The sequence below is a fragment of the Ferrigenium kumadai genome (genome assembly GCF_018324385.1).
GTDB lineage: Bacteria > Pseudomonadota > Gammaproteobacteria > Burkholderiales > Gallionellaceae > Gallionella > Gallionella kumadai.
This window is the reverse complement of sequence record NZ_AP019536.1, coordinates 1,139,441-1,195,562: the sequence shown is the minus strand read 5'-3', so window position 1 is coordinate 1,195,562 and position 56,122 is coordinate 1,139,441. Positions and strand designations below refer to the sequence as shown.

Genomic DNA, 56,122 nt, shown 5'->3' with positions numbered 1-56,122 from the left:
GGAAAACCCCGCCAATTCCAGTAACGGCGGGATTCTTGCAAGGGAAATTCCTACAAGCCGCTGAGCACTTTGACGTGTGCGAACGCGCTGCGACCCAGCGCGTGCAACTCGTAGCCGCCTTCGAGCACCGAGACGATGCGGCGCTGGGCATATTTCGTGGCGACGGCCTTCAGCTCTTTCGTGACCCAGGCGTAGTCCGGCTCGGTCAGCCCGAGCATGGCCATGTCGTCGTCGCGGTGGGCGTCGAACCCGGCCGAGATCAGCAGGAATTCGGGCTGGAAACGCTCCAGCGCGGGCAGCCAGTGCTCGGTCACGGCCGCGCGGAACCCCTCCCCCTTCGTCCCTGCAGGCAGCGGCACGTTGATCATGTGGTCGTTGCCGCTGTCCGCTCCGACATATGGGTAGAACGGGTGCTGGAAGGTCGAGCACAGCATCACGCGGCGATCGTCGTGGAAGATGTTCTCGGTGCCGTTGCCGTGGTGCACGTCGAAGTCCGCGATCGCCACACGATTCAAGCCATGAGCAGCCAGCGCGTGCGCGGCGGCGACCGCGACGTTGTTGAAGATGCAGAAGCCCATCGCGCGGGCGCGTTCGGCATGGTGCCCCGGCGGACGGATGTTGCAGAAGGCATTCTCCACCCTGCCCGCCATCACCAGGTCCACCCCCAGCACCGCAGCGCCCGCGGCGCGCAGCGCGGCCGGATAGCTGAACGGGTTCATCGCGGTGTCCGGGTCGAGCTCCACCGTGCCCTGCTTCGGCGCGGCTGCCTCGATGGCGTCGAGGTAGGCGGCATCATGCACGCGCTGCAGCTGCTCTCTGGTCGCCTCCGGCGCCTCGTGCCGCTGCAGGTAGTCCATCAGCCCGCCGGCGATCAGCTGGTCCTCGATGGCGTGGATGCGCGCCGGGGATTCCGGATGATGCGCGCCCATGTCGTGCTTGAGGCACAGGGGATGAGTTATATATCCAGTCTGCATATGCGACCTACTGTGGAAGCGTAACGGGACACTGCTATCATAACCCTGAACACGCCGGCGGCGCCGGGATCATGTGCCACTGGATTCGGATTCCGGCGTTGAATGGCATGCAATACGTGATAGTCCGTAAGGAAATCCACCGGTCATTCGGGTACCCTGCGTATCGCACGCCCCTGGCAGCTTCTACTCTTGAGTAAGGTGGTTACCGGTTATGTCATCACACATAAAGAAACCCGCCGTTGCACAAAAGCATCCCGGCTCGGCCGCGCCCGAGCTTAAACAATCCCTCGTCGAGCATCTGACCTATGTCGTCGGCAAGGACGTCCTGACGGCCACCGACCGGGACTGGTTCTTCACCGCAGCCTATGTTGCGCGCGACCGCCTCACCGGCCGCTGGATGGAGACCATGCAGAACTATTACGCCAGGGATGCGAAGCGGGTCTACTACTTCTCCATGGAATTCCTGATGGGGCGCACGCTGGTGAACAATCTGCTCAACCTGGGTTTCGAACAGGAATACCGCGAGGTGCTCGCTGAACTCGGCGTCAACTGGGACAAGGTTCGGAAAATCGAAGACGACGCGGGACTGGGCAACGGCGGCCTGGGGCGGCTGGCCGCCTGCTTCCTGGACTCGCTGGCGACGCTCGATCTGCCGGGGTACGGTTATGGCATCCGCTACGAGTACGGGATGTTCAGGCAACGCATCGAGAACGGCCGGCAGGTAGAGCATCCGGACAACTGGCTGCGCTACGGCAACCCGTGGGAATTTCCCCGTGCGGAGGTGCTGTACCAGGTCAAGTTCCACGGCCATGTCGTCAAGTATTCCGACGAGCACGGCGTGGAACGAAGCCACTGGGTAGCCACCGATGACGTGATGGCGATGGCATACGACACCCCCATCCCCGGTTATGGCACCCACACCGTCAACAACATGCGGCTGTGGGCGGCCAAGGCGACGCGGGACTTCGATCTGCGCTATTTCAACGAGGGCAACTACATCAAGGCGGTGGAGGACAAGAACGAATCCGAGAACCTCTCCAAGGTGCTCTATCCGGACGACACCACGGCGATGGGGCGGGAGTTGCGCCTCAAGCAGCAATACTTTTTCGTGTGCGCCTCGTTGCAGGACGTGCTGCGCCGCTATGAGAAATTCCACGATGACTTCGACGCCCTGCCCGACAAGGTCGCCATCCAACTCAACGACACCCATCCGTCCATCGCCATCGCCGAACTGATGCGCATCCTGGTGGACGTGCGCCACCTGGAATGGGACAAGGCCTGGAACCTGACCACGCGAACCTTCGCCTACACCAACCACACGCTGATGCCGGAGGCTCTGGAGTCCTGGCCGGTCGCCATGTTCGAAAATATCCTGCCGAGACACCTGCAGATCATCTACGAGATCAACCAGCGCTTCCTGCAGGACGTGATGCACCGCTATCCGGGAGATCCCGCCATGCTGCGCCGCATGTCGCTGATAGACGAAGACGGCGGCAAGAGCGTCCGCATGGCGCACCTGGCGATCGTCGGCAGCCACAAGGTGAACGGCGTGGCCCGCATCCATACCGAGCTCATGAAACAGACCATCTTCGCCGATTTCGACCGTTTCTATCCAGGCAAGATCGTCAACATGACCAACGGCATCACGCCGCGGCGCTGGCTGAACCAGGCCAACCCGCTCCTGGCCGAACTCATCTCGTCCCGCATCGGGGATGACTGGAAGAAGGATCTGGACCAACTGAAGCGCCTGATCCCGCTGGCCGACGACGCGGCCTTCCGCGCGGAATTCGCCGCCGTGAAGCGCGCCAACAAGGAACGCCTGGCCAGATCGCTGAAGCACCAACTCGGCTTCGAAGCCGACCCGGATTCGCTGTTCGATATGCAGATCAAGCGCATCCACGAATACAAGCGCCAGCTGCTCAACCTGCTGCATGTGGTCACGCTGTACAACCGCATCCGCCACGATCCGGACGCCGATCATGTACCGCGCACAGTGATTTTCGGGGGGAAGGCCGCACCCGGCTATTTCATGGCCAAGCTCACCATCAAGCTCATCAATGACGTTGCCGACATCGTCAACAACGACCCTCATGTGGCTGATCGACTGAAAGTTGTGTTCGTACCGAATTACGACGTCTCGACCGCGGAAGAACTGATCCCGGCCGCCGACCTCTCGGAACAGATATCCACCGCGGGCACCGAGGCTTCCGGCACGGGCAACATGAAGCTGGCCATGAACGGGGCATTGACCATAGGCACGCTGGACGGCGCGAACATCGAGATCCGCGATGCCGTTGGCGAAGACAACATCTTCATTTTCGGCCTCACGGCGGAAGACGTGACCCGGGTGAGGACGGCAGGCTACCGGCCATGGGACTACTGCCAGGCCAACGTCGAATTGCGCGAGGTGCTGGACATGATAGGCTCGGGATACTTCTCGGCAGACGATCCGGACCGCTTCAAGCCTGTCGTGGACACGCTGCTGCGATATGGCGATTATTTCCTGCTGCTCGCGGACTACGCTTCCTATATCGATAGTCAGAAGCAAGTCGAGAACGCCTACCGGGATCAGGGACAGTGGATGAAGAAAGCGATCCTCAACGTCGCCAACATGGGCAGATTCTCCAGCGACCGCACTGTCATGCAGTATGCCGACGAGATCTGGGATGTCCGGCAGATGGCGAGCCCGGAATAAAACCCGTGTGCCTCGGTGCCTTCCACGTAGAACCCCCTATCGGACTTGAGGCCACAGGGATGGCGAATGGAACCGGTCTGCATATCCGACCTACCATAGAAGCGTAACACGACGGTGTTATCATATTTCCCAGACACATCACCGGAACCGGAACCATGGGCAAGCATTACCTCAATCCCCTGTTCGCACCCAAGTCCGTCGCCGTGTTCGGCGCCAGCGACCGCCAGGACTCGGTCGGCCAGATCGTGTTCAAGAACATGCTGGAAAGCGGCTTTCAGGGTGAGCTCTACCCGATCAACCCGAAGAATGCAGAGGTGCAGGGCAGGCGCGCCTACGCCTGCATCGCCGACGTCGGCGAGCCGGTGGAACTGGCGGTGATCGCCACGCCGGCGCAGACCGTGCCCTCCATCATCGAGGATTGTGGCATCCACGGCGTAAAGGCCGCGGTCATCATCACCGCCGGCTTCGGCGAGGCCGGCCATGAAGGTGCGGCGCTGGAAAGACAATTGCTTGAGACCGCGCGACGCTACGGCATCCGCCTCATCGGCCCGAACTGCCTGGGCATCATGCGCCCCTCCATCGGCCTCAACGCCACCTTCAACAAGGGCAGTGCGAACACTGGCAACATCGCCTTCATCTCGCAGTCCGGGGCGCTGTGCACCGCAATCCTGGATTGGGCGCAGAGCAACGACGTCGGCTTCTCCAGCGTGGTATCGATGGGCTCGTCGACCGACGTGGACTTCGGCGAGATCCTCGACTATCTCGTGTCCGACGCGAACACCCACAGCATCCTGATGTACATCGAGGGCATCCGCAACGCTCGCAGCTTCATGAGCGCGATGCGCGCCGCCGCTCGCTTCAAGCCGGTCATCCTGGTCAAGGTCGGGCGCCATGCCGCCGGCTCGAAAGCGGCGCTGTCACACACCGCCTCACTGGTCGGCGCGGACGACGTGTTCGATGCCGCCGTGAGCCGCGTCGGCGTGGTGCGCGTGCAGACCATCACGCAGCTGTTCACCGCGGCCAAGGCGCTGTCCTGCGGCTTCCGCCCGGTAGGCAACCGGCTTGCCATCGTCACCAACGGCGGCGGGCCGGGCGTGATGGCGACCGACCGCGCCGCCGATCTCGGCCTCTCGATGGCCACGCTGTCCGATGCCACCATCGAATACCTCAACCAGTACCTGCCGCCGAACTGGCCGCACGGCAACCCCGTGGACGTCATCGGCGACGCACAGGCCGAGCGCTACCACCATGCAGTGAAGGCCTGCCTCGAGGACGACAACGTGGACGGGGTGCTGGCCATCCTCACGCCGCAGGCGATGACCAAGCCACTGGAATCGGCGCAGGTGCTGCTGGAGCTCGCCGACACCCACAGCAAGCCGCTGCTGACCTGCTGGATGGGCGAAACACAGGTCGCAGCCGCTCGCGACGCGTTCAACAAGGCGCGCCGTCCGCATTTCCGCACACCCGAGCCCGCAGTCGAAGTGTTCTCGCACCTCTCCGCCTACTACCGCAACCAGAAGCTGCTGATGCAGATGCCCGGTCCGTTCTCGCACCACGTCGAGCCGGATGTAGCAAGTGCTCGCCTGATCATCGAGGGCGCGATGCAGGAACACCGCAAGGTGCTGACCGAGATGGAGTCCAAGGCGCTGCTCTCCGCCTTCCACATCCCCGTGGCGCGCACCATGGTCGCGCACTCGCCCAACGAGGCGATGCTGATCGCGCAGCAGCTCGGCTTCCCCGTGGCGATGAAGGTCAACTCGCCCGACATCACGCACAAGAGCGATGCGGGCGGAGTATTGCTCAATGTGAACAACGCCCATGAGGTGCGCGCCGCCTACCAGCACATCATCGACAACGTTCAGCACAACCGCCCCAACGCCAAGATGGACGGCATCTCCATCGAGCCGATGGTCGTCAAACCGAACGGGCGCGAACTGATGATAGGCGTGACCAGCGACCCAGCATTCGGTCCGGTGATCACCTTCGGCGCGGGCGGTATCGCCGTCGAAGTGATGGGCGACCGTGCCGTCGCGCTGCCGCCGCTGAACTCCTTCCTGGTGCGGGAACTGATCCAGGGCACGCGCATCGCCAGGATGCTCGGCGCCTTCCGCAGCATGCCGCCGGCCAATCTGGAAGCGCTGGAAGACGTGCTCCTGCGCGTGTCGGAAATGGTGTGCGAACTGCCTCTGCTCAAGGAGATGGACATCAATCCGCTGATCCTCGACGAGAACGGCGCGCTGGCCGCCGATGCGCGCATCGTGGTGGAATACCGCCAGCCCAGCGCGGACCGCTACGCGCACATGGCGATCTACCCCTATCCCACTCACCTCATCAGCCAGTGGCAGATGCCTGACGGCATCGACGTCACCATCCGCCCGATCAGACCGGAAGACGCCGATCTGGAGAAACAATTCGTGCATGACCTGTCGGAAGAATCCAAATACTTCCGCTTCATGAACAGCATCCAGGAACTCACCGAGACCATGGTGGTGAAGTTCACACAGATCGACTACAGCCGCGAGATGGCGCTGGTTGCCGTCACGGAACAACAGGGCCGCGAGCTCGAGCTGGGCGTGGCGCGCTATGCCATCAATCCGGATGGCGACACCTGCGAATTCGCACTGGTGATCGCGGACAACATGCAGGGCAAGGGACTGGGGCAGCGGCTCATGGTCGCGCTGATGGAAGCGGCTCGCTCCAACGGACTCTCGGTGATCGAGGGCGAGGTGCTGAACAACAACCACAACATGCTCAAAATGATGACCCGCCTAGGCTTCACCATCAAGCCCAGCGACGAGGATCCTGCGATTATGAAGGTCAGCAAGCCGCTGTCGATCTGAACAAGCACAGTAAGTCAATAAAGGTTCAGTTGTCTTTATAGAAATTTGTGCGACACGTTTCGTTTCATTGCTTTTGGATCCTTCTCAAGGAGAGAACCATGAAACTTGAAATCATCAGCATTGCTGCAGCAACCGGACTGATGTTCACGGCATCCGCGAGGGCCGCCGAACCGATGCCGCCAATGGCCACGAAGCTTGGCTGTATCGCGTGCCATGCCATCGACAGGAAACTCGTCGGCCCCGCCTGGAAGGATGTCGCCAAGAAATACACCGGCAAGGGCGTCAAGACATTCAAATACAACGGCAAGGAATATCCCCTGATCGACGGCCTGGTGATGAAGGTATCCAAAGGAGGTTCCGGCAACTGGGGCAACATCCCCATGCCGCCTAACGACCCGAAGGGACTGCATAAGGCGGATATCACCGAACTGGTTAAATTCGAGCAGAGCCTTGCCAAGAAATAAGTTCCAGGCTGGATACCGGGAGCTGCTTGCGGCCCCAATGACCACTTACGGCAGTTGGCTAACAGACAGGAATCCAACATGAGCCCAGCAGATCATCCGAACCGATCAAGCCGTATTCGACGCTTGATATTTTTGATGCTCGCCATCGTTCTTGTCGCTGCCTGCGGCAAGGAAAAGGAGGTCCCCCTTTCTCCCGGCAGCCAGGTACTGGCGCTGGGCGACAGCTTGACCGCCGGGGCCGGCGTGACTCCCGAGGAGGCGTGGCCCGATCTGCTTGCAAAACGAACGGGCTGGGTCGTGATCAACGGCGGCGTAAGCGGCGACACCAGCGGCGATGCATTGCAGCGGTTGCCGGCGTTGCTTGAGGAACACACACCTGTGCTGGTGCTGGTGACGCTGGGAGGAAACGACATGCTGCGGCATATTCCCCAGGACGTGACTGTCGCCAATCTGGAAACGATACTCACACAGATCAAGTCGCACGGTGCAAAGGCGGTTCTGCTGGCGACGCCGAAAGCCAGTGTCGCGGGCGTTGTCTTTCAAAACCTGACGGTGCCGGATTTCTACCGTGAAGTGGCCGACAGGCAGCAGGTCCCGTTGATCGAGGACGCGATCGCCGATGTCCTGTCCGATCCGCAATTGAAAGGCGACCCCCTGCATCCCAATGCCGCTGGGCACGCACTATTGTCCGGAAAGATCTTTGATGAGCTGAAGTCTATCGGGTACGTACGCTAGCGCAGAAGACGGAGCATATCGGATCCTGCAGAATGGAACTCCAACGGTCCAGGCGAGGTTGATGGTGGAATTCAAAAACACACTGCACAAGTTGACCCCGGCCATCAGCCTAGTTTTGTTCACCGTGGCTATCCTGGTCGTTTACCACGAGATTGAGGTCTACCACTGGCGGGACATCCGGCATGCATTGCATGCCTTCCCTGTATCGCTGATGACGATGTGCGCCGCGCTCACGCTGTTTAGCTATATCGCCCTGAGCTTCTATGACTACCTGGCGCTGGAATATGCAGGGGAAAGTCTGCCTTACCGGCGCGTGTTGTTCACGTCGTTCCTGAGTTACGCCATCAGCAACAATGTCGGCCATGCCTGGCTATCGGGCGGCTCGATGCGTTACCGGCTCTATTCCGGATGGGGGATGCCGGGAGTTTCCATCGCCAAGGTGGTGCTGTTCTGCACCGTTTCCTACTTGCTTGGCGCAGTGACCATCATGGTGGGCGGTTACGCGTTCTCACCGGATCGTAACCTCATCACCGACAGGCTGCCTCCGGGCTCGGTGCAGACGGCGATCATGGCGGGGACCATATTGCTCATCACATGGTGGGCTATCGTCGCTTTCTACCGGAAGCCCTTGACCATCAAAGGATTCTGTCTGGAGGTACCAGGATTTTCGCTCGCCCTTCGTCAGCTGCTGGCAGCCCTGCTCGACCTGTTGCTGGCGTCACTGGTGATGTATCTCCCGCTGTCGCACTTCACGGGCATGCCCTTTGGCGATTTTCTGGTGCTGTACATTTTTGCGCAGCTTGCCGGACTCATCAGCATGGTGCCGGGCGGGATCGGCATCTTCGAAGGCAGCTTCATCTTCCTGGCCTCCGGCCACTATTCGGCTCCCCACATCATTGCCGCACTGATCATCTATCGCGCCGTTTACTATTTCATGCCGCTACTCCTCGCCGGTTTCATGCTGGCGGCTTATGAGTTGAGGGTTCAACGAATCATCGAGCACAGGCTGGTGAGCACGGCAATCAATGTCATCGAATCCGCGATACCGCAGATATTCTCTATCCTGTTGATGCTGGGGGGCGGTGTATTGCTGTTCTCGGGCGCCACGCCCGCCCTGAAGGATCGCCTGGGATGGATGGAGTACCTCATACCGCTGCCGGTGATGGAGCTTTCCCACCTGCTCGGCAGTGTCGCGGGCGTGGCCCTGCTGCTGCTTTCACAGGCAGTGAGGCGGCGTATCGATGCCGCCTACTTTGCCACCATCGCGATGCTGGCACTGGGGATCGTTGCCTCGCTGGGCAAGGGACTGGATTACGAAGAGGCGATGTTCCTGGGGATAATGCTGGCCTTGTTCATCCCGGTCAGGAAGTTCTTCTACCGAAAATCGGCCCTGTTGCAGCTGGAACTCTCCCCTCAATGGCTGATGCTGGCGGCGATCGTGGTGCTCGGCTCGACCTGGCTGGGCTTCTTTTCCTACAAGCACGTGGAATATTCCAGCGAGCTCTGGTGGCAGTTCGCCCTGCATGGAGATGCCTCCCGCTTTCTGCGATCCCTGGTGGTTATCTTGATCGTCGTTACCGGGTTTACCGGTTATCGGCTGCTGACCCGTCCGGCGCTTACCCTCGTATTGCCTACTTCTGCGGAGCTCGATAAAGCGGAGGCCATCGCCAGGCAGTCCAGTGAAACTTCCCCTCATCTGGCATTGACCGGCGACAAGTATCTGCTGTGGAGTCAAAGCGGCCGCAGCTTTCTGATGTTCGCCGTCACGAACCAGTATTGGGTGTCGATGGGCAATCCCGTGGGGATCCCGGAAGAGCATGATGAATTGGCCTGGAAACTCCGGACGCTGGCTGACCGGCACGATGCAAAAATCGCCTTTTACCAGGTAAGCAAGAACCACATCCCGCTCTATCTCGATCTTGGTCTCGCGCTCATCAAGCTGGGCGAGGAGGCCAGGGTGCCTCTCCCATCTTTCAGCCTGGAAGGGAACAAACGATCCGGCCTTCGCCATTCCTACAACCGGCAGCAACGCGAGGGCTTGTCGTTCGAGATCGTCCCATCCTCCGGCGTGGGCGCCATCCTTCCCGAACTCCAGATCATTTCCGACCGATGGATGGAGGACAAGAAGGCTCGTGAGAAACGTTTTTCGCTCGGTTTTTTCAATGCGGACTATCTTCGCCGCTGCGCGATTGCGCTGGTTAAAAAGGATGGATGCATCATCGCATTTGCCAACCTGTGGGAACTGGAAAACAAAGAAGAGCTTTCCATCGACCTGATGCGCTATGAACCGGAGGTTCCGCATGGATTGATGGAATACCTGCTCATCTCTCTTCTGCTGTGGGGAAAAGAACAGGGATATCAGTGGTTCAACCTCGGTATGGCACCGCTTTCAGGGCTGGAACAGCATCCGCTCGCGCCGCTCTGGAACAAGATCGGCAACACCATATTTCGCTTCGGCAACGAGTTCTATAACTTTGAGGGACTGTATCAATACAAGAACAAATTCGATCCTGTCTGGCAGCCGCGTTACCTTGCCGCACCTGCGGGCCTGTCGATGGCATCCGCCCTGTTATCGGTGACGACGATTATTTCAGGCAATCTGAAAGGCGTATTTACCAAATGACCAGGACACTGACTGCGGCAGCCTTGCTGCTATTTTTAATAACGAGCCGCGCCTTTGCGTCCGGTGTTATGGAAAGCACCGATAGCTTCGGGCCTTTCGGTACGCTGCACATTTATAAATCCTCAGAACAGCCCAAGCATGTAACGTTGTTCATCTCGGGCGATGGCGGCTGGAATCTGGGCGTGATCGATATGGCCAGATCGTTGGCGGAACTGGACAGCATGGTGGTCGGCATCGACATCACGCACTACATCAAGCGACTCAATGCCGGGAGCGAGAAGTGCGCTTATCCCGCGGCGCATTTCGAGGCGCTCAGCCAGTATCTTCAGAAGAAATATCGCTTCCCGCACTACACCCTGCCGGTGCTGGTGGGTTATTCATCCGGCGCGACGATGGTCTATGCCACATTCGCACAATCTCCGCCCAATACCTTCGCCGGCGGGATCAGCATGGGCTTCTGCCCCGACCTGAAGACAGCCAAGCCATTCTGCAAAGGCAGCGGCTCGTTGACCGGCACCTACGATTCGAAACTCGGGTTCATCTACCAACCTGTTCCCGCCCTGGCATCGAAACTTTACGTCATGCAGGGCGATGTCGATCGAGTGTGCAGCACGCCCGATACGAAGGCGTTCCTGAACAGGATAAATGGGGCCGAATTGATCGAACTGGCCAAAGTCGGGCATGGGTTCTCCGTGCAGAAGAACTGGATGCCTCAGTTCAGGGACGCCTTCCAGAAAATCTCAGTTGTACGGCCACCTCCGATGACACCCGTGCACGTGACTGATGAGCTCAGCGACCTGCCCTTGGTCGTGCTTCCCGCAACAGGCAAGAGCGACACGCTGGCTGTGATGGTCTCCGGCGATGGCGGCTGGGCGGGCATCGACAAGCAGGTTGCGGAAGCCTTGAATAAAGACGGGATTGCGGTTGTCGGGCTTAATTCCCTGCAGTATTTCTGGGAGAAAAAAGACCCGGGCATCGCCGGCAAAGACCTCGCACGCATACTGGATCACTACAGCAAGGCCTGGGGCGCAGAGAAATTCATTCTGGTCGGATATTCGTCAGGAGCGGACACGCTGCCGTTCATGACCAGCCGCCTGCCGGACTCGCTGCAATCGCGGGTAAAAGTCGTCGCCTTACTTGGGCCGGGAAAGGAAGCCAATTTCGAGTTTCATGTTTCCGAGTGGCTTTTCAATATCGATAGTCCGTATAAAGTCATCCCCGAAATGCAAAAACTGAAAGGCATGAATGTGCTTTGCATCTACGGCGAAGATGAAAACGACAGCGCGTGCAAGCCGTTAGACAGAAAAGATTTCGCCGTCATCGAAATGAAAGGCGGCCATCACTTCTCCGGGGATTACGAAAAGCTGGCGGATACCATACTCACCCATGCCAGGTAGGTACCCGAGACAAGTCACTCCACTTCCAATTCCCTGACGCGCATGTTCTCGCCGCTGGTCACGCGCACCTTATGGCTGCCGCAGGCCGGACATGCTTCGTAGCGAGCAGTGATCACTGCCTCGCTCGAACAGTCCAGGCACACTCCCCGCCCTGGAATCTCGACGATCTCCAGCCGCGCCCCATGCGCGATACTGCCATGCATCACCGCATCGAAGGCGAAGCGAAGCGCATCTGGCTCGACGCAGGAGAGCCGGCCGATCTCCAGCCATACTGTCTTGACGCGATGAAAATCCTGGTTGCGCGCAGCGTTCTCGATGATCTGCAACACGTTTTCGGCCAGGGACATTTCATGCATGGTTGAATCCCTCGTCAGATATCCTCAGGAACCATCTTGATCGCCCCGCACGGGCACTCCGCCGCGCACAGGCCGCAGCCCTTGCAGTAGTCGTAGTTGATCCGGAACCGCTTGCCGGGGCCGAGCTTGATCACCGCGTTATCGGGACACACGCCGTAGCAGTTGTCGCACTCGAAGCAGTTGCCGCATGACAGGCAGCGCCGCGCCTCGAACAGCGCGTTGGTCTCGTCCAGCCCGCCCTGCACTTCGTCGAAGCTGGTCTGGCGGCGGATGATGTCCAGCATCGGGCGCACGGTCTTGTCGGCGTCGGAGTAGTACCACGGATTGAGCTTGTCGAAGGTAGCGATCTCGTGTTTCGGTGCAGGTTCATAGGTGGTGCCGAACAGCCATGCATCGATGTGGCGCGCAGCCTTCTTGCCGTGGCCGATCCCTACCGTAACAGTGCGTTCAGACGGCACCATGTCGCCGCCCGCGAAGATGCCGGGATAGCCGGTCATCATGTTGGGACCGACCTGCACCACGCCGTCCTTGATCTCCAGACCGGCCACACCGTCCAGCAGCGAAAGGTCGACGTCCTGCCCCAGCGCGAGCACCAGCGAGTCGGCCTCGATGGTCTCGAATTCCCCGGTCGGCTGCGGGAAGCCCTTGTCATCCAGCACCATCTTCTCGACGGTCAGGCTCTTGTCGCCAGCCTGCTTGATGGTGGACAGCCACTTGATCATCACGCCTTCCTGCAAAGCCTCCTCGATCTCGAAATCGTGCGCCGGCGCCTTGTCGCGCGTGCGGCGGTAGACGATGACCGGCTCGGCTCCCATGCGCTTGACGGTGCGAGCCACGTCCACGGCGGTATTGCCTCCGCCGTACACCACGACCTTGCGCCCCAGCATGGGCTTGTCTTCGCCCTCCATCGAGCGCAGTACCGAAACGGCATCGACGATATGCGCCGCATCGCCTGCGGGGATGAAGGTGCGCTTGCCGATGTGCGCGCCGACCGCGAGGAAGGCCGCGTCGAAACCTCCCTGCTTCATGCTCTGCTCGATGTTCGCCACTTTGGTATTGAGCTTCAGCGTGACGCCGAGATCGAGGATGCGCTGCACCTCAGCATCCAGCACGTCGCGCGGCAACCGGTACTTGGGGATGCCGAAGCGCATCATGCCGCCCGCGAACGGGCCGGCTTCCTGTATCTCGACCTTGTGGCCCATGCGCGCGAGATGATAGGCGGCAGAAAGGCCCGAAGGCCCCGCGCCCACCACCAGCACCTTCTTGCCCGTGGCCGGAGCCGGATCGGAGAACTTCCACCCGCGCTTGATCGCCTCGTCGCCGAGGAATCGCTCGACCGAGTTGATGCCCACAGCCTCGTCGAGCTGGCCTCGGTTACATGCCGTTTCGCAGGGGTGATAGCACACGCGCCCCATGATGGCTGGCATCGGATTGTTCTCCACCAGCACGCGCCAGGCCTGTTCGTAATCGCCGGACTCGGCGTGGAACAGCCAGCCCTGGATGTTCTCGCCCGCGGGACAGGCGTTGTTGCAGGGCGGCAGGCGGTCGAGGTACACCGGCCGCGCGGTGCGCCATGTGCCGGTGAGGTTCGCGAGCGATGTTCCCGGTTTCAGTGTGATAGCGAATGGTTTGCTGGGCATCTCAGTTGTTCTCCTCGTCCACCAACCCGTACTTGCGGATGTTGCGGTCGGCGATGGCCTGCAGGCGCGCGATCATCTCGGGATGCCCGTGCTTGCCGAACAGGTGCGCGAAACGCCGTTGCGGCTTGAGGTATTCCTCCACGGGCAATTTATGGCGTATCTTCAGCACGCCGGTGACCTCGCCGTGCTCGGCCTCGAACACCGGGAACATGCCGGTCTCCTTGGCCAGGCGCGCGATGCGTATGGTGTCGTCCGATGCTGTGCCCCAGCCCAGCGGACAGGGCACGAAAAGATGAATGTAGCGTGAACCGCGGATGTTCATCGCCTTGCGCACCTTGTACTCGAGGTCGCGCAGATCGGCCACCGTCGCCGTGGCGACGTAGGGAATGTTGTGTGCCATGGCGATCTCGGGCAGGTTCTTGCCCTGGCCGAACACGTTGCCGGGCTCGGCACCGACCGGCATAGTGGTCGCCGTACGCGCAGTGGGCGGCGTGGCGCTGGAGCGCTGCACGCCGGTATTCATGTATGCCTGATTGTCGTAGCAGATGTAGAGCACATCGTCGTTGCGCTCGAACATGCCGGACAGGCAGCCGAAGCCGATGTCGGTGGTACCGCCATCGCCGCCCTGCGCCACCACGCGCACATCGGTTTTTCCCTTGACCTTCATCGCCGCCGCGATGCCGGTCGCCACCGCCGGTGCGTTGCCGAACAGCGAATGGATCCAGGCCACCTGCCAGGACGATTCTGGATAAGGCGTGGAAAACACTTCGAGACAGCCGGTCGCATTTGCCGCGATCAGCTGCCCGTGGCTCTCGGCCATCGCCGCATCGATCGCATAACGCGCCCCCAGCGCTTCTCCGCAGCCTTGGCAGGCACGATGGCCCGAATCGATCGCATTGGCACGCAACAGACTGGACTGCACGCTGCGCTCGTCCGGCGCCAATAAACGGTTGCCGACAGTGTAGGTGCCGGTCTGGTAGAACTTGACTGGTTGGAATCCCATGATGCCTCCTCAACCGAATTTCGCCGCCGAAACGATGCCCTTGTCGTGCAGCAGGTTCTCGGCGATGGGGCCGGAGTGACGGGTCTGCCGCTCGCGCTCCAGTTGCTTGTTGACTGCGTCCCAGTCCAGATCGAGGAAGTTGACCGGCTCCAGCTCTTCCTTCTCCGCCCGCTGGAACACCTGGCGCAATGAGGCCATGGTGATCGGCCGTCCGCCGAGACCCGCGACCACGGTATAGCCCTTGAGGCCGGTGCCGGTCACCGCCATGCGCACGTCGGTGGCAACGATGCCGCCCATGCCGACGGCGAGGCTCTTCTCCAGCACCACGAAGCGCTTGCAGTTCACCAGCGCGGCACGCACTTCCTTGAGCGGAAACGGACGGTAACTGGTGATGCCGAGCACGCCGATCTTGTGGCCCTCGTCGCGCATCTCGTCCACGGTGTCCTTGATGGTGCCGAGCACCGAGCCCATCGCCACGATCATGGTCTCGGCGTCTTCGGCACGGTAGGTGCGAACCAGTCCGCCGCTGTCGCGCCCGAACTGCTGCTTGAACTCGGATGCCAGTTGCGGGATCAGCTCCAGTGCCTGCATCTGCTTGGCGTGTGCGAGGTAGCGCACTTCCATGAAGGCTTCCGGCCCGACCATCGCACCGATGGAGATAGGTTCGTTGGGGTCGAGCACCTGGCGCGGGTCGAACGGCGGCAGATAGGCGTCGACCTGTTCCTGGGTCGGGATATCCACGCGCTCGAATGCGTGGGTGAGGATGAAACCGTCCATGCACACCATCACCGGCATCGACAGTTCCTCGGCAAGACGGAACGCCTGGATGTGCAGGTCGACCGCTTCCTGGTTGGTTTCGGCAAATAACTGCATCCACCCGGAATCGCGCTGCGAAAGAGAATCGGAATGATCGTTCCAGATATTGATCGGCGCGCCGATGGCGCGGTTCGCCACGGTCATCACGATAGGCAAGCCGAGGCCGGAAGCGTTGTACACCGCCTCGACCATATACAGCAGTCCCTGCGAGGCGGTTGCAGTGTAGGAGCGCGCGCCCGCTGCCGATGAACCGATGGCCACAGACATCGCGGCAAACTCGCTCTCGACGTTGATGAACTCGCAGGGCGTCAGTTCGCCCGCTTTGACCATCTCGCCCAGCGCTTCGACGATATGGGTCTGCGGAGAGATCGGATAGGCGCAGATCACTTCCGGACGGCACAATGCGATAGCTTCGGCGACGGCGCGGGAGCCTTCGGTCTGTTTAAGCATTCGTACCCTCCTCCATCTTCGCTTTAACCAGGTTGTAGGCCTCGGTCGCGGCGGCGATATTTCCTTCGGCCACCTTGCCGGAAAAACGTTCATTGATCGCCTTGATGACCGACTCCAGGCGAATCAGGCCGGACAGTGCGGCGAAGCCGGCCAGCAGCGGCACGTTGGGGATGGGGCGGCCGATATGCTTGAGTCCCAGTTCGGTGGCCGGCAGGGTGCACAATCTTTTGGGCCCTCTTTCCTTGACGAGGTCGCCCAGGCCGATGTCCTCGAAACTGTGATGGGAGTTGAGCAGCACGTAACCATCCGGCTTCAAGCCGGCGAACACGTCGATCTGGTGCAGCAGAGTGGGATCCTGGATGATGAGCGCGTCCGGCTCCATGATGGGCTCGCGCAGGCGGATCTCCTTGTCGTCGATACGGCAGAACGCCACCACCGGGGCGCCGGTGCGCTCCGAACCAAAACTGGGAAAGGCTTGCGCGTGACGACCTTCCTCGAATGCGGCGACCGACAGCATCTCCGTGGCCGTCACCACGCCCTGGCCGCCGCGGCCGTGTATGCGTATCTGGAACATACCCCTCCCGTTCTGGTTCTTACGCGAAGCTTACTATCTCACAGCCTGAATGTCAGCCAGCCATTCACATGCACGGGCGCTTGCCGCAGCCAGATTGGCCGCTGCCCCGTCGCTCAACGATTCGCCGAGTTCGAATCCATAACCGCGCACTCGCAGCAGGAAGGCTCCTGGCGCATCCTCTCCATACACTTGGTGATAGGCATGCAGCAAGGCGTGAGGTGTCATCGCATGGCTGGTATAGCTGCTGTCTTTTTCGGACGCGATCCGGGAAAGATGAAACGGCTCCATGCAGGACATGTCGGCGTCGACGAACAGCACCCGCTCGCGCCCAGCGAGGTCGGCGACGTGCTCGATCTGCAACTGGTAATCCTCGAGCAATTCGACCTGCGAGCCCAAGCCAGCATCGGCAAGGCCGCGCAGCAACATGGGCGCAAGAGCATCGTCGCCGCGCGACTCGTTACCGATAGCGAAGATCAGGACGGGTGGGGTCATCAGGGCGCGGCGCAGAATTCCCCGTCGGCGGAACGCAACAGCGTGGAAACAACGCTGCCCGAACTGTCCTGCAGCTCGACCGTCAGCGGCATCTTGCCCAGCGCGTGCGTGGCGCAGGAAAGGCAGGGATCGTAGGCTCGCACCGCAACCTCGAGGTGATTGAGCAGTCCCTCGGTGATCTCCTTTCCATCGAGGTACTCGTTGGCGACCGCGCGCACCGACTCGTTCATCGCCTGGTTATTGCTGGTGGTGGATACGATCAGGTTGGCCTTTGCCACCATGCCGTCATCGTCGATCTCGTAGTGATGGAACAATGTGCCGCGCGGCGCTTCGAGCACGCCGATACCCACCTTGCGCCTGTCGCCCTTGTCCTCCAACAGATCGGTTCCGGTGATGTCCGGATCGTGAAGCAACTGCTGGATGGACTCGGCACAATGCAGCGTCTCGATCATGCGCGCCCAGTGATAGGCGAGCGTGTCGTGCACCAGTCCTCCCTGGGCGAAGTCACGGAAGCGCTTGCGTGCAGCCTCCGCCAGCGGCGTCGAGATGGAATCGCAGTTATTCACGCGAGCCAGCGGACCGACCCGATACCAGCCCTGCTCCTTGCCCAAGGCTGTCAGGAACGGGAATTTCATATAGCTCCACGGACGCACTTCCTCGCGCAGGATATCCCGGTAACCGCAGTAATCGAACTGGTCGAAGAGAACATCGCCCGTTGCCGACCTTGCGCGCAGGCCTCCGTGGTACAGCTCCAGCTCACCGTTGCCGCCGACCATGCTCAAAAAATTGCTGCGTATGGTGGCGAAGCTGTAATGCTCGGTATGTGCGCCATGGATGTATTCGTTGAGAGCCAGCGCGTCCTGACTCCAGGCCAGGATATCGTCGATGTCCGCCAACATGGCATCGCGCTCGGCAATACTGATCGATTTGTTCACCCCGCCCGGTACGGCGATCGTGCCATGGATGCGCTTGCCGGAGATCGTCTCGATGATCCGCTGCCCGTACTTGCGCATCTTCACGCCCTTCAGCGCAATGTCCGGATATTTTTCCAGCACGCCGACGATGTTGCGCTTGGCCATATCGCTGCCAAAGCCAAACAGCAGGTCGGGCGAAGACAGGTGGAAAAAGTGCAGCGCATGCGACTGCAGCACCTGCCCGAAATGAAGCAGACGCCGTATCTTTTCCGCCGTCGGGGTGAGACGGTCCACACCTGCCAACTGGTCCACCGCCTTGGCCGCGACCAAGTGATGACTGACGGGGCAGATGCCGCACAGTCGCTGCACGAAGATCGGCACTTCCCAGTACGGGCGCCCCTGAATGAATTTCTCGAAGCCGCGGAACTCGACGATGTGCAACCGCGCTTCACGGATATGGTTCTCGTCGTCGAGCAGCAAGGTGATCTTGCCGTGCCCCTCGACGCGCGAGATCGGATCGATGGCTACGCGCCTGAGGCCGGATGTCGATGGCTGGTTCTGTTCCATGCTGAGGCGGTCCTTAATCGTAATGCACGAGGTTTTGCGGCAGGCTGGGCTGTTTCCCCTCCAGCAGGTCGCCGATGATCTTGAGAAATTCGTCGGCGGACGGCGGGCAGCCCGGCAGGAAGTAATCGATCTTCACCGCCTCGTGCACCGGGTGCACCTTATCGAGCATCAACGGCAGCTCGACGTCGTTCGGGATCTGCGGATTCTCCACACCTATCCCGTCCAGATAGGATTCGGCCAGGCAGTCACGCAGTTCGAACTGGTTGCGCATGGCGGGGATGCCTCCGTTGATGGCGCAAGCGCCGACCGCAATGAGTATCCTGCAGTTGTCGCGGAACTCGCGCAGCACCTCGACGTTCTCCGAATTGCACAAACCGCCTTCGATCAGGCCGATGTCGCAGGGATCGCAATGCTTGATATCGGTGAGCGGCGAACGGTTGAACTCGATGCGCTCCATCAGGGGCACCAGCCGCTCGTCCATGTCGAGGAACGACATGTGGCAGCCGAAGCAGCCCGCCAGCGAGACGGTGGCAACCCGGACTTTCTTTATTGCCTCACTCATCGGGATGCCTTTCTTTGATCAGGGCCACGGTATCCAGGCCGGTCTCGCTGATCCGGTGCTGGTCGAAGATGCGCTTTCCGATCGGCACTTCGTAACCGCGCTCCTTGATCAGGATCACGCCCACCGGGCACACGTTCGCAGCGAGGTCTCCGACGGCGATGTCGCTGTCGACCAGCTTGCCGCTGGCCGTGTTCACCACCAGGTGCGCATCGAGGCCGCGCCCGGAGATGGCAAATACGTTCTTGCCGTCCACGTCGCGGCTGGCACGCACGCACAGTTCGCACAGAATGCACCGGTCACGGTCGAGCATGATGGTCGGGTGAGATGCATCCACCTCGCGGCGCGGGTAGAAATGCTGGAAATGCCCGTCCGTCATGCCCAAGTGATAGGCCACCGCCTGCAGCGAGCAATCGCCGGTCTTCTCGCAGGACGGGCAGATATGGTTGCCCTCGATGAACAGCATCTGCGTGAGCGTCCTGCGCTGCTCGTTCAGTTCCGCCGTTTCATTGCCGATGCGTTGCCCATCCGCGGCGGGCATGGTGCAGGACGACACGCTGCGGCCATCGATGTCGACGACGCAAAGCTTGCAGCTGCCGTGCGGTTTCAGGCCGGGGCGGTGGCACAGGTGAGGGATATAGACTCCGGCCGCAAGGGCCGCATCCATGATGGTCTGCCCTGCCTCGAACGGGATCTCGCGTCCGTCGATCATGATGGTGCCTGATTTCATTTGTGCGTCCATCTTCGCCTCGTTCATTCCAGGTGCGCCTTCGCATCGTCGCGGCGGGTGATCTGGCGCGCCTGTTCAAGCGCCGCATCGGGATCGAAGAACGGCACGAAATCGCGCTGCGCCAGACGCTTTTCGAAGACCTGCGGGAATCGCTGCAGTCCGTCCAGGACGGGGTTCGCCGCGGTCTGCCCCAACCCGCAATGCGAGCGGCGCTTGACCAGCGCGGCCATGCGCCGCATCTCATCCAGGTCGTATTGCGTGCCGCGCCCGGCGGCGATCTTGTCCACGCCGTTCTTCAGCAGCGTCGTTCCCACACGGCAGGGAGTGCAGAAACCACAGCTCTCGTGGGCGAAGAAATGGGCGAAGTTGCCGATGACGGAGAGCATGTCGCGCCCCGCACCGAACACCATGAAAGAACCGCCGGTGGACAAATCCTCGAAACCCAGCTTGCGGTCGAACTCCGACGCACCGATCAGAGAGCCTGATGGCCCACCGACCTGCACGGCCTGCGTATCCAGCGCACCGCAGTCCTCCAGTATCTGCCGGACCGAGACACCAAATGGATACTCGTAGATACCCGGCTTCGCACAGTCGCCGCTGATGCTGAGCAGCTTGCTGCCTGCCGATTTCCCCGAGCCTACCGCGGCGAACCACGGACTGCAGTGCAACGCGATACTAGCGGCAGCGATGAATGTCTCGACGTTGTTGACCACGGTGGGCTGGCCGAGATAGCCGTGCGTCACCGGGAACGGCGGGCGCACCCGCGGCACGCCGCGCTTGCCTTCCAGCGATTCGATCAGGGCCGACTCCTCGCCGCAGATGTAGGCGCCCGCGCCGACCACGATGTCGATGTCGAAATTGAATCCCGGCTGGCCGAGGATGTTTTCTCCCAACAGGGAGAGTTCCCGGCGCCGCGCCAGCACGGCCTGCAGGTGCAGCAACAGATGGCGATACTCGCCGCGCAGGTAGAGCATCCCGCGCTCCGCACCGATCAGGAAGGCGCACAAGGTCATGCCCTCGAACACCCGGTCGGCGTGACTGCGCAGCAGCATGCGGTCTTTGAAAGTGCCGGGCTCACCCTCGTCGGCGTTGCACACCACATAGTGCGCCTCGCCCTGCGCCTCGCGGCACAGCTTCCATTTCGTGCCCGTGCTGAAACCTGCACCGCCGCGGCCGCGCAGGCCGGAAAGGACGATCTCTTCCAGTGTGGCATCGGCACCACGCGCCAGCATGGCGCGCAATCCCTGCCCAGGCGCGAAATCGTCGCCGAGCAGCAGACCGCTCTTGCGCACATTGTCTTCCACCTTGAACCACTCGGCAGGCCAGGTCACCAGCGGCGCTTCCGCCTCGACCAGCTTGGCGATGTGGGTGACGATGGGGGCATCGATCTGAGCGAGCGGCACGCCGTTGACCAGCATCGCCGCGCCGTGGTCGCACATGCCGATACAGGAAGTCTCCGCGATGCTGACCAGACCGTCGGCACGCGTCTGATCGGGTGCCACGCCCAGCAGTTCGCAGAGCTTAGCCATCAAATTCCGGTCTCCACAACTGGTGCAGCTGCTGAACAGGATGTCGTAGCGTCCGCGCGGACTCCGGTGGAAGAAGGAATAGAAATCGACCACCCCGTCCACCTGTCCGAACGGCAGATCGAGCTGCACCGCCACTTCGGCGACTGCTTCATCGGGGATGTGATGAAAGTGCTGCTGCACCGCATGCAACACATGCAGCAGGTGAGCCGATTGAGAATGCGCATGCGCAATGACGGAACGAAGCCGCGCCGTTGCATCCGAGCTGCTGGAACCGAGTGTTAGATCTTTATTCAAGTCCCTTTCCCCATCTCCGTTGCGCACAAAAGTCACAGGCTGTCATCGCGACAGCCCTCAGCGACGAAGGGTACCCTCGGCATCGGGCGCTGGTCAATCGCAAAGTCGGACCAGGTGAGCTCCATCCGGGAAATACAGTTTTTTTGTGGCAGGAATACGCGAAACCCCTACTGTCTGGCGCTGCCTGTCATTGGTTGTATGCAGAAAGCAGAATGCCCTGCGATGCAGGGCATTCTGAGAGGGTTTCCGTTCTTCAGATAAAGGGGCTGCCCGCTCATTCCAGCTCGGCAGCAAATTTCCCGCTGGAGGTTTCGCGGGCGCATCCTCTCCGGGGTCGCACCCCGCAAGCGGGGCACCGCTCCGCCCTCCGAGGCGGCGGTCGCTCGGGTCAGATCCCCACGCTATGCGCAGGGCCCCTCTTCCGCCTGCGCTCCCTTCACTCCCACTCAATCGTAGCGGGTGGTTTGCCGGAGATGTCGTAGACGACGCGGTTGATGCCGCGCACTTCGTTGATGATTCGGTTGGACACCTTGCCCAGCAATTCGTACGGCAGGTGCGCCCAATGCGCGGTCATGAAGTCCTGCGTCTGAACTGCGCGCAGTGAAACCACCCATTCGTAGGTGCGGCCGTCGCCCATCACGCCGACAGACTTCACCGGCAGGAAGACGGTGAATGCCTGCGAGGTCAGTTCGTACCAGGTTTTGCCGCTGGCATCCCTGGTGTTGCGCAGTTCTTCGATGAAGATCGCATCCGCCCGGCGCAGCAGTTCGGCATACTCGTGCTTCACTTCGCCGAGGATGCGCACGCCCAGGCCCGGCCCGGGGAACGGGTGGCGGTAGATCATATCTGCAGGCAGACCGAGCGCAATGCCCAGCTCGCGCACTTCATCCTTGAACAGTTCGCGCAGTGGCTCCAGCAACTTGAGGTGCATGGATTCCGGCAAACCGCCGACGTTGTGGTGCGACTTGATGGTGTGCGCCTTCTTGGTCTTGGAACCGGCCGACTCGATCACGTCCGGGTAGATGGTGCCCTGCGCCAGCCACTTGGCCTGCTTCAGCTTGGCGGACTCGCGCTGGAACACTTCGACGAACTCTCGGCCGATGATCTTGCGCTTCTGCTCGGGGTCGGTGACACCTGCCAAATGCTTCATGAACTCGCCGCTGGCATCGACGTGGATCACCTTCATGTGCAGGTGGTTGGCAAAGGTCTCCATTACCTGAGCGCCCTCGTTCAGACGCAGCAGGCCGTTGTCCACGAACACGCAGGTAAGCTGGTCGCCGATGGCGCGATGGATCAGCGCCGCAGCAACCGAGGAATCCACGCCGCCGGACAGGCCGAGGATGACCTCCTCGCTGCCCACCTGCGCACGGATCTTCTCCACCGCCTCGGCGATGTAGTCCGGCATGTTCCAGTCCTTAGCGCAGCCGCAGATGTCGTGCACGAAGCGCGCAAGGATGGCCTTGCCCTGATGGGTATGGGTGACCTCGGGGTGGAACTGCACCGCGTAGAAGCGGCGCGATTCGTCCGCCATCGCGGCGAACGGAGTTGCCTCGTTGGAGGCGATCACCGAGAAGCCCGGCGGCAGCGCGGTCACCTTGTCGCCGTGGCTCATCCACACGTCAAGCAGACCGTGGCCTTGCGCATTGGTCTTGTCCTGGATGCCGTCGAACAGCTTTGAATGGCCCTGCGCACGAATCTCGGCATAGCCGAACTCGCGCACCTTGCCGCTCTCGACCTTGCCGCCCAGTTGCGCAGCCATGGTCTGCATACCGTAGCAGATGCCGAATACCGGCACACCCAGTTCGAACACGACCTGCGGCGCTTTCGGCGTCTCTTCCTCATACACCGAGTTGGGACCGCCGGACAGGATGATGCCGGAAGGATTGAAAGCGCGGATCTCTTCCGCCGTCATGTCCCACGGATGCAGTTCGCAGTAGACATTCGTCTCGCGCACGCGGCGCGCGATGAGCTGGGTGTACTGGGAACCGAAGTCGAGGATGAGGATTTTCTTGTGCATGGCTTTTTGAGGATACGGATACGGGATACTGGGCACGGGATACAGTAGGGTTTGCCCTGAATCCTGTATCCCGTCTCCTGAATCCTAGTCGATGTGGTAGTTAGGGGCTTCCTTGGTGATCTGCACATCATGCACGTGCGATTCACGGATGCCGGACGAGGTGATCTCGACGAACTCGGCCTTGGTGTGCATCGTGGCGATGTCGGCGCAGCCGAGGTAGCCCATGCTGGCACGCAGACCGCCCATCAGCTGGTGGATCACCGCCAGCACGCTGCCCTTGTAAGGCACGCGGCCTTCGACGCCTTCCGGCACCAGCTTGTCCTGATTGCTTTCGTTTTCCTGGAAGTAGCGGTCGCTGGAACCCTGCTGCATCGCGCCCAGACTGCCCATGCCGCGATAGGACTTGTAGGAACGCCCCTGGAACAGTTCGATCTCACCCGGCGCTTCCTCGGTGCCGGCGAACAGGCCGCCCAGCATCACCGCATGCGCGCCGGCGGCGATCGCCTTGGAGATGTCGCCGGAGAAGCGCACGCCGCCGTCGGCGATCAAGGGTACACCGGTGCCTTGCAAGGCCTTGGCCACGTTCTGGATCGCGCCGATCTGCGGCACGCCCACGCCTGCAACGATACGGGTGGTACAGATGGAGCCCGGGCCGATACCGACCTTCACGCCGTCCGCGCCGTGATCCAGCAAGGCTTGCGCCGCGCCGCCGGTAGCGATGTTGCCGCCGATCACTTCGACCTGCGGGAAATTGTCCTTGACCCACTTCACGCGATCCAGCACGCCCTGCGAATGGCCGTGTGCGGTATCCACCACGATCACGTCCACACCGGCTTCGGCCAGCAACGCGACACGCTCTTCGGTACCTGCACCGACGCCAACCGCCGCGCCGACGCGCAGACGCCCCTGGCTGTCCTTGCAGGCGCGCGGATGTTCGGTGGACTTGAGGATGTCCTTGACCGTCATCAGGCCGCGCAGTTCGAATGCGTCGTTGACCACCAGCACGCGCTCGATGCGGTGCTTGTGCATCAGGGCTCGGGCCTCGTCCAGGCTGGTGTTCTCCTTGACGGTGATCAGACGCTCGCGCGGTGTCATGATGTTACGGATGGGCTGGTCGAGGTTGCTCTCGAAACGCAGGTCGCGGTTGGTAACGATACCGACCAGTTGCTTGCCTTCCACTACCGGTAAGCCGGAGATCTTGTGCTGGCGCGTCAGGGCCAGCACGTTGCGTACGGTCATGTCCGCCGTGATGGTGATGGGATCCTTGACCACGCCGCTCTCGAAGCGCTTGACCCTGGATACTTCCGCGGCCTGCGCGGCAGACGGCATGTTTTTGTGCACGATACCGATACCGCCTTCCTGCGCCAGCGCGATCGCCAGGCGGGATTCGGTAACGGTGTCCATCGCCGCTGAAAGCAGCGGGATGTTCAGAGTGATGTTGCGGGTCAGCTGGGTGCGCAAGCTAACGTCGCGCGGCAACACATTGGAATAGGCGGGGACGAGCAGAACGTCGTCAAAGGTCAGTGCTTTTTGAATGATGCGCATATGAAACGGCCCTCGGCAAAGGGCGCATTATACGCATGCCGGGCAGACCAGTAAATCGGCTGCGCCGGCCGGGGCGGAGGACCCCTTACAGGGCCGTCTCGTTGGTTTCGCCGGTGCGGATGCGGATGACCTGCTCCACGGAGGAGACAAAAATCTTGCCGTCGCCGATCTTGCCGGTGTGCGCCGCCTTGATGATGGCCTCGACTGCCGTATCGAGCAATTCGGTCGACACCACCACCTCGACCTTGATCTTGGGGAGAAAATCGACCACATACTCAGCACCGCGATACAGCTCCGTATGCCCCTTTTGTCGCCCGAAACCCTTCACTTCGGTGACCGTCAAACCGCTCACCCCCAGCTCGGAAAGCGCTTCACGCACCTCGTCCAGCTTGAATGGCTTGATGATCGCTTCGATTTTCTTCATGGCAGTCCCTTAGAGCGTTAGTTGTTTGTTATTCCAGTCCGAGCGGTTCATTGTATCAAGAGCGACAGTGACGCGTAAGCATCACCCCCTGGCAGTCAACGCCGCAACGATTTGCTCATGCTTGTTCTTGACGGCCAACTCCAGCGCAGTCTTGCCATCGGCATATTTCGCATCAGGATACGCCCCCTTGCTGAGCAATAACTTCACCTCCGCCAGGTGTCCGTTCGCCGCCGCCTTGTGCAAGGGTGTCCAGCCATCGTTGGAAGCCATGTTCACGTCCGCTCCTTTCTCGATCAGCAACGAACTCACCGAAAGATGGCCTCGGGTAGCCGCTTGCAGCAATGCCGTCCAGCCGTGACTGCTACGCGCATTGACGTCAGCCTGCTTGCTCAACAGCAACTCCACCACTCTTATATAGCCATTGAAAGCGGCCCAGTGCAACGGCGTATAGCCGGCACTGTCCTTATGGTGAACGTTCGCCCCAGCCTTGATCAGCTGCTCTGCCATGTCTCTGTTGCCATTGAACGCCGAGATCATCAACGGCGTCCACAACCGCTCGTCGCAGGTGTCGACATCCATGCCCGCGCTCAGGAACAGGATAATGGCGCGGGTGTTACCCTCTTCGCTTGCTTTGATGAATCCTTTCGGCGAAAACGGGACACCAAGGTTCTCGACTTCCTGCCGAACGGTTTCCGGAACCTGCCCCCACACATCTTGTTTGACACGCTGGGGTTGACGGCCATGCACCATGCTGAGATAGATGATGTCTGAAGCCACATCCGGAGGGAAGCCTGCGCGGTCGCCGCGCTTGTCGACCATCAAGTCGACGAAATACGCATCGCTGGCGGGAGAGTCCCACAGCTCCATGATCTTGGAAAGGATGCGAGGATACTGCCGCTCCAATGCATGCGGATAGTTCTGCTCACGATTGTTGAGAATCTGTAACAGTCTTGGGTCCATGATCAAACCATCCTTTCGATACGGTGTAGACCACAAACGATGAGACTCGATCAACTCAGCTCGCGATAGATCACCGAGAGTATCTCCAGCTCCTGAATGCCGACCGGGGTGCGCAACATCGCCACCTCGCCCTCACGCAATTTGAGCAGTGTACTCGCCAGCGGCGAGACCCAGCTGATCCAGCCACGTACCACATCGGCCTCATCCACGCCGACGATGCTGTAGGTATTCTCGCAACCGTTGCTGTCGCAAACCGTCACCGTCGCGCCGAAAAATACCTGATCGCATTCTCCTCGCACCGCCGGATCGACTACCACAGCCGCTTCCAGGCGCTTGCGCAAAAAGCGCACCCGTCGGTCGATCTCGCGCAGCCGCTTCTTGCCGTAGATGTAATCGCCATTCTCGGAGCGATCGCCGTTGGAAGCTGCCCATGCAATGGTCTTGACCAACTCCGGACGTTCGACCTTCCAAAGCTGATCTAGTTCGTCCCTCAGCTTCTGGTAGCCCTTGGGCGTGATGTAGTTCTTGCCCCCGGCCGGCAAACGCACCGATGGCTCCAAGTCATCATCATCAACATCATCTTCGCGTGTAAAAGCTTTACTCATGTGGGAATTTTATAACAAGACGGATTGAGCTGCAGACGGCTGGCCCAGCAAGTCAGGCCTAGTCTCTCTTCGGCAAGCAGAAAAGAAAAAACTTTCCTCTGAATGTGGCGCGCCCGAACATCCCCTGCCTCTTGGTTCATAGCCTGCCGGCAGTGACAGGAACCCTATATAAACCAATAAGTCTCAGTAGTACTGATGCGGATCCAGTCGATGGACTCTGGCATCAAAGGAGAACGAGCATGGTGATTACCTCTGCCACTTCGCCCTCGATCTTTCAGCCCGGTTTTTTCGCCATTTCCGGTGTCCAGCCTGTTGATTTATTGATCAATACACCCGCGACAACAAGTGCGAGCAATGTCGACATTGTCGACATTTCTGCGCTGGGACAATTGCTTTCAGCGGCCTCTATATTTGAAAGTGGAATATTACAATCCACCGCAACCAGCCCAAGTGGATTTACCAGCCTCGCTACAGCAACGCAACTCTTTGTGGATGCCTTCAATAGCTTTTTACAAAGTGGTTCCGGTAATTTGCAGAATCCGCCGGGCCTGTCACTCGGCAACCTGTTTGCGCAGGCGTTGCTCTCCCAGTCGTCTGGGAATGGGACATCGATCATCGCCAGCCTGTCCAGTGTCGGCATCAATTTTGTTCCGCCTTTGACCCCGAACGATGCCGGTCGGTTGACTATCGACTTCCAGTCACTGCAATCCGCATTCAACGCAAACCCAACCGGAACCACCACGCTGCTGGTGCAAGCGATCCAATCAATTGGGCAGCAGGCCGTAGCGTTTTCAAGCACGGCCGTTCAACTGGAGAATCTGACGCAAATTGACACCTCACTAAATTCGGTTATCACGGCTGCAACAAGCGGCGAACTGGCGACTACGACCGCAGGCACGACAGCGCCATTGGTAACGATCTCGACAGTGCAAACGACGACGGGATTGCTTTCCACCACGGAGACGGCAACCACGACGGCATCGATAGCGACACAAACCGCGACCGGGCTGCCAACCACGACAACACCATTGGCAGTAACAACGACACCGGTCACGACGGTGCTGCCTACGGCGACAGTACAGCCTCCCACCACCGGATTGCCGACCACGACTGAAGCGCTAGCGACACAAACCGCAACCGAGCTACCAACCACGACAACACCATCGGTTGCGACAACACCTGTGGCAGCGACAGCGACAGCGACAACGGTCACGACGGAACCAACGGTGACTGCACAGCTTCCCACTACTGTGCCGCCGACCACGACTGCATCGACGGCAACACAAACCGCGACCGAATTACCAACTGCGACACCGCAAATCGCGACGCCGTTGGCGGTGACAACGACAACGGCCACAACGGCATTGCCTGCGGCGACAACACAGCTTCCCGCCGCGGGATTGCCAGCCACGGCGATAGCGACACCGGCTGCAACTGAAGTACCGATCACGACAACGCCGGCCACGACGCCAGCCGTGTCAGCGCTCCCAACAACGCCTTTAACCACCCCGCCTACAACACCGAACGTGACGCCCACGACTTTGATCAACCGGGTCGTCGATGCTTCCGACCCCACTATCGCGGCAGCCATCATGGCCTATCACTTGATCGATGGCATTATTGACACTGGGGCACGCCATTACACGAGACCTCCTGCCGCTTTTACCGGGCGAGATGAAGTCCAGCGGGTCGAATCGACACACCCGGCAAAACTTGATCTCTATGCATGAGAGCGTTGACTCGGACCGGTCCCGGTGGCAAGAACAATACAACGCCGGATAAGCCCGAGGCTCATTTCAGCGTTTCGTTTAGAATGGGCGCAAGCATCCCCCTCATCCTTGAAATAGCTTGAAACCCACAAAATCCGGACTCCCTCATTCCATGCAACAACTTGAATTCCAATTAAACGGCGAGTATGTAGAGCTTAACCAACTACTCAAGATGGTCGGCTTATGCGACAGCGGCGGCGCTGGCAAAGCGTTGGTGGCAGAGGGCGTTGTTTCCGTCGATGGCCGTGTGGAGTTGCGCAAAACTGCCAAGATACGCGCAGGATCGGTGGTATCGCTAGGGGATGTAAGCATCAGCGTGCTTGCCCAATAGGCCACCATCATCGAGTGGGAGAATCGCAAGCCCACTCGGTTTAAATAAACCGAAGCAGAACTTTCCCACAATTACCGTGGATGCATCTGTGAAGTAGATGTGGATAACTGGAAAACTTCCTGCGGAGACAATCCAGTACCTGCGTTGATTAGAACCTGCACTTACCCCACCACAGATTCAATATCAAATCAGACTGTGGCGACTGAGCCAATCGCCTTGAAATCCGGAGCGAAAAATAAGACCATGCCGCCCCTTTGCCTTGTAACCCCAAGAACCGTCATGGCCTTCAAAGACAGCACACCCCAATTCCAGATCGCCGAACTATCCCTCATCGATCCGGATCCCAAGCATGTACGGCAAAACATCAATGAAGAAACACTCAAAGGCCTGACCAACGCCATCCAGAAGCTCGGCGTAATCCAGCCGCTCGTCGTGCGTCCTGCTGCCGAAGGCCGCTTCGTGGTGATCGCCGGGGAACGCCGCCGCCTGGCGGCACTCAAGGCCGGCGAAACCCGGGTGCCGGTAATCGTCCGCGCGTGCACGGACGAAGAGGCCCTCGAAGTCCGGGTCTTCGAGAACATCGGTCTCGGAGTGCGCTCCGCACTTGAGCCTCGGGACATGGCCAACGCCATCCAGGCCATCTCGGAACGCTTCGCGTCTCCCGAGGAAGCTGCCCAGTACTTCGGGCGCGCCCCCACCTGGCTGGGACAGGCGACTGCCGCCGCCAACTTGTCCGAGAAAGTGACGGCGCTTCTCGACTCCGGGAAGATCTCCAGTACCAGCGCGGCCATCCAGCTTGAAAAGCTGGCCAAGAAGAACGAGGCCAAGGCGGAATCCCTCATCGAGCAGATAGGGCAACTGCCCGAAGGCGAGAAGGTCTCCAGGAAAGTCGTGGATGAGGTGCTGCAAGAGGAAACCGGTCGCGGCAAGAAGGCCGAGGCGCCTGCTCCGATTGCCGAGCCTGCACCTGTCCAGCAGGAGCCCGCTCCCGCCTCGGCCTTGGAGGAGGTGCCGCCTTGGGAAGAAGCGCCCCAGGAAAGGCCCGCTCCTGTCCAGACGCCATCCTCTCCTCGCAACCGGATCAATCCGGGAAAGGTAAAGCTCGTGGCCGAGCTGTTGGGACTGAGCGAAGAAGACGAGGAGGAACTGCTGGTCAGGCTGATCGACGAGTTCCTGTCGATGAAAGGCGTGTAAGCCGCGGGTTACGTGGGACGCCTCCATTCGACTTTTGCCCGCGGTGACGGTAGCATCGCGGCCCGCTTTTCCGGCTCTCCCGCCCATGTCTGTTGAAACTCCCGCCCGCGCCTGCGGCATCGATTTCGGTACCTCCAATTCCACGGCGGGCTGGCTGCGTCCCGGCCAGCCGCCCTTGCTGGCCCTGGAGGACGGCAAGGTCACCTTGCCCTCCGTGATCTTTTTCAATGCCGACGAGAACACCGTAAGCGTCGGCCGGGCCGGCCTCAATGAATATCTGGAAGGCTACGAAGGCCGTCTGATGCGCGCCTTGAAGAGCCTCCTGGGCAGCAGCCTGATGGAAGGCAGGACCGAGGTCCAGGGGCGCTCGCTGACCTACATGGAATTGCTGGCCCAGTTCATCGCCGAACTCAAGCGCCGGGCCGAAGCGGCGGCGGACAGGTCTTTCGACCAGGCCGTGTTCGGCCGGCCGGTGTTTTTCGTGGATGACGATACGGCGGCCGACAGCAAGGCCGAGGCGACCTTGGCCGCCATCGCCCGCGCCACCGGTTTCCGCGAGGTGAGCTTCCAGTACGAGCCCATCGCCGCGGCCTATCACTACGAACGCCAGATCGACCGCGAGGAACTGGTGCTGATTGCCGACATCGGCGGCGGCACCTCCGACTTCTCCCTGATCCGGCTCTCGCCGCAGCGGGCGCGTGCCGCAGATCGGCGCGACGATCTGCTGGCCAACGGCGGCGTACACATCGGCGGCACCAACTTCGACCAGCAACTGAGTCTGGCCGGGGTAATGCCATTGCTGGGCTATCGCAGCAAGCTCAAGCGCGGCCTGGAGATGCCCTCCAGCCACTACATGAACCTGGCCACCTGGCACACCATCAACCAGGCCTATACCCGCCGGACCTGGGCCGAACTTCAGGAGCTGTATCTGGACACCCAGGCGCCTGAAGCCATGGACCGGCTGCTCAAGCTGATCCGCGAACGCGCCGGCCATTGGCTGGCGATGCAAGTGGAGGAAGCCAAGATCGCCTTGTCCGCCGGCGATAGCACCATCCTGCATCTGGATCGGCTGGCGCCGGACCTGCGCCACACGCTGACCCGGATCGAGTTCGAACAGGCTTCGACGCAGTTGGTGGAGCGGATCGGGGCCACCCTGAAGGATTTATTGGCGAAGGCCGGCGTGCATTGCGAGGCAGTGGATACGGTGTTCTTCACCGGCGGCGCCAGCGGCGTGCCGATGCTGCGCGAACGCATCGCCGCGCTATTGCCACAAGCCAGGCGCATAGAAGGCGACTTGTTCGGCAGCATCGGCGCAGGCCTCGCGGTAGAGGCGCAGCGCCGCTTCGGCTGACAAGGCACTGCGTTAGCTCGCCGGCCAGCGCCTCGCCTCGCGCAGATACAGCTCCTCGACCTTCGCCCGCGCCCAGGGCGTTCTTCTCAGGAACTTCAGGCTGGATTTGACGCTGGGGTCGTGCGTGAAGCAGCGGATCGGCACGGCCTCCCCCATCGCTTCCCAGCCCATATTCTCGGAGAGACGGGTGACGATGGTTTCGAGGGTGATGCCCTCCAGCGTGGGGCGCTGAGCGGTTTTCGTAGTGTTGTCCATGCGCGGATTTTACAGGGGATGGCGCGCCCTGAGCGTTTACAATGCGCATCCCCGATTCCCGCATACACATTACATGTCAGAGCCTATCCGTCTCGCCAAACGCCTTGCCGCACTCATCCCCTGCTCGCGCCGCGAGGCCGAGCTGTATATCGCGGGCGGCTGGGTGACGGTGGACGGTCAGGTAGTGGAAGAGCCGCAGTTCATGGTGTCGGAGCAGAAGGTCGAACTTCTTCCCGATGCGACGCCCGTCCCCATCGAGCCGATCACCATATTGTTTCACCAGCCTCCGGACACGGACATGAATTCCGACTCCATACCGCGCCTGATCCGCGCCGAGACGCAAACGGCGGAAGACCCCTCCGAGATCCGCATCCTCAAGCAACACTTCGTGCGACTGACGCAATGCCTGCCGCTGGAGGCGAATGCAAGCGGCCTGACGGTATTCACCCAGGATCGCCGGGTGTCGCGCAAGCTGACAGACGACGCCGCCACCATCGAACAGGAATATGTCGTCGAAGTCGCCGGCGAGTTGGTTGAAAATGGACTCAAGCTGCTCAACCACGGGCTCAGCTTCAACGGCAAACCGCTGCCCCCGGCCAAGGTCAGCTGGCAGAACGAAACCCGGCTGCGCTTCGCACTCAAGGGCGTGCGCCCCGGCCAGATCGCCCACATGTGCGACAGCGTCGGGCTGCGGATCGTCAGCATGAGACGGCTCCGCATCGGGCGCGTGTCCATGTCCAGAATGCCGTCCGGGGAATGGCGCTACCTGATGTCGCATGAGCGATTCTGAATTCGGGCAGAGAGGATGGCGCAGCCGCCAGGGAAAATATATAGGCCTTCAGGAATGTTGTTTTTCTGGCGGTGGTGGGGCAGGATGCGGGCTCGCCGTTTAATCAGGCTAAATGGGGTGAGATTTATGGATGTCGTTTTTTCTGGCGATGTTGGGGCGTTTGTGATTTTCCCTTCTGTACAAATCAAGGAGTTGCGATGGCCTGCCCGGATTATCCGACATGGCGCTCCAGATTATCAGACACTCCTAGTGTCTAGGTAACGTTAGGTTTCAAGCGACACCATGCGTGGCCTCTCTACCGAATACGAAATTCTAGTTCGCGATCTCCACGCAGCTTTAGTGGCAAGTGACTGCGTAGAAAATGTAAATGTCTTACACAATGTAAAAATAAAGGGGCGTAGCGGCGCGACTCATCAGATTGATGTTTACTGGGAGTTCAAGGTCGGTGGTGTGAAATACAAGACGTGCATCGAGTGCAAGCATTACAACCGCCGCGTTGAGAAGTCTGATGTAGCTTCGTTCATTACAACCCTAGACGACATCGGCAACGCAACAGGAATCTTTGCCACCACGGCCGGTTATCAATCGGGTGCGGTGCTTCTTGCAAAAGAAAGAGGAGTTCGGTTAGTCACCGTCAACCATTTATTGAAGTCTGTAAACATAACGTCAAACTTTGTAATTCCAGACACCTCAATTGTCGATGTGAAGTATGACAATGACCAAGCAAGACAACGGCTAATAGAAAGGAACTTAACGGGGTTCAGCTTCAACTGCCGATGGAATCTGCAAACGATGTTTTTTGATGCTGAAGGCAATCCGAGAATTTCATTGCGGCAACTTGTTAACCAAGCAATGACTGATGGAGCAAACGTACTTGAGCCAGAAGAACTATATGATCAGACAGAAATTGGCTTAATACGCGTCACCGAAATTCACTACCAACAAACCACGAACTATCATCAATCCAACCAAGAGATCATCATCAATGATGCAACGCGCGCAATCATGGAAGACGTTCTGGAGAACCACATTCTTTACCTTAACGATGATGGTTCAATATCGCAGGTTGAAACCTAACTTTGCAGTCGAGAGGACAGCCAACAAGCTAGCAATTGTTAGTGCCCTCGCTACGCTCCGCTGCCTCTCACTTCCACGTTATGCGTTTATAGGAGTCACGTATGACTACGTTCGTACTTGAACATCTGAAAGCCTTTCCAGAGTGGTATCGAGTGTTGCTGCTAAGCGCATGGGGCAGCCTGCTCATTCTGGTTCCGATTTACAGCATCGTAAAAATATTGCAGAGCCCACCCATGCTCTCGTTATTTCGGGCAACTCCCGATGCGTTAAAAAGAGTAGGCGCCTTCTTGCAGTACCAGATTGACGATCCGATCAAGTTCCCAAAGATACAGCGTGCCGTGGAATACGTGATGGTAGTTCAGTCGTATTTGATGTCGGGCTTGCTGTTCGTATGCTTCCTGGTAATTGTTATAGGGTGGGGAATGGCGGCGGAAAAGCTTTCCTTGCTTGAACACATAGGCATAATCGGGTTCAGTTTCATCTGCGCCTATTGGGCCGCCGTCCTGAAAACTCAGGGAAGTAGAGAGCTACTAAAAATTCGTGGTAGCCAAAGCGCATAACATTACGCTCAACCGGACCTACGCGAAAAGCTGCGCAGGTTGGTGATTCAAATTTTAACCTCCTGTTTATCGTAAGCCTGGGGCTCATGTAATATCGCGCCCCACCCCGTCACCGAATCCCCCATGCGCCAGAAACCTCTAACCGATTACCTCGCCGGTTACCCTGTGACACTGGCCGAACAAGTACGGCAATTGATCGCACAGGACAAGCTTGCCGATTTGTTGTTGCAGAAGTATCCACAGGCGCACGAGGTGCGAACCGACAAGGCGCTCTACGACTACGTGCTGGAACTCAAAGGCGAGTACCTGCGCAACGCCGGCTCACTGAGCAAGGTGGCATTCGACAGCAAGCTGCACATCATCCAGAACGCGCTGGGCACGCACACCAGCATCTCGCGGGTACAGGGCGGAAATCTCAAGGCCAAGCGCGAGATTCGCGTCGCGGCGATGTTCAAGGAGATGCCGCCGGAATTCTTGCGCATGATCGTTGTGCACGAACTGGCCCACATCAAGGAACGTGAGCACGACAAGGCGTTCTATCAGCTGTGCCGGTACATGGAGCCCGATTATCCGCAGCTGGAGTTCGACCTGCGGGTCTACCTCACCTACCTCGATGCGACCGGCCGGCCGCTCTGGTCACCCGCGGGTGTGGATGCCGCCACGCCTCCGGATGAATAGCCCGCATGAAAACAAAAAAGGCTCATTCCCCTTGAGAAATAAGCCTTTTGTGCGATGTGAACAGCCTGCATTCAAGGCTGGTGCGACGCTCAAGGCAACTGTGAACGGCACCAAGAAGTAATTGCCGACAACTGTCGAATGAAAGGCCGGTTCCCGCCGGCCTTTTTTGTTGCCCATGCCCCACGCGTAACCCAAGGTACATCTCTTCTTTGGTACGGTTATTGCTCGTCATAAGGCCCCATCATTCATTTACGACAAGGTGCGACATGCTATTCGACACATACGAACAAAAAGGCCTGCTGTTCAACATGAACTTCAAGGAAGCCAGCGGCAGCTACGCCGCCTATCGCGGCGACCTGGTGCTGGAACTGGGCGAGGTCGGCGACGCGCTTGGTCACCGCAAGCCACCCGTCTCCACAATCAAGAACACCATCGTGCTGGCCGAAAACGACAAGATCAAGCTCTATGTCGGTAGCCTCGACGACCTCACCCTGCTGCCCAAGGTGCTCGACTACTACCAGGCCGATTTCGCGCCGGACGTAAAGATCATTCTGTTCGTGGTGAACATCGACAAACCGCTGGTGATCGAACTCGGCGGGCTGAGTATCGCCGCCATCGGCATGCAGGAAGGCCTGATCTGGAACGAACTGATCGACCTCGCCGCGCTGGACAAGGGCGACTTCAAGGGCCAGTCCGCCTCGGAAAAGATCGTCACCGTGTACAAGGCGCTGGGCGACTACAAGCCCAAGGGCGACAAGGTCTCATTCGATGGAGCCATGACGCGCACCGTCGAACTGACGCGCGCAGGGCGCGGGCCGGTGTGATTGTCGTGCCGATTGTTGCGAATGCAACAATCGGCCACCTCATCGGGGTAATGTATGCCAAAGATTGGCCTCTTTTTTTCCAGCAGCACCGGCAACACCAGGCGCATCGCCAAAGCCATCAAGAAGCGCTTTGACGACGACACCATGGCCGACGCCCTCAACGTCAACAAGGCCACGCCGGCACTGTTCGCAAGCTACACCCACCTCATCCTCGGCACCTCCACGCTGGGCGCTGGGGCGCTGCCGGGGCTTTCCACCGACTGCATGGGCGGAGGCTGGGAGGAATTCCTGCCGAAGATCGAGCACCTGGATTTCGGCGGCAAGACCATCGCCCTCTTCGGCCTCGGCAACCAGGACAAATATCCGGACGAGTTCGTCGATGCGATGGGCATCCTCTATGAATTCTTCAAGGCTAAGGGAGCCAGGTTCGCCGGCGCATGGCCAGCTGATGATTATGATTTCGTCGCCTCGAAGGCGCTGGTGGACGGCGAGTTCGTCGGCCTCGCGCTGGATCAGGAGAACCAGAAGATGCTCACGGATGATCGAATTGAGGCGTGGTTGAAGGTGATTGCTATGGAGTTCAGGTTGCCGCTTTAAGCGGCGACCTCGCTCAGTTCTTCGCTCAGGCAGCCGATCGGCTCGGCCAGCGAGCCTTCCGCAGCCGTCTCGAAGCGCACCAGGTAGATTTCCGTATCCGGCATTTCCTGCGGGTGGCCGATATTGACGATGACGCCGCGCGTGCCGGCGGGGGCGAGCAGCGCTTCCGGCTCGACACTGGGGATGGCGCTTTCGCCGGTCTCTTCGATCGCTTCGTTGTAGAGGTCCTGCGCGGCGAACACCATGTCGCCCATCTGGAATCTGCTCATCTTGTTATTCCTCAAAACTCGGAACCAGTTTCGCCTCGCTGCGCATCGTCCCTTCGTTGCCCCAGGCTATGACCGTCTCGACGAACCAGCGCGCATCGCGCGGGTGCGGGCAGAACAGGTCGAACTCTGCATAGAAGCTGCCGTCACTGTTGAAAGTCAGCGTGCCGCAGCGTTCGTTGCGTGTGTTGCGCCAGATGCCTGCGTATCCCGGCTGCTGGTTGGCCGGGTCTACGACGCGCGTGAACTGCGCGCCAGCCAACTCGATCCTCGGCGCGGTGCCCGTGGAGGTGTTGCGCGTTGCTTCCTTCTGCAGCGCCTGCACGATGCGTCCGGCCAGTTCCTTCAGTTCCGAAGGGAGAAGATCAATCGCCATCGCATTACCAGATGTCGGCCGGCGTCTTCAGCCGCTCGACAACTTTCCCGCCCAACAGGTGTTCGTCGAAAATCTCGCTCACATCCTCCCTAGTGACGTTGCTGTACATGACGCCTTCCGGATAGACCAGCACGTTCGTCCCCATGCTGCACGGCCCGATGCAACCGCTCGGCGTCACCAGCACCTGGGTGAAGCACTGGCGCAACTGCCACTGCCTCATGAACTCGTCCACCACTTCGGCGCAGCCCTTCTGCCCGCAGGAGCCGCGCGGATGGCCGACGGGACGGTTCTGCGAACAGACGAATACGTGTCTTGTCGGCCTTGGCATGATTACGCTCCCGCCGTCAGGGCTTGATGGGTATGGCACTGCTTGGGACAGACGCGTCCGCAGGAGCCGCAGCCGATGCAGTCCAGCGCGTTGGCGAGTGTCATCACCATGCTGTTGTCTTCGTCCTCGTCGTAGTTCTCGTCGTCCTCGCTGCGTTCGACCAGTTCGAATACGGTGCGCGGGCAAACCTTGTAGCAGCGGCCGCAGCCGATGCAGTTGGTCGCGTTCAGTGCGGTGACGAAGGTGGGTTCGTAAGGCGTTCCACCTCTTGTGGTTCCGGTGATATTAGACATATCTCTTCCTCTATCTAAACTTGTGTCTCTTTCTGTGCTGCGATCAGTTTCGCGTTCGCCTCCGCCCAAGCCTGGCAAGCGTCGTAAGTGGATTGCGCGATGCCGGGGATCTCCTGATATCCAGCGGGCAGGCGTTCCTCGACCAGGTCGTGCAATTGCGACGCCCATTCGCTGGAGATGCGCTTGAGCTTCTTCACTTCGCGGTCGAGGTTCTTCAGTTCTTCTTCGGTCATTCATGTCTCCTTTGGAGAGGATTCAGGATTCAGGATACGGGATATAGGATTCAGCAAACCCGCCACTCGCTCCGCCTTTCCCTGTATCCCGTCTCCTGTATCCCGTATCCTCGATTTACATCCCTGCTACGTCCGGGTGCTTGCCCACGAGTCCCAGCGCCACCGACAGCAGCTTGTCGGCCTCGTCCTTCATCTTCGACAGGCTCTCATAACCGTAGCGATGGACGTCGCGCAGGGTCTTGTCCATCACCACCAGCTTGCCGACCGTGATCACCGCGCGGCCGAAACCTTCGTGGGTGATGTTGATCATCGGCACGGCCATTTGTCCGCATTCCTTCTCGATCAGCGAAGCGATGGCGTTGTAGAACGCCTTGATGCGCGACAACAGCACGTCGTCCGGGTCTCCGATCACGGGAATCGCGCGGCGCTGTTCCTTGGTCACCACGTACGGAGCGAGGATGCGCTCCACCGGCCAGCCGTCGTAGGTGCCATAGCTGTCGATGGCGCGCATCTGCTTGACCATCTCCTGGATGAAATCGGTGGACAACAACGGGTCTGATGCGACTGCCTGGTTCATGGTGTTTCTCCTTCGTTTGATTGATCACTCTTTAGTTGTGCGTACATCTGCGGCGTCCAGCCGGACAGACGCCCCAGCAAGAATCCCGTTGCGATACCGATGCCCGCCCCCAGCACCGCACCGACATCGCCCAGGCCATACGCCGCCGCAACGCCCGCCCCCGCCAACGCCAGCACCGTCGGCAACAAATAAGCCAGCAGCCCGGCCTTGAGCAGATCGCCCTCGCTCATACTCAGCTGCAACTCGTCGCCCGCGCGCACGTTCGCGTCGCATTGCACTTCGATGGCCTTGCGGTTGTTGGAGAAATACTTGCCCAACCCGGACACGCCGCAGCTGCTGCGCGACTGGCAGCCGCCGCAGCCGGACTGTGCGGTCGGCTCGACCTGCGCCCTGCCGTTGCCGGCCGAGACCACGCGGACAGGTGCGTCTATCATTCCTGCCATTCCTCGTCTGCCGCAAAACGGTCACTACCGCGCAGCTTCTTCAGGTGCTTAGCCAGCCATGCAGGCGGCTCGCTGCATAAGCTTTTTTGCAGGCCGGACAACAACTCATCGACCGGAGAATCTTCGTCCACGCGCATCGGCTGGATGCCCTTCGCCAGCAACTGCTGGATCGCCGATGCACCGGCGGCGTTGCAATACACAGCCGCGCAGTCGCCCAGCAGCTCGACCTTGGCGGCGAGCTTGCCTTCGTGTCCGTCCATTTCCGTCTCGGTGAACTCGGCCACTTCGACCAGCCGCACCTCGTTCTCGTCCAGCTCGTAGATGGCGAACGCTTCGGCCGCACCGAAGTGCTGATCGACCACGCGGCGGTCGCTGGTCGCAAATGCGATCTTCACCGTCATCGCTTTCTCCCTAGTGTTGTCCATTAGCCGCAGGTGTCGCACGACTCTCTCCCGTCCGCCGGTTGTAGATGGATATATATGGCGCCGGCTCGTGCTGGCCGTGTTCCACCAGCATGTTCGCCAGATCAAACAATGCCTGACGCGTGCCGCGATAGCCGACCCACAGCCGCTGGTAGCCGCCGATGAGGTCATATTGCGGAAAGCCGGCGCGCAGCAGCGGCACGCCTAGACGGCGCGCGGTTTCGACCGCGTGCGAATTGCTGATGACGAGTTGCGCGCCGTTGCGCCTGGCCGTGATCTCGAGATCCTCCAGATCGCCGATGGCGACTTGCGCTGCCGCCACATCGTTGAGGATGTTGGCGCGCGTTGGCGCAACAGCGGCTACCACTTCGCAGCCCATCTCCGTCACCAGCCGCGCATAGCCATAAAGCAGGTCGGGATCGGCAGCGATGGCAATGCGCGCGAAACCCAGCATGAAGTGCGCGTCGACCATCGCATCCTGCAACTGCGCGCGCTGGCGCTCGATCTTCTCCGGAACCGGCTTGCCGCTGATCTCCGACAGCGCAATGACGAAACTATCCGCCGCATCCAGTCCCATCAAACTGTCGAAGCGGAAATCCGGCACGCCGGTACGTTCCTTGAGCAAATCCGCCGCCTCGAACATCGAGTTTCCAAGCACCAGCGTGGCGATGGATTCGCCCATGCTGGAAATGTCGCTGACCGGTGTGCCGCCCACGGTGAGCGGACTGCTCTCCATCTCGGTGAGGTGGCCGTCGAGCGAATCGCCGATATCCGGCAATACTAAAGGACGTAAGCCAAAAGCCTCGACAATCTCCTTGATATGTTCGACATCGCCCGGCGTGAGGAAGGACCCGGCAAGCACGTTGACCTGCTTCTTGCGTTTGCCGACGACATTGCTGGTTTTCGGCAGCATGACTTCGATCACCGCCTTCACCGCCAGCGCATAGCCGCTTTCCAGGCAGCCGGTGAAATCCGGCGTATTCACCGGCACCACAGGGATGTGCGCGAACTCGGGATGTGCGGCGTAGAACTCCTTCACCAGCCGCTTGATGTCGGTGCCCTGCGTCTCCGACAGGCCCGTGGTGGGCAATCCGATCATCGCGGGCTTGTTCTTCTCGCATATGGTCGCAAGTCCCAGGATGACGTTTTCGTCCGCACTCATCACCGTGGAGACCTGATCCATCGCCGTGGTCTGCAGCGGGATGGGCTCACGGAAGTGGCGCACGAAATACACCTTGCCGAAGGCAGTGCAGCCCTGCGAACCGTGCATCATCGGGATAGCGCGGTGGATGCCGAGGAAGGCGAGCGATGCGCCGACCGGCTGGCTGGCCTTGAGCGGATTCACCGCGAGCGCTTTGTTGCGTTTCAGGAGCTCGGCCATGTCATGCTCCCAATGCGGTGCCCGGCACCGAAGTCTTCGCCCACGGCGCGGGCTTGCGCACCGCCTGCCAGACCGGTGATTCCAGCGTCAGCGCGAGCTGGCGCGCGAGTTCCAGCATTCCGCTGTAGCCCTCGTAGCCGAATTCGCGTTCCTGGTTGATGTCGAGGAAAGGGATACGCGCCTTCAGCGCGGTGTACATGTTGCGGCCGCCCGCGATCAGCATGTCGGCCTGGTATTCCTTCACTGCGCCGAGCAGCGCCTTGGCGCTGCCGTCGGTGATCATGCGGGTCTTGTCGCCCATGATCTCGCGGATGCGCGCCTTGTCTTCTTCGGTGGATTTGTTGGTGCCGGTGGCGACCACTTCCAGACCCAGGTTCTGCAACGCGGAAACGATGGACCACGACTTCACGCCGCCGGTGTAGAGCAGCACACGTTTACCGCGCAGACGCTCGCGCCACGGTTCGAGCACGGCGTTGATGCTCGCCTCTTCGCGTGCGATCAAAGCTTCGGTGCGTTCGGTCAATGACGGGTCGTTGAGCAGTTTTGCGAATTCGCGGAACGCCATTGAGGTGTCCGTTACGCCGTAGAAGCTGCCTTCGAAGAATGGGATGCCATAGTCCGTCTTCAGCTTGCGTGCGACGTTGAGCAGCGCCTTGGCGCACACTACCATGTTGGCCTCGGCGCGGTGCATGGTCTGAACTTCGCGGAAGCGCGCGTCTCCGGACAAGGTGCACAGGATGCGCAGGCCGAGTTCGTCGAACAGCGGCAGCACGTTCCAGAACTCGCCAGCGATGTTGTATTCGCCGATCAGATTTACGTCGTGCACGGTGATGCCGGGACGTTGCGATTCGTCGGGGACTGGCAACGGCTCCGCCGTGCCCACCACATGCCTGAACATTGCATCGCCCGCGATGCGGTTGCCGAGATTCTTGGTTCCGTAAAAACCGGCACAATCCACCGGCACCACCGGCACGCCGAAGCGCGCAGCAGCTTCCTTGCACACCGCGCCGATATCGTCGCCGATCAAAGCGGGCACGCAGGTGTTGTAGACGAACACGGCGGAAGGCGAATAGCTCTCCACCGCCTGCTTCACCGCATGGAACAGCCTCTTCTCGCTGCGCCCCATGATGACATCCTGCTCGGTGAGGTCGGTGGTCATGCCGATGCGGTACAAGGCCCCAACACCAGATGAAGAATCTACGGAAGAGCGCGTGCCGCGGTTATCCCACGAACTGCCCGCGCAGGCGATGGGGCCGTGCACGATATGCGCCACATCGGCGATGGGCAGCAACGCGATCTGCGCGCCGTCGAACGAACAGCCGCCCGCCGTCGCGCCCGGCTTGGGGCGCGCGCAGCCGGATTTCGATTTTTCGTTATGCGTGCAGGACGGCTCGTTGAGCAGTTCGGCGATGTCCTTGGCTTGCATGGCATTCACTCATGAGATTGACACCCTCTCATTCGCAAATGCCGTGCCAAGGACAGCAGGTTGATTTCAATAGGATTTGTTCTGAACCAGCTTGTAGCAAACCCGACAAAAGCTACAACATGACCTTGGTTCCGAGTTCGACTACCTGGTTGGGAGGAAGATTGAAAAAGCTCGCTGCACCTTCAGACTGGCGTGTCATCCACGAAAAAAGCGCGCAGCGCCATGCAGGCATGCCGCCGGGACCGTCAGCGACATTCGAGCGGGCGATAAAGAAGGTAGTGGCCATCGGCTCAAGCTCGATGCCGTAATCCCCTATCCTGCTCAATGCATCAGGAATGTCGACTTCCTGCCTGAAACCATAGTGCAAGGCGACGTTGTACATGCCGTGAGCCAGGCGTTCAACTTTCAGGCGCTGTTCCGGCTCGATATAGGGCACATCGGCGGTGACGACGTGCAGGAATAACGTCTGCTCGTGCAGCACCTTGAAGTGCTTGAGATTGTGAAACAATGCACTGGGCACCACGGCAGGATCGGCAGTCAGATAGATCGCAGTGCCCGCGACGCGAGGTACGTCAGGCTGTGTTCCGGCGATGAAGGCCGACATTGGGATATCGAGCTTGCGCCGTTGTTCGGCGACCAGCGTGCTGCCGCGCTTCCATGTCGAAAGCAGGACAAATAGCACCAGACCGAGCGCCAGTGGCATCCAGCCACCGCTGACGACCTTGGTCAGATTTGAACCGAAGAACAACAATTCCAGCAGGGCGAATACCGCCAATGCTGCCAGCAACAGCAGCCGCGCACGTCCTTGAAGCTTCAACGTGACGAAGATGGACAGTAGCGTGGTGATGATCATGGTGCCGGACACTGCAATGCCGTAAGCCGCCGCCAAGGCGCCGGAGGAACCAAACTCCAGCACCAGGATAATCACGCCGACCAGCATCATCCAGTTCACGGCGGGAATATATATCTGGCCGCGCTGTGCATCGGATGTGTGCTGAATGAACAGGCGCGGCAGGTAGCCCATACGCATGGCTTGCAGCGTCATCGAATAGGCTCCCGAGATGGTAGCCTGCGAGGCGATCACCGTGGCGGCGGTGGCCAGCGCGACCAATGGCAGCATGAACCAGTCCGGTGCCAGCAGGTAGAACGGGTTCTGGATCGCATCCGCCGAGCGCAGCACCAGTGCACCTTGGCCGAAATAGTTAATGAGCAGCGCCGGGCAGACCAGCCCATACCAAGCCAAACGCACCGGCCTTGCGCCGAAGTGGCCCATGTCGGCATACAGCGCCTCGCCGCCGGTAAGCGCGAGGAATACGGCGGATAGCAGCAAAAACATGCCGTACGGATGTTCGATGGCGAAGTCGATGGCGTACACCGGATTGATCGCGCGCAGCACACTCGGCGTTTCCGCGATGCTGACCGTGCCGAGGATACCAAGTGCCGCGAACCACAACAGCGTGACCGGCCCGAATAACCTGCCCACGCTGCCGGTGCCGCGGCGCTGGATGAAAAACAGCCCGGTGAGTACGCCGATAGTGACGGGAAGAATGAGTTTCTCCAGCGTCGGTGCGGCCACGCTAAGGCCCTCGACTGCGGAAAGCACGGAGATCGCCGGGGTAATGAGCGCGTCGCCATAGAACAAGGCGGCGGCGAAGATACCCGCCGTGGCAATAATGAGCTTCCAGCGCGCAGCCCCTTGCGCGGCACGGTTCGCCAATGCGGTCAGCGCCAGCACGCCGCCTTCACCGTTGTTGTCGAACTTGAGCATCACCCACACATATTTGATCGAGATAATCATCGTCATCGCCCAGAACAGTGCGGACAATGCCGCCAGAACGTTGGGCTCGGTAGGAGCCATGCCGTGCGCTCCGGCGAAAGCCTCCTTGAATGCATACAGCGGACTGGTGCCGATGTCGCCGTAGACAACGCCCAGCGCGGCGAGCGCCAAGGCGCCTGTGGCGGTATTGTTCTTTACACTCATTGCATTCTCCTTAGATTTGGAAGCGGTAACCGATGCCGGTCTCGGTCAGGAAATGTTCGGGTTGCGCCGGATCGTCTTCCAGCTTCTGGCGCAAATGACTTACGTAGATACGCAGGTAATGGTTGCTCTCGCTGTGGGCACTGCCCCATACCGCACGCAGCAGATGCCGATAGGTAAGCACTTTGCCGGGATCGGCCAGCATGGCGAGCAGCAGCCGATATTCGATGGGAGTGAGATGGACAGGAATGCCGCTACGCGTAACGAGACGCCGAGCAAAGTCGACCTCGATCTTGCCAAAACGGAATTGCAATTGCGGCTGAGCGCTATTTTCCGGGTTGCGGCGCAACTGGGCGCGCACCCGCGCCAATAGTTCGCCGTTGGAGAATGGCTTGGTCAGATAATCGTCTGCTCCCGCATCCAGCGCATGAATCTTCTCGCCTTCTGCCGACCTCGCGGACAGCACCAGCACGGGTGCCTGTGATTGTGCGCGCAGTTCGCGGATGAAACCAACACCGTCACCGTCCGGCAGGCCAAGGTCGAGGATGACTAGTTGCGGCACCGCCTCGTGTAATAGTTGCATGCCCTGTGCCTGCGAGCCGCTTTCCAGCACACGGTAGCCCTCGCGCTCCAGAGCGGCACGCACCAAGCGTCGTATCTGCACCTCGTCCTCGATCAACAGGATGACGGCGTCACTCATCCCCATCCTCCGGTTCGATCGCGGGTGGTTCGCCCAGCGGCAGTGTGAAGGTCACGCAGATGCCATTCTCGTTATTGCTGGCGCGTATCGTACCGCCATGCGCTTCCACGATGCTGCGACAGATGGCGAGTCCCAGCCCGATACCCGGAACATTCGACTCAGCATCGCCGCGCTCGAACAGCTCGAACATCCTGTCCAGGTTGCCGGGTGGAAAACGCGAGCCATCATTGCATACCGAAATGGCGGCTTGCCCGTCAGCGGTACTTGCGCTGATGCGGATGGCCGATCCTGGCGGCGCATATTTGGCCGCATTCTCCAGCAGGTTGCACAACACGCGTTCCATCAAGATAGCGTCGAACTTCAGCAGGGGCAGGTCTGGCGGCAATGTCACCTGTACCGGGTGCTGTTGCAGCGCCAGCCCCAACAGCTTGATGCTGGCACCGACCACCTCCTCCAATGGCTGCCATTCCGGGTTGAGCCGGAGATCACCAGCACGCAGTTTCGCCATGTCGAGCAAGTTGGACACCATACCGTTCAAGCGCAGGGTCTGTTCGCGCATCGCTTCTGCCGTTTCTCGCACATCAGGCGGTAATGGCTGTTGTGCCAGCGCGTCGCTCATCCCGTAGAGCACGGTGAGTGGTGTACGGATATCATGCGATAGCGCGGAGAGGATGCTGCTGCGCAGGCGTTCGTCGGTCATTTGCAACTGCGCGCGCTGCGCCACATCGACGAAGTGCAGGCGTTCTACGGCAGTGGCCACCAGTGCGGCGATGGCCTCGAACAATGGTCGGCGAGCATCAAGCGCATCGAGCGACGTTACACCGGCATCGATGGCGAGCACGCCGCGCACATATGTCGTTCCATGCAATGGCAGAAACAGCCAGTAGCGAGAATCGTCCAGCAAAGTGCGCGTTTCGACTCGCTGCAAGGCAGCAAACGCCGCAATCGTTTGCAAAGTCGAATCCAGACGATGAGCAGATTCGACAGGCTTCAGTACATCGTTATGGCTCATCAACAGGACACCGCAACAAGCCTGCGAGTCGTGCAAAAAGTCGCGCGTGGCAATGGCGAGCTGTTCCAGCGAGGTCGCCCCCGAAAGACGACTGGCAAGCTCATACAGCGCATGGGATTGTTGCTCACGCTCGAGCGCAGCCTCTTTCTCGCGTTGCAGCATCAAGGTCAGGTTGCCGATGATGAGCGCCACCACCAGCATGACTGCAAGCGTGACAACATATTGCACATCGCCGACGGTAAAAGTGTAGCGCGGGTGGATGAAGAAGAAATCGAGCAGCGCCGTGCTTGATAAGGAGGTCGCAATGGCTGCGCCGCGCCCTGCCCGCGCCGCCACGACGGCCACCGCAAGCAAGTACAGCATCGCGGTATTGGCGGGATCGAGAAAGTCGCGCCAGGGCCAGGCCAGCAGGGTCGGCAGCGCGCAGGCCGAGACCACCCACAGGCTGCGGGTAGCAAAGCTGCGCGGCTGTAACCTGTCCGCAAGAGGTATGACTGACTTCATGCGGCCGGATTATTCCAGCCCCGGCATAAAAATGTTGTAAAGAAATTCTGCAGCGCAGCGTGTCACACCGAGTACGGCGCTGCCACCCAGCTCTTCACCAATACTGCCTCAGTCTCTGGCAGATAGCTGAACCCCGCATCGAGGTCGCGCGCCGCGGCGTAGGCGATCTTGGGCGGGGTGAAGGTTCCCGCGACGAGGTGGAAGTACCACGCAGACGGATAGCCCGCGGCACGATCGAAGGCCTGGAATTGCGCAGACAGTTCCACGCCGGAAAGCTCGATATTCCACTGGAACGGCTTGAGTTCGCGCGCGTGGCGCGACACCAGCGAGACGGAGGTCACCGGGTTGCGGTAACGGTCCTGGTGTTCGCGCAGCGCGACGATCCAGTGGTCGCTGAAATGGCCGCGTGCTGCCGCGCTGCTGTGCGACCATTCGGACAACATGCGCGGCAGCTCGGATTTTCGCCCGTCGCCGAATGACGCCCTGGCGACGGCCTGACGCACGTCGATCAGCCTGCGGAACTGGTAGCGCGGCGCGCCGACCGGTTGCGCCTCCAACACATCCGGCGCGATCGGCTCGATCAATCCCTGCAAATCGTCCGGGGGATTGCCGGCATCGAGCAGATTCCTGTCCAGCACCTCCTGCAATTCTTCGATTTCGAGCTGCAGGAAGTCCGCGGGCGCGGGGCCGTAGGCCGCGACAAAATAGTGTGTGCGTCCGGTGTGGCGCGTGACCAGCAGCCCCTTGTCCGCCTGGCGTTCGACCAGCTCGTGCATGTCGCCACCGCAATCGTCGAGTTCGGACTGTGCCCACTGCTCCAGACTGTCTGCGACGCGCCTGCCATCCGCCGCCATGACACCCCCGGGACGGTACCAGCCGCCGCGGTTCAGCGCGTAATGGAAGGTGATGCCGGGGCGGATGCGGTTGGCGACCTCCAGCAGCGCAGCATGATGCGGACGCGGCGGAATGTCCCCGATAGCGGCGGCAAGGTTGTTCAGCGTGGTATTGTCAGGCGTGTGTGTGCTCATCAGTCTTGCCTCGTGTCGTTATTCGTCCCCTAGCAGGAATCCGCCCAGCCGCCGTCGCACCGCGGCGCGCACGTCGGATTCGGCATCATCCACCAATTCGGCGATGGCTTCCAGCGGCGCGCTCTGCGCGGCCTGAAGGCGCACCAGCCAGTCTTCGTCGTGCAGCATCTGCACCGCATCCTCAGGCAGCATGCGCTCGGCGACGATGCATCGCACCTCCGCGTCCGCATCCTGGGCCATGAACTGCAACGCAAACGGCGGCAGCCGGCGCGCCACTTCCTTGCGCACTTCGCGCTCGGGGTCATGCGCCATGCGCGGCAGCTGGCCGTGAGGCAGGCGCTTCGCCGCCGTCAGCCGCACCAGATAATCGTCGTCGCCGATCAGCTCGCCCAGCCGCTCCGGAGCGATGCGGTTCGCGACCGTCATGCGCACCTCGCGGTCTTCGTCGCGCAAATAAACGTCCAGCTCGCCGATGGGCAGGCGGCTCGCCACCACGCGGCGTACCACCTCGTCCCTGTCGCGCGGCATCTGCCGCAACGCATCCAGCGGCGCGTAACGCGTGGCGATGGCGCGCCGTTCCCAGAAGGGGTCGTGCAGGCATTCCTGCGCGAACTGCGGATTGCGCCGCAAGAAACGGTCTATCTGCCGGCCGCTCTGCGCAATCAGGCACACATCGCCCGGCTCACACTTTCCTTCCGCCAGCAGCGCGCGATGAGGACAGGCCGAGCAATCGGCCAGCACGACCTCGTTCAATGGCGTCGCCCCGGAATGACGTTCCGACATATTCAAACCCTTCAATTCCTGCTCCGCTGAAAATCATGCAAGGAATGAGCAACCAACGTGCCACTTTGCAGGGCATGACGCAAAGCCAGCGGCGACGGGATACAAGGTCGAATGGGAAAATCGGCGCGTGGAGTTTTGTCGCGATTGCGACAAAATGAAGCGTATCAATCCGACAGCATCTTGCGCAGCACCGTCATGTGCGAAGGCTCGAAGCCGAGCCTGCGATAGAAATCCAGCGCGGCCCGGTTGTCGCGGTCGGCCAGCAGGGTGACGCGCGTCATACCCTCCTCCCGCGCCCACGCAAGCACATGCTCGACCAGTTGCCGCCCCAGCCCGCTGCCGCGATGTTCGCGAGATACGATCACGTCTTCCAGCAGCAGCACGCGCCCGCCTTCCGCCGTGCTGACGGTAATCAGTGCATTCGCCATGCCAGCCACCTGGCCGGCTACGCGCAGCACGAACAGCCGACCCAGCGCCGGATTGTCGAGAATGAGCCGCAGGCCGCGCAGTTGCTTGTCTCGTTCGGGCTGGAAATCGCTTTCCAGCGCGAACAGCTCGGCGAGCAGGTCGGCCAGGTGCGGCAGGTCTTCGGCAGTAGCAAAGTCGATGTTCATATCATCCATAAGTCGACAACTGTAGGAGCGTGCCTTGCACGCGACCAGGGAGAGAGGTCGCGTGCAAGGCACGCTCCTACTTCAGGTTAATGCGACACTCTTCACCTGTGCACAAACATACATCCCCGCGACCAGGCCAAGATGGTCGCGCGAGCGGCGGGTGATGCGAGACAGCAGCATCTGCGACTCGCCCACATTCATGCGCACCATCACCTTGTCCGGCCCCTCGTCGCGTATCTCTTCGATGCGCGCGTTCAGGATGTTGTTGATGCTGGTGCCTTCCGGCACTTGCGTGGCGATGCTCACGTCGCGCGCCAGCACGCGGGCACGTACTCGGGTGCCGAAGGGTTGATCCACCTTGCCCACCCACAGATGCCCGCCGGGAAAGTCCAGCCGCGACAGGTGGTAGGCCTCATCGTGCTGCGCCACCGCCGCCTCGACTACAGCGCCCGCATCGTCGAAATGCGCAGTGGGCAGATCGAGCCGCGCGAGCGTCTCGCCGAGCGCACCGCTGGCGATGACCGTTCCTTTCTCCAGCAGCACCAGATGGTCGGCCAGCCGCGCCACTTCGTCCAGCGCGTGGCTGACGTAGAGCACGGGAATGTTCAGCTCGCGGTGCAGACGTTCCAGATACGGCAATATCTCCTGCTTGCTGGCGGTGTCGAGCGCGGACAGCGGCTCGTCCATCAGCAGGACGCGCGGGCTGGTGAGCAGCGCGCGGCCGATGGCGACGCGCTGGCGTTCGCCGCCGGAAAGTTGCGCCGGGTCGCCGCGCTCGATGAGCCGGCTCAGGCCCAGCCACTCCACCACCTGTTCCAGCGGCACTCTGCGTTCGGCAACTGGAATCCGTTTGTAGCCGTATTCCAGATTGGCGCGCACCGATAGGTGCGGGAACAGGCTGGCTTCCTGGAACACATAGCCCAGCGGCCGCTGGTGGACCGGCATAAAGGTCGTGTCGTCCTGCCAGGTTTCGCCGTTCACGTGTAACGAGCCTTGAGCGCGCTCCAGCCCTGCGATGCAGCGCAGCAGCGTGGTCTTGCCGGAACCGGACGGGCCGAACAATGCAGTAACACCGGTGGCGGGCGCATCGAATGCCGCGTCGAGCACAAAGCTCTCCAGTCGCATGGAAAACCTGACATTCATCCCGGCAATGGATTGCTGGCCAACTGTAGGAGCGTGCCCTGCACGCGAACAGGAAGAGCGGTCGCGTGCAAGGCACGCTCCTACTGGAGATGAGTTATCGATGTTCATCGTCCTCCCTTCCACGACTTGCCGCCCGCAAGATACAACCCGAGCAACACGACGAACGAGAACAGCACCATGCCGCCCGCGAGCAGATGCGCCGCGCCGTATTCGACCGCCTCGACATGGCTGTAAATCGCTACCGAGAGCACTCGTGTCTCGCCGGGGATGTTGCCGCCCAGCATCAGCACCACGCCGAACTCGCCGACCGTATGCGCGAAGGCGAGAATGATCGCGGTGAGGAAACCGGGCTTGGCAAGCGGCAGCGCCACGCTGAAGAACCTGTCCCACGCACCCGCGCGCAAGGTCACCGCCACTTCCAGCGGACGCCGGCCTAAGGACTCGAACGCGTTCTGTATCGGATGCACCGCAAACGGCAGCGAGAACAGCACCGAGCCGACCACCAGCCCGGTGAAGGTGAACGGCAAGGTGCCGAGGTCGAGCGCACGGGTCAACTCTCCCACCGCGCCCTGCGGCCCCATCAACAACAACAGATAAAAACCCAACACCGTCGGCGGCAGCACCAGCGGCAGGGCCACTACTGCCGCGACCGGCCCTTTGTACCAACGACGGTTATGCGCCAACCACCATGCTAGCGGTGTGGCCACACACAGCAGAATCAGCGTCGTGACACTCGCCAGTTTGAGCGTGAGCCAAAGGGACTGGAGATCGAGCGGGTCGATGCCGGACATGATTACTTGGGCAATTCGTAGCCAAAACTGCGGATGACCGCTTTTGCCTTCTCGCTCTTCAGGAATGCGAGAAATGCACGTATAGCAGCTTTATCTTTCGCAGCACTCAATTCCACCGCACTCTGCCGGATGGGGTTATATAGATGCGAAGGCACAATCCAGTATGAACCTTCCGTCACCTTGCCGTCCTTGACGATCTGCGACAGCGCGACGAAGGCGAGATCGGCATTGCCCGTGGCCGCAAACTGGTAGGTCTGCGTGATGTTCTCGCCCGTCACCAGTTTGCCCTGTACCGCATTCCACAACCCAAACTCTTCCAATGCTTCCTTCGCTGCCGTTCCATAACTCGCCAGCTTGGAGTCGCCGATAGCGAGTTTGTTGTAATTGCCCTTGCGCAATATCGCGCCTTTGCCATCCACCAAACCGGGCTGCGCACTCCACAGCGCCAGCTTGCCGACGGCATAAACAAAGCGCGAGCCTTCCACCGCCAAGCCTTCTTTCTCGAGACGTAGCGGCATTTTCTCATCCGCAGCGACCAGCACATCGAATGGTGCGCCGTTCTGTATCTGCGAATAAAACTTTCCGGTGGAGCCCAGGCTGACTCTGACCGTATGCCCGCTCTCCGCCTGGAACAGCTTGACGATCCGCTCCATCGGCTCGGTGAAATTCGCCGCCACCGCCGCACTCACTTCGCCCGCATTCGCCGCTTGCATCGATGCGCCGAACAGCAACGCGCCCAACAACCGCATCATGCCCGATTTCATTTCCATCTCCTTATGCGTTCACGGCCAGAATCACATGCGACGCCTTGATCAGCGCGCATGCCTTTACCCCCTCTTTGAGCCCCAGCGATTTGATGCTGTCGTTTGTCACGATGGCCGCGACACTCTTGCCGCCCGCCAGTTCGATGATGACCTCGCCGTTGATCGCTCCTTCATTGCAGCGCACCACGGTGCCGTGCAGCTCGTTGCGCGCACTGGTCCGAAAGCCGTCCGAAGTAGTCACGATCACCCAGGGTGCTTTCACCATCGCATAGGCTTCCGAACCGACCTTCAGACCCAGATGTTCCACGCTCTCGTTGGTGATCACCGCCGCGAGCGTGTCGCCGCCAATGTCCATCACCACCTCCGCGTTGATCTGTCCCAGCTTGATGCTTTTCACTTTGCCCAGAAACTGGTTGCGCGCACTTGTCTTCATGTCGAATCTCCTGATCATGTGGTAGTACTCATCGAAGTCATCCATGATGCGGCCTAACGTCTTGAGGACTTGCTCGCGCTCCTGCTCCAGGCGGCGATACGCCCCCACCACCCGGCGGCCATAAACAGTCAGCGTCGTGCCCCCGCCCTTCTGTCCGCCAGTCTTGCGTTCCACCAGCGGGTGTTCGGACAGGTTGTTGATCGCCTCCACCGCTTCCCAGGCCGTCTTGTAGCTCATTCCCATCGCATTCGACGCCGCCGAGATGGAGCCGGTCGCGTCGATGCGCTCCAGCAACTCCAGATGATCCCAGCGCCGCCCCCTGGAAAACTTCAGCTTGGGAATGACACTGGTTTCTGTTTTTTCTGCGACCGATAGCACCATGATGACCTCACGCGTTATAACCTTGCCCCCACAACGATGAGCAAAAGCGATGCCACCCTGGACATTTCAGCCACCTTCCCTACGCTGCTGCTGAATTCGGCAACTCCGTCGACATGTCGGTCCGGTCGCGCCCAAGCCCCTGTTTTGTTGGCTTACCAACAAATTGGGACAATCGTTACAACCTTCGCGCTATAACGCAGTCGCGCCGAATGCCGGAATTCCCGCCACACTGGGCTTCGCCCGCACTGGCATGGCCCTGATCGCGGCCAGCTGAACATACGTTATGGTTGAGCGGCATTACTAAAACAAAACGGGCACAGATGTGCCCGTTATCGTTTTCCGAACCACCCGGAAAACTAATCCTCTCCATCCACCCACGCCAGTACCACGCCAATGGCTTGCAGCGGGTCGGTGGTCAAACTAAGGCAGTGTTCGCCACCGCCCACCAGGTAGAGGTTGAATTTATTGCGCTGCAGCGCGGGCGGCATCCGGGCGGGCATGTCGTCGTCGCTGCAGAAAGTGAAGCGCAGGTCCGGCCATATCTGTTTCAAACCGGCCAGCGCATCTTCGTTCAATTCGCGCAGTGCGGCCGCAGCATTGGCGATCCGTTCCAGTGTTTCTTCGGTGAGCATTTGATTACTCTTCTTCTGCCTCGGTGAACCGGCTTAGCGACTTCGCTTCCACGCCGAGGATCTTGGCCAGCCAGGGCGGCGGCGCATCAAGCACGGCCTGCAGGCGTTGCAGGGTGGCGCGCGCCTTGCCGCCTTCCGGCACTTTCACGGGATGGACGTTGGCGCGCACGGCCTTGGCTGCGGCGGGACCGCCGATGGACTGTACATAGACGATCTGGCAGTCGTTGATGAGTTCGGCACGCGCGACGTTCTTGTCTTCCGCATCGTCGGAGATGAGGGTGGAACGCGCGTCGATGAGGCGGATGTCGTTGCGCCCGACTTGGTAGACGAGGAAGCGCGGGCATGAGCCGAAATGGCCGTCGAGGTTCTCTTCGGTGTTGGAGGCCACGGCCACACGCAGGCTGCCGGGCAGGTCGCCATCGGAGTAAACGTCCAGCGGCGGCAAGTTCTCAGCGTCGCCGGATTCGCCCCACAGGTGGCGCACGGCAAGTTTGATGGAAGCACCGTCCACGTCCGGCTCGACGGTCTCTTCGCCGGAAAGGATGAGTTTGAGGTCAGCCACGGTCACCTTGGCGAGTTTCTCTTCGGTGATCGGCAAGCCTAATTGATTGCCCAGCTTCGCCACCAGTGCGCCGGTGTCCACTTCCGAGAGGACGCGGGCGGCCAGTGCGATGCGCAGGGCGGCGGGTTTGGTGATGACGGCGGCAGTGGTCATGATTACCTCTTGTTCGTTCAGCCTGTAGGAGCGAGACATGCTCGCGAACGGAATGTGATCGCACGCAGGGCGTGCTCCTACAATAGCCTTCAGGGATTACGCTGCGATCTGTGTGATGCAACCCTTGATCGGGCAGATCTTCACGCATTGCGGCTTGTCGTATTCACCGTCGCACTCGGTACATTCGCTTGCGTTGATGACGTACATGCCCTTCTTCGTGCTAATGGAAGCCGTAGGGCATTCCGGTTCGCAATCACCGCAGGAGGTGCACAAATCTGCATTGATCTTCATTGCCATGATGATTCTCCTTTTCGTTTATTCCGCCGCATCGAGGCGCTTGGCGCGCACCGAATAAGGCAATCGCGCAGGCGCGACTTGAGGCTCGATGTAATAAGTCCCGCCGTTGTTTAGCTTGATCTCTCCCCCCCATTTCTCCTGGGTATCGAACTCCATCGAAACGATGGTGTCCTCGAGATCGCGCTTGGGCAGGTAGAACTGATAACTGCCCTTGCTGTCGCGACGGATCATGATGTTTGCCATTTGCAATTCCTTTGGAATTGCAGGATTCAGGAGTCAGGAGTCGGGATACAGGGCAGCGTCCCTGTATCCCGTATCCCGTATCCCGGCTCCTGCCTTAACGAACCAGGTCGTGGTTGTAGTCGGTCGTTCCCATGCCTCTGGTCTCTTCGTCCAGACGTTCCAGTACCGCGTTCACGATAGTGGTCAGCACTTGCATGGCGCCTTCGTAACCCAGGGTCGTCGAGCGATGCAGGTGGTGACGGTCGAAGATCGGGAAGCCGATGCGGATCAGCGGAACTTCGAACTCCTTGCCCTTGGCCAGCGTGTCGCGCTGGATGAACTTGGCGTAGCTGTTGCCGATCATGAAATCAGGCTTCTCGGTCAGCACCAGCGAACGGAAGTGCCACAGATCAGCGCCCGCGAACAGCTGGGTGTTCTTGCCGTAAGGGGTCTCGTCCAGCATCTTGCGCATGGCCTTCTCCCACTTCTTGCCGCCGTTGTTGCACAGCACGTGCAGCGGCTCGATGCCCAACTCGGTGAGGAACTTGGTCATGCCCAGCGTGAAGTCGGGATCGCCGTACAGGCTGATCTTCTTGCCGTGCAGCCAGGTGTGGCTATCGGTCATCATGTCGACCAGACGGCCACGCTCCAGCGCCAGCGATGCGGGAATCTCCTTGCCGGTGACCTCCGCGACCTTCATCAGAAACTCGTCGGTCCAATCCAGGCCCATCGGGATGCTGAGCTTCGGCACTTCATGCTTCCATGTGGTCTCGACATACTTCTTGGTCTTGTCGAGTTGCATCGGTTGCAACAGGAAAGTGGTGGCAGCGTTAGGCGCATCCTTCACTTGTTCCTGAGTGGTTCCGCCTGCATACATGCGGAACTGGCCGTCGGCCGGAGTATCCAGCACTTCGGTCGGGTCGCTCAACAGGGTGTAGTCCACGCCCATCTCGCCCAGCATGCGGTGCATCACGCGGTAGTTGCCGAGGTAGGTCTCGAAACCGGGAACGATGTTGATCTTGCCGTTCTTGCCCGGCACCTTGTCGTCCATGCTGTTCAGGGTGAAGTAGCGGATGACCCCTTCGAACATGTTGTCCCAGCCGGTGACATGCGAGCCCACGAAAGACGGTGTGTGCGCAAACGGGACCGGATAGTCCTCGGGGATGTTGCCTGCCTTCTTGGTGTTGCGGATGAAGGCGTTCAGGTCGTCGCCGATGACTTCCGCCATGCAGGTGGTGCTTACGGCGATCATGTCCGGCTTGTACAGCGCCTTGGCGTTCTCCAGGCCGTCGATCATGTTCTTCTGGCCGCCGAACACGGCTGCGTCTTCGGTCATGGAGTCGGAGACACAGGAGACCGGCTCGCGGAAGTGACGGTTGAAGTAGGAACGGAAGTAAGCCACGCAGCCCTGCGAACCGTGCACATACGGCAGGGTCTTCTCGAACCCCAGCGCGCACAGCACAGCGCCCAGCGGTTGGCATGCCTTGGCCGGGTTCACGGTCAGGGCCTCGCGCTTGAAGTTCAGCTCGCGGTATTCCATCGTGGTGGTCCACTTGAAGGTCTCTTCGATCTTCGCGGAATCGTGACGCTCTTCGAACAGCGCCTGTTTGTTTTTCAGCGTTTCCTTGTACTCGTCCTGACGGAACAGCGGATAACAAGGTTTGATGTCATCGACTTGTTGCATGTTTATCTCCTTAGCCGCACTGCCAATTTGCAGATGCCGGCACAGATTGATTTTTGGACGGCGACGG

The 56,122-nt window shown here is 60.3% G+C and carries 58 protein-coding genes; 16 read left to right on the top strand and 42 right to left on the bottom strand.

Going from position 1 to position 56,122, the window contains the following annotated elements; translation table 11 throughout:
- Positions 1–50 precede the first annotated feature (50 nt).
- The gene (locus FGKAn22_RS05770) at positions 51–974 is read right to left on the bottom strand and encodes a histone deacetylase family protein (RefSeq protein WP_212787013.1); all 924 of its coding nucleotides are present in this window, start codon (positions 972–974) and stop codon (positions 51–53) included.
- A 211-nt stretch (positions 975–1,185) separates the two neighbouring features.
- Here FGKAn22_RS05770 and FGKAn22_RS05765 point away from each other — a divergent pair, with 211 nt between their 5' ends.
- The 6 genes from FGKAn22_RS05765 (at position 1,186) to FGKAn22_RS05740 (ending at position 11,728) form a co-directional block, all read left to right on the top strand.
- Positions 1,186–3,669 carry a glycogen/starch/alpha-glucan phosphorylase gene (locus FGKAn22_RS05765; protein WP_212787012.1) on the top strand — a complete coding sequence of 828 codons (2,484 nt, stop codon included), beginning with the start codon at positions 1,186–1,188 and terminating at the stop codon, positions 3,667–3,669.
- Between the two features lie 155 nt (positions 3,670–3,824).
- Positions 3,825–6,509 (top strand): bifunctional acetate--CoA ligase family protein/GNAT family N-acetyltransferase, encoded by a 2,685-nt coding sequence (locus FGKAn22_RS05760; protein ID WP_212787011.1) that lies wholly within the window; start codon positions 3,825–3,827, stop codon positions 6,507–6,509.
- Positions 6,510–6,607: 98 nt separating this feature from the next.
- Entirely contained in the window at positions 6,608–6,973 is a 366-nt protein-coding gene (locus tag FGKAn22_RS05755) for a c-type cytochrome (RefSeq protein ID WP_212787010.1), read from the top strand.
- A 78-nt stretch (positions 6,974–7,051) separates the two neighbouring features.
- Complete coding sequence (locus tag FGKAn22_RS05750; RefSeq protein WP_212787009.1) at positions 7,052–7,708, top strand: arylesterase; 657 nt, start codon at positions 7,052–7,054, stop codon at positions 7,706–7,708.
- 61 nt (positions 7,709–7,769) lie between these two features.
- Positions 7,770–10,331, top strand: a complete 2,562-nt coding sequence (gene mprF, locus FGKAn22_RS05745; protein WP_212787008.1) for a bifunctional lysylphosphatidylglycerol flippase/synthetase MprF — start codon at positions 7,770–7,772, stop codon at positions 10,329–10,331.
- Positions 10,328–11,728, top strand: coding sequence for a virulence factor family protein (locus FGKAn22_RS05740; protein WP_212787007.1), 1,401 nt, complete (start codon positions 10,328–10,330; stop codon positions 11,726–11,728). Before mprF ends, FGKAn22_RS05740 begins: the two co-directional genes overlap by 4 nt.
- A gap of 14 nt (positions 11,729–11,742) precedes the next feature.
- Here the strand turns inward: FGKAn22_RS05740 and hypA are convergent, their stop codons facing one another.
- The 15 genes from hypA to greB all read right to left on the bottom strand — a co-directional run bounded on the left by hypA (position 11,743) and on the right by greB (position 27,203).
- On the bottom strand, positions 11,743–12,084 hold the full coding sequence (hypA, locus tag FGKAn22_RS05735) for a hydrogenase maturation nickel metallochaperone HypA (RefSeq protein ID WP_212787006.1): 342 nt from the start codon (positions 12,082–12,084) through the stop codon (positions 11,743–11,745).
- A gap of 14 nt (positions 12,085–12,098) precedes the next feature.
- Positions 12,099–13,724 carry an NAD(P)-binding protein gene (locus FGKAn22_RS05730; protein WP_212787005.1) on the bottom strand — a complete coding sequence of 542 codons (1,626 nt, stop codon included), beginning with the start codon at positions 13,722–13,724 and terminating at the stop codon, positions 12,099–12,101.
- 1 nt (position 13,725) lies between these two features.
- Entirely contained in the window at positions 13,726–14,727 is a 1,002-nt protein-coding gene (locus tag FGKAn22_RS05725; RefSeq protein WP_212787004.1) for a thiamine pyrophosphate-dependent enzyme, read from the bottom strand.
- Between the two features lie 9 nt (positions 14,728–14,736).
- On the bottom strand, positions 14,737–15,993 hold the full coding sequence (gene porA, locus FGKAn22_RS05720) for a pyruvate ferredoxin oxidoreductase (RefSeq protein ID WP_212787003.1): 1,257 nt from the start codon (positions 15,991–15,993) through the stop codon (positions 14,737–14,739).
- On the bottom strand, positions 15,986–16,567 hold the full coding sequence (locus FGKAn22_RS05715) for a 2-oxoacid:acceptor oxidoreductase family protein (protein ID WP_212787002.1): 582 nt from the start codon (positions 16,565–16,567) through the stop codon (positions 15,986–15,988). Before FGKAn22_RS05715 ends, porA begins: the two co-directional genes overlap by 8 nt.
- A gap of 33 nt (positions 16,568–16,600) precedes the next feature.
- Complete coding sequence (locus FGKAn22_RS05710; RefSeq protein ID WP_212787001.1) at positions 16,601–17,059, bottom strand: hydrogenase maturation protease; 459 nt, start codon at positions 17,057–17,059, stop codon at positions 16,601–16,603.
- Positions 17,059–18,540: a Ni/Fe hydrogenase subunit alpha gene (locus FGKAn22_RS05705; RefSeq protein ID WP_212787000.1), complete on the bottom strand. Its 1,482-nt coding sequence runs from the start codon at positions 18,538–18,540 to the stop codon at positions 17,059–17,061. Before FGKAn22_RS05705 ends, FGKAn22_RS05710 begins: the two co-directional genes overlap by 1 nt.
- A gap of 13 nt (positions 18,541–18,553) precedes the next feature.
- Positions 18,554–19,102 (bottom strand): NADH-quinone oxidoreductase subunit B family protein, encoded by a 549-nt coding sequence (locus FGKAn22_RS05700; protein ID WP_212786999.1) that lies wholly within the window; start codon positions 19,100–19,102, stop codon positions 18,554–18,556.
- Positions 19,095–19,856, bottom strand: a complete 762-nt coding sequence (locus FGKAn22_RS05695) for a 2Fe-2S iron-sulfur cluster-binding protein (RefSeq protein WP_246487470.1) — start codon at positions 19,854–19,856, stop codon at positions 19,095–19,097. Before FGKAn22_RS05695 ends, FGKAn22_RS05700 begins: the two co-directional genes overlap by 8 nt.
- Positions 19,853–21,652 (bottom strand): NAD(P)H-dependent oxidoreductase subunit E, encoded by a 1,800-nt coding sequence (locus FGKAn22_RS05690; protein ID WP_212786998.1) that lies wholly within the window; start codon positions 21,650–21,652, stop codon positions 19,853–19,855. The genes FGKAn22_RS05695 and FGKAn22_RS05690 overlap by 4 nt, the downstream gene beginning before the upstream one ends.
- A 436-nt stretch (positions 21,653–22,088) precedes the next feature.
- Positions 22,089–23,669, bottom strand: a complete 1,581-nt coding sequence (gene guaA / locus FGKAn22_RS05685) for a glutamine-hydrolyzing GMP synthase (RefSeq protein WP_212786997.1) — start codon at positions 23,667–23,669, stop codon at positions 22,089–22,091.
- A gap of 84 nt (positions 23,670–23,753) precedes the next feature.
- Positions 23,754–25,214, bottom strand: a complete 1,461-nt coding sequence (guaB, locus tag FGKAn22_RS05680) for an IMP dehydrogenase (RefSeq protein ID WP_212786996.1) — start codon at positions 25,212–25,214, stop codon at positions 23,754–23,756.
- Positions 25,215–25,299: 85 nt separating this feature from the next.
- Positions 25,300–25,638: a P-II family nitrogen regulator gene (locus FGKAn22_RS05675; RefSeq protein WP_212786995.1), complete on the bottom strand. Its 339-nt coding sequence runs from the start codon at positions 25,636–25,638 to the stop codon at positions 25,300–25,302.
- Positions 25,639–25,719: 81 nt separating this feature from the next.
- Complete coding sequence (locus tag FGKAn22_RS05670) at positions 25,720–26,598, bottom strand: ankyrin repeat domain-containing protein (RefSeq protein ID WP_212786994.1); 879 nt, start codon at positions 26,596–26,598, stop codon at positions 25,720–25,722.
- A 50-nt stretch (positions 26,599–26,648) separates the two neighbouring features.
- Entirely contained in the window at positions 26,649–27,203 is a 555-nt protein-coding gene (gene greB, locus FGKAn22_RS05665; protein WP_212786993.1) for a transcription elongation factor GreB, read from the bottom strand.
- Between the two features lie 239 nt (positions 27,204–27,442).
- Between greB and FGKAn22_RS05660 the strand changes: the two genes are divergently transcribed.
- The 4 genes from FGKAn22_RS05660 (at position 27,443) to FGKAn22_RS05645 (ending at position 31,848) form a co-directional block, all read left to right on the top strand.
- Positions 27,443–28,933 (top strand): hypothetical protein, encoded by a 1,491-nt coding sequence (locus FGKAn22_RS05660; protein ID WP_212786992.1) that lies wholly within the window; start codon positions 27,443–27,445, stop codon positions 28,931–28,933.
- 151 nt (positions 28,934–29,084) lie between these two features.
- Positions 29,085–29,303 (top strand): RNA-binding S4 domain-containing protein, encoded by a 219-nt coding sequence (locus tag FGKAn22_RS05655; protein ID WP_212786991.1) that lies wholly within the window; start codon positions 29,085–29,087, stop codon positions 29,301–29,303.
- A gap of 279 nt (positions 29,304–29,582) precedes the next feature.
- Complete coding sequence (locus FGKAn22_RS05650) at positions 29,583–30,497, top strand: ParB/RepB/Spo0J family partition protein (protein WP_212786990.1); 915 nt, start codon at positions 29,583–29,585, stop codon at positions 30,495–30,497.
- An 85-nt stretch (positions 30,498–30,582) separates the two neighbouring features.
- Positions 30,583–31,848: an Hsp70 family protein gene (locus tag FGKAn22_RS05645; protein WP_212786989.1), complete on the top strand. Its 1,266-nt coding sequence runs from the start codon at positions 30,583–30,585 to the stop codon at positions 31,846–31,848.
- Positions 31,849–31,860: 12 nt separating this feature from the next.
- On the opposite strand, the gene FGKAn22_RS05640 is transcribed toward FGKAn22_RS05645, so the two are convergent.
- Positions 31,861–32,103, bottom strand: a complete 243-nt coding sequence (locus FGKAn22_RS05640; protein ID WP_212786988.1) for a VF530 family protein — start codon at positions 32,101–32,103, stop codon at positions 31,861–31,863.
- A 73-nt stretch (positions 32,104–32,176) separates the two neighbouring features.
- Here FGKAn22_RS05640 and FGKAn22_RS05635 point away from each other — a divergent pair, with 73 nt between their 5' ends.
- The 6 genes from FGKAn22_RS05635 to FGKAn22_RS05610 all read left to right on the top strand — a co-directional run bounded on the left by FGKAn22_RS05635 (position 32,177) and on the right by FGKAn22_RS05610 (position 36,629).
- On the top strand, positions 32,177–32,893 hold the full coding sequence (locus tag FGKAn22_RS05635) for an rRNA pseudouridine synthase (RefSeq protein ID WP_212786987.1): 717 nt from the start codon (positions 32,177–32,179) through the stop codon (positions 32,891–32,893).
- A gap of 282 nt (positions 32,894–33,175) precedes the next feature.
- Positions 33,176–33,970 (top strand): restriction endonuclease, encoded by a 795-nt coding sequence (locus FGKAn22_RS05630; RefSeq protein WP_212786986.1) that lies wholly within the window; start codon positions 33,176–33,178, stop codon positions 33,968–33,970.
- Between the two features lie 101 nt (positions 33,971–34,071).
- Complete coding sequence (locus FGKAn22_RS05625; protein WP_212786985.1) at positions 34,072–34,530, top strand: hypothetical protein; 459 nt, start codon at positions 34,072–34,074, stop codon at positions 34,528–34,530.
- A gap of 123 nt (positions 34,531–34,653) precedes the next feature.
- Positions 34,654–35,208, top strand: a complete 555-nt coding sequence (locus FGKAn22_RS05620; RefSeq protein ID WP_212786984.1) for a M48 metallopeptidase family protein — start codon at positions 34,654–34,656, stop codon at positions 35,206–35,208.
- A gap of 266 nt (positions 35,209–35,474) precedes the next feature.
- Complete coding sequence (locus FGKAn22_RS05615; RefSeq protein WP_212786983.1) at positions 35,475–36,032, top strand: hypothetical protein; 558 nt, start codon at positions 35,475–35,477, stop codon at positions 36,030–36,032.
- A gap of 54 nt (positions 36,033–36,086) precedes the next feature.
- Positions 36,087–36,629, top strand: a complete 543-nt coding sequence (locus tag FGKAn22_RS05610) for a flavodoxin (protein ID WP_212786982.1) — start codon at positions 36,087–36,089, stop codon at positions 36,627–36,629.
- Here the strand turns inward: FGKAn22_RS05610 and FGKAn22_RS05605 are convergent.
- The 25 genes from FGKAn22_RS05605 to nifK all read right to left on the bottom strand — a co-directional run bounded on the left by FGKAn22_RS05605 (position 36,626) and on the right by nifK (position 56,055).
- Positions 36,626–36,898 carry a nitrogen fixation protein NifZ gene (locus FGKAn22_RS05605; RefSeq protein WP_212786981.1) on the bottom strand — a complete coding sequence of 91 codons (273 nt, stop codon included), beginning with the start codon at positions 36,896–36,898 and terminating at the stop codon, positions 36,626–36,628. The genes FGKAn22_RS05610 and FGKAn22_RS05605 overlap by 4 nt on opposite strands.
- A 4-nt stretch (positions 36,899–36,902) precedes the next feature.
- Positions 36,903–37,271, bottom strand: a complete 369-nt coding sequence (locus FGKAn22_RS05600; protein WP_212786980.1) for a hypothetical protein — start codon at positions 37,269–37,271, stop codon at positions 36,903–36,905.
- Between the two features lie 4 nt (positions 37,272–37,275).
- On the bottom strand, positions 37,276–37,599 hold the full coding sequence (locus tag FGKAn22_RS05595) for a (2Fe-2S) ferredoxin domain-containing protein (RefSeq protein WP_212786979.1): 324 nt from the start codon (positions 37,597–37,599) through the stop codon (positions 37,276–37,278).
- A 2-nt stretch (positions 37,600–37,601) separates the two neighbouring features.
- Positions 37,602–37,892: a ferredoxin III, nif-specific gene (gene fdxB, locus FGKAn22_RS05590; protein ID WP_212786978.1), complete on the bottom strand. Its 291-nt coding sequence runs from the start codon at positions 37,890–37,892 to the stop codon at positions 37,602–37,604.
- A 14-nt stretch (positions 37,893–37,906) separates the two neighbouring features.
- The gene (locus FGKAn22_RS05585; RefSeq protein ID WP_212786977.1) at positions 37,907–38,125 is read right to left on the bottom strand and encodes a CCE_0567 family metalloprotein; all 219 of its coding nucleotides are present in this window, start codon (positions 38,123–38,125) and stop codon (positions 37,907–37,909) included.
- Between the two features lie 115 nt (positions 38,126–38,240).
- Positions 38,241–38,702 carry a NifX-associated nitrogen fixation protein gene (locus FGKAn22_RS05580; RefSeq protein WP_212786976.1) on the bottom strand — a complete coding sequence of 154 codons (462 nt, stop codon included), beginning with the start codon at positions 38,700–38,702 and terminating at the stop codon, positions 38,241–38,243.
- Complete coding sequence (locus tag FGKAn22_RS05575) at positions 38,699–39,136, bottom strand: SoxR reducing system RseC family protein (RefSeq protein WP_212786975.1); 438 nt, start codon at positions 39,134–39,136, stop codon at positions 38,699–38,701. The genes FGKAn22_RS05580 and FGKAn22_RS05575 overlap by 4 nt, the downstream gene beginning before the upstream one ends.
- Entirely contained in the window at positions 39,133–39,546 is a 414-nt protein-coding gene (locus FGKAn22_RS05570) for a NifB/NifX family molybdenum-iron cluster-binding protein (protein WP_212786974.1), read from the bottom strand. Before FGKAn22_RS05570 ends, FGKAn22_RS05575 begins: the two co-directional genes overlap by 4 nt.
- A 10-nt stretch (positions 39,547–39,556) precedes the next feature.
- Positions 39,557–40,948, bottom strand: a complete 1,392-nt coding sequence (gene nifN, locus FGKAn22_RS05565) for a nitrogenase iron-molybdenum cofactor biosynthesis protein NifN (protein WP_212786973.1) — start codon at positions 40,946–40,948, stop codon at positions 39,557–39,559.
- 1 nt (position 40,949) lies between these two features.
- Entirely contained in the window at positions 40,950–42,374 is a 1,425-nt protein-coding gene (nifE, locus tag FGKAn22_RS05560) for a nitrogenase iron-molybdenum cofactor biosynthesis protein NifE (protein WP_212786972.1), read from the bottom strand.
- 112 nt (positions 42,375–42,486) lie between these two features.
- Positions 42,487–44,355 carry a potassium transporter Kup gene (locus FGKAn22_RS05555; protein ID WP_212786971.1) on the bottom strand — a complete coding sequence of 623 codons (1,869 nt, stop codon included), beginning with the start codon at positions 44,353–44,355 and terminating at the stop codon, positions 42,487–42,489.
- A 10-nt stretch (positions 44,356–44,365) separates the two neighbouring features.
- Positions 44,366–45,052, bottom strand: coding sequence for a response regulator (locus FGKAn22_RS05550; protein WP_212786970.1), 687 nt, complete (start codon positions 45,050–45,052; stop codon positions 44,366–44,368).
- Complete coding sequence (locus tag FGKAn22_RS05545) at positions 45,045–46,568, bottom strand: DUF4118 domain-containing protein (RefSeq protein WP_212786969.1); 1,524 nt, start codon at positions 46,566–46,568, stop codon at positions 45,045–45,047. Before FGKAn22_RS05545 ends, FGKAn22_RS05550 begins: the two co-directional genes overlap by 8 nt.
- A 62-nt stretch (positions 46,569–46,630) precedes the next feature.
- A complete protein-coding gene (locus tag FGKAn22_RS05540; RefSeq protein ID WP_212786968.1) occupies positions 46,631–47,596 on the bottom strand; it encodes a hypothetical protein in 966 nt (321 codons plus the stop codon).
- 18 nt (positions 47,597–47,614) lie between these two features.
- Positions 47,615–48,379 carry a 4Fe4S-binding leucine-rich repeat protein gene (locus tag FGKAn22_RS05535; protein WP_212786967.1) on the bottom strand — a complete coding sequence of 255 codons (765 nt, stop codon included), beginning with the start codon at positions 48,377–48,379 and terminating at the stop codon, positions 47,615–47,617.
- Positions 48,380–48,543: 164 nt separating this feature from the next.
- Positions 48,544–48,993 carry a GNAT family N-acetyltransferase gene (locus FGKAn22_RS05530; protein ID WP_212786966.1) on the bottom strand — a complete coding sequence of 150 codons (450 nt, stop codon included), beginning with the start codon at positions 48,991–48,993 and terminating at the stop codon, positions 48,544–48,546.
- A gap of 81 nt (positions 48,994–49,074) precedes the next feature.
- Positions 49,075–50,145, bottom strand: a complete 1,071-nt coding sequence (gene modC / locus FGKAn22_RS05525) for a molybdenum ABC transporter ATP-binding protein (RefSeq protein ID WP_425513856.1) — start codon at positions 50,143–50,145, stop codon at positions 49,075–49,077.
- Positions 50,146–50,240: 95 nt separating this feature from the next.
- Positions 50,241–50,927, bottom strand: coding sequence for a molybdate ABC transporter permease subunit (gene modB / locus FGKAn22_RS05520; RefSeq protein WP_212786964.1), 687 nt, complete (start codon positions 50,925–50,927; stop codon positions 50,241–50,243).
- 2 nt (positions 50,928–50,929) lie between these two features.
- On the bottom strand, positions 50,930–51,691 hold the full coding sequence (gene modA / locus FGKAn22_RS05515) for a molybdate ABC transporter substrate-binding protein (RefSeq protein WP_212786963.1): 762 nt from the start codon (positions 51,689–51,691) through the stop codon (positions 50,930–50,932).
- Between the two features lie 10 nt (positions 51,692–51,701).
- Positions 51,702–52,505 (bottom strand): TOBE domain-containing protein, encoded by an 804-nt coding sequence (locus FGKAn22_RS05510; RefSeq protein ID WP_212786962.1) that lies wholly within the window; start codon positions 52,503–52,505, stop codon positions 51,702–51,704.
- A gap of 356 nt (positions 52,506–52,861) precedes the next feature.
- Positions 52,862–53,137: a DUF6129 family protein gene (locus tag FGKAn22_RS05505; protein ID WP_212786961.1), complete on the bottom strand. Its 276-nt coding sequence runs from the start codon at positions 53,135–53,137 to the stop codon at positions 52,862–52,864.
- 4 nt (positions 53,138–53,141) lie between these two features.
- On the bottom strand, positions 53,142–53,852 hold the full coding sequence (locus FGKAn22_RS05500) for a dinitrogenase iron-molybdenum cofactor biosynthesis protein (RefSeq protein ID WP_212786960.1): 711 nt from the start codon (positions 53,850–53,852) through the stop codon (positions 53,142–53,144).
- 96 nt (positions 53,853–53,948) lie between these two features.
- Positions 53,949–54,149: a 4Fe-4S binding protein gene (locus tag FGKAn22_RS05495; RefSeq protein ID WP_212786959.1), complete on the bottom strand. Its 201-nt coding sequence runs from the start codon at positions 54,147–54,149 to the stop codon at positions 53,949–53,951.
- A gap of 18 nt (positions 54,150–54,167) precedes the next feature.
- Positions 54,168–54,392 (bottom strand): putative nitrogen fixation protein NifT, encoded by a 225-nt coding sequence (gene nifT, locus FGKAn22_RS05490; RefSeq protein ID WP_212786958.1) that lies wholly within the window; start codon positions 54,390–54,392, stop codon positions 54,168–54,170.
- A 94-nt stretch (positions 54,393–54,486) separates the two neighbouring features.
- On the bottom strand, positions 54,487–56,055 hold the full coding sequence (gene nifK, locus FGKAn22_RS05485; RefSeq protein ID WP_212786957.1) for a nitrogenase molybdenum-iron protein subunit beta: 1,569 nt from the start codon (positions 56,053–56,055) through the stop codon (positions 54,487–54,489).
- Between the last annotated feature and the right edge of the window lie 67 nt (positions 56,056–56,122).

Coding starts and splice junctions, on each gene's coding strand:
- FGKAn22_RS05770 (WP_212787013.1), bottom strand. CDS start 974: ATGCAGACTGGATATATAACTCATCCCCTGTGCCTCAAGCACGACATG.
- FGKAn22_RS05765 (WP_212787012.1), top strand. CDS start 1,186: ATGTCATCACACATAAAGAAACCCGCCGTTGCACAAAAGCATCCCGGC.
- FGKAn22_RS05760 (WP_212787011.1), top strand. CDS start 3,825: ATGGGCAAGCATTACCTCAATCCCCTGTTCGCACCCAAGTCCGTCGCC.
- FGKAn22_RS05755 (WP_212787010.1), top strand. CDS start 6,608: ATGAAACTTGAAATCATCAGCATTGCTGCAGCAACCGGACTGATGTTC.
- FGKAn22_RS05750 (WP_212787009.1), top strand. CDS start 7,052: ATGAGCCCAGCAGATCATCCGAACCGATCAAGCCGTATTCGACGCTTG.
- mprF (WP_212787008.1), top strand. CDS start 7,770: ATGGTGGAATTCAAAAACACACTGCACAAGTTGACCCCGGCCATCAGC.
- FGKAn22_RS05740 (WP_212787007.1), top strand. CDS start 10,328: ATGACCAGGACACTGACTGCGGCAGCCTTGCTGCTATTTTTAATAACG.
- hypA (WP_212787006.1), bottom strand. CDS start 12,084: ATGCATGAAATGTCCCTGGCCGAAAACGTGTTGCAGATCATCGAGAAC.
- FGKAn22_RS05730 (WP_212787005.1), bottom strand. CDS start 13,724: ATGCCCAGCAAACCATTCGCTATCACACTGAAACCGGGAACATCGCTC.
- FGKAn22_RS05725 (WP_212787004.1), bottom strand. CDS start 14,727: ATGGGATTCCAACCAGTCAAGTTCTACCAGACCGGCACCTACACTGTC.
- porA (WP_212787003.1), bottom strand. CDS start 15,993: ATGCTTAAACAGACCGAAGGCTCCCGCGCCGTCGCCGAAGCTATCGCA.
- FGKAn22_RS05715 (WP_212787002.1), bottom strand. CDS start 16,567: ATGTTCCAGATACGCATACACGGCCGCGGCGGCCAGGGCGTGGTGACG.
- FGKAn22_RS05710 (WP_212787001.1), bottom strand. CDS start 17,059: ATGACCCCACCCGTCCTGATCTTCGCTATCGGTAACGAGTCGCGCGGC.
- FGKAn22_RS05705 (WP_212787000.1), bottom strand. CDS start 18,540: ATGGAACAGAACCAGCCATCGACATCCGGCCTCAGGCGCGTAGCCATC.
- FGKAn22_RS05700 (WP_212786999.1), bottom strand. CDS start 19,102: ATGAGTGAGGCAATAAAGAAAGTCCGGGTTGCCACCGTCTCGCTGGCG.
- FGKAn22_RS05695 (WP_246487470.1), bottom strand. CDS start 19,856: ATGAACGAGGCGAAGATGGACGCACAAATGAAATCAGGCACCATCATG.
- guaA (WP_212786997.1), bottom strand. CDS start 23,669: ATGCACAAGAAAATCCTCATCCTCGACTTCGGTTCCCAGTACACCCAG.
- guaB (WP_212786996.1), bottom strand. CDS start 25,214: ATGCGCATCATTCAAAAAGCACTGACCTTTGACGACGTTCTGCTCGTC.
- FGKAn22_RS05675 (WP_212786995.1), bottom strand. CDS start 25,638: ATGAAGAAAATCGAAGCGATCATCAAGCCATTCAAGCTGGACGAGGTG.
- FGKAn22_RS05670 (WP_212786994.1), bottom strand. CDS start 26,598: ATGGACCCAAGACTGTTACAGATTCTCAACAATCGTGAGCAGAACTAT.
- greB (WP_212786993.1), bottom strand. CDS start 27,203: ATGAGTAAAGCTTTTACACGCGAAGATGATGTTGATGATGATGACTTG.
- FGKAn22_RS05660 (WP_212786992.1), top strand. CDS start 27,443: ATGGTGATTACCTCTGCCACTTCGCCCTCGATCTTTCAGCCCGGTTTT.
- FGKAn22_RS05655 (WP_212786991.1), top strand. CDS start 29,085: ATGCAACAACTTGAATTCCAATTAAACGGCGAGTATGTAGAGCTTAAC.
- FGKAn22_RS05650 (WP_212786990.1), top strand. CDS start 29,583: ATGGCCTTCAAAGACAGCACACCCCAATTCCAGATCGCCGAACTATCC.
- FGKAn22_RS05645 (WP_212786989.1), top strand. CDS start 30,583: ATGTCTGTTGAAACTCCCGCCCGCGCCTGCGGCATCGATTTCGGTACC.
- FGKAn22_RS05640 (WP_212786988.1), bottom strand. CDS start 32,103: ATGGACAACACTACGAAAACCGCTCAGCGCCCCACGCTGGAGGGCATC.
- FGKAn22_RS05635 (WP_212786987.1), top strand. CDS start 32,177: ATGTCAGAGCCTATCCGTCTCGCCAAACGCCTTGCCGCACTCATCCCC.
- FGKAn22_RS05630 (WP_212786986.1), top strand. CDS start 33,176: ATGCGTGGCCTCTCTACCGAATACGAAATTCTAGTTCGCGATCTCCAC.
- FGKAn22_RS05625 (WP_212786985.1), top strand. CDS start 34,072: ATGACTACGTTCGTACTTGAACATCTGAAAGCCTTTCCAGAGTGGTAT.
- FGKAn22_RS05620 (WP_212786984.1), top strand. CDS start 34,654: ATGCGCCAGAAACCTCTAACCGATTACCTCGCCGGTTACCCTGTGACA.
- FGKAn22_RS05615 (WP_212786983.1), top strand. CDS start 35,475: ATGCTATTCGACACATACGAACAAAAAGGCCTGCTGTTCAACATGAAC.
- FGKAn22_RS05610 (WP_212786982.1), top strand. CDS start 36,087: ATGCCAAAGATTGGCCTCTTTTTTTCCAGCAGCACCGGCAACACCAGG.
- FGKAn22_RS05605 (WP_212786981.1), bottom strand. CDS start 36,898: ATGAGCAGATTCCAGATGGGCGACATGGTGTTCGCCGCGCAGGACCTC.
- FGKAn22_RS05600 (WP_212786980.1), bottom strand. CDS start 37,271: ATGGCGATTGATCTTCTCCCTTCGGAACTGAAGGAACTGGCCGGACGC.
- FGKAn22_RS05595 (WP_212786979.1), bottom strand. CDS start 37,599: ATGCCAAGGCCGACAAGACACGTATTCGTCTGTTCGCAGAACCGTCCC.
- fdxB (WP_212786978.1), bottom strand. CDS start 37,892: ATGTCTAATATCACCGGAACCACAAGAGGTGGAACGCCTTACGAACCC.
- FGKAn22_RS05585 (WP_212786977.1), bottom strand. CDS start 38,125: ATGACCGAAGAAGAACTGAAGAACCTCGACCGCGAAGTGAAGAAGCTC.
- FGKAn22_RS05580 (WP_212786976.1), bottom strand. CDS start 38,702: ATGAACCAGGCAGTCGCATCAGACCCGTTGTTGTCCACCGATTTCATC.
- FGKAn22_RS05575 (WP_212786975.1), bottom strand. CDS start 39,136: ATGATAGACGCACCTGTCCGCGTGGTCTCGGCCGGCAACGGCAGGGCG.
- FGKAn22_RS05570 (WP_212786974.1), bottom strand. CDS start 39,546: ATGACGGTGAAGATCGCATTTGCGACCAGCGACCGCCGCGTGGTCGAT.
- nifN (WP_212786973.1), bottom strand. CDS start 40,948: ATGGCCGAGCTCCTGAAACGCAACAAAGCGCTCGCGGTGAATCCGCTC.
- nifE (WP_212786972.1), bottom strand. CDS start 42,374: ATGCAAGCCAAGGACATCGCCGAACTGCTCAACGAGCCGTCCTGCACG.
- FGKAn22_RS05555 (WP_212786971.1), bottom strand. CDS start 44,355: ATGAGTGTAAAGAACAATACCGCCACAGGCGCCTTGGCGCTCGCCGCG.
- FGKAn22_RS05550 (WP_212786970.1), bottom strand. CDS start 45,052: ATGAGTGACGCCGTCATCCTGTTGATCGAGGACGAGGTGCAGATACGA.
- FGKAn22_RS05545 (WP_212786969.1), bottom strand. CDS start 46,568: ATGAAGTCAGTCATACCTCTTGCGGACAGGTTACAGCCGCGCAGCTTT.
- FGKAn22_RS05540 (WP_212786968.1), bottom strand. CDS start 47,596: ATGAGCACACACACGCCTGACAATACCACGCTGAACAACCTTGCCGCC.
- FGKAn22_RS05535 (WP_212786967.1), bottom strand. CDS start 48,379: ATGTCGGAACGTCATTCCGGGGCGACGCCATTGAACGAGGTCGTGCTG.
- FGKAn22_RS05530 (WP_212786966.1), bottom strand. CDS start 48,993: ATGAACATCGACTTTGCTACTGCCGAAGACCTGCCGCACCTGGCCGAC.
- modB (WP_212786964.1), bottom strand. CDS start 50,927: ATGTCCGGCATCGACCCGCTCGATCTCCAGTCCCTTTGGCTCACGCTC.
- modA (WP_212786963.1), bottom strand. CDS start 51,691: ATGAAATCGGGCATGATGCGGTTGTTGGGCGCGTTGCTGTTCGGCGCA.
- FGKAn22_RS05510 (WP_212786962.1), bottom strand. CDS start 52,505: ATGGTGCTATCGGTCGCAGAAAAAACAGAAACCAGTGTCATTCCCAAG.
- FGKAn22_RS05505 (WP_212786961.1), bottom strand. CDS start 53,137: ATGCTCACCGAAGAAACACTGGAACGGATCGCCAATGCTGCGGCCGCA.
- FGKAn22_RS05500 (WP_212786960.1), bottom strand. CDS start 53,852: ATGACCACTGCCGCCGTCATCACCAAACCCGCCGCCCTGCGCATCGCA.
- FGKAn22_RS05495 (WP_212786959.1), bottom strand. CDS start 54,149: ATGGCAATGAAGATCAATGCAGATTTGTGCACCTCCTGCGGTGATTGC.
- nifT (WP_212786958.1), bottom strand. CDS start 54,392: ATGGCAAACATCATGATCCGTCGCGACAGCAAGGGCAGTTATCAGTTC.
- nifK (WP_212786957.1), bottom strand. CDS start 56,055: ATGCAACAAGTCGATGACATCAAACCTTGTTATCCGCTGTTCCGTCAG.